The sequence below is a fragment of the Planctomycetaceae bacterium genome (genome assembly GCA_041398785.1).
Classification (GTDB): Bacteria; Planctomycetota; Planctomycetia; order Planctomycetales; family Planctomycetaceae; genus JAWKUA01.
In genome coordinates this window covers 115344-173014 of the sequence record JAWKUA010000013.1, presented here as the reverse complement: position 1 = coordinate 173014, position 57671 = coordinate 115344, and the positions used below count along the sequence as shown (strand labels likewise).

The following is a 57671-nucleotide window of genomic DNA, read 5'->3' as shown; positions in this document are numbered from 1 at the left end:
TCAACGGGCCCGTCATAATCGCCGAGCCCCACAACGATTCGCGGATCGCCGGACGACAGATAACTTCCTCCGGCGACGATTGGCACCAGACGGCGCAAAGACCCGGCCGTGATGGTCACCTGAGCGCCGACCGGATAGACGCGATTCTTCGGCATCAGGTCAATTCCGATGAAATTGCGATGGCCCGCTGTTTCGTTGTGGAGAACAGCCAGCGTTCGATCCAGATGATTGATCGCCAGGTCAACTCGGCCGTCATCATCATAGTCGCCGCTGCCGACTCCGCGGCCGATGCAGAGTTCGTGGAAATAACCGCCGACGCGGTCGGAGATGTCATCGAACCGGCCGTGGCCGTCATTTTGCAGCAGTTGCGGCTTCATTTCATTCGGCTGGTGCAGCGGTCCAAGGACATGCCCGTTGGCGATGAACAGGTCTTCGTCGCCGTCAAGATCCGCGTCGAAGGCCGCCGTACCGAATCCGAGTGAATCGAAACTTGTGGCCGCGATTCGCGACCGGTAGCTGGCATCTTCGAACAGCAGTGATCCCAGGTTGCGATACAGCGTATTCTTGTGATGAAAGTAGTGGGTCAGAAAGATGTCGACCTGTCCGTCGTTGTCGAAATCCGCACAGGCGACGCCCATGCTGGCTTCGTTGCGGCCGTCGCTGCTGACCGCGCACCCGGCGGCATCGGCCACGTTGTGAAAGTTCGGGTCGCCGTCAGCCGCAGGACCGTCCGACGTCAGCAGAAAGTTGGGCATCATGTCGTTGGCGACATAAACCTCCGGACGCCGGTCGGAATTGAAGTCGCAGACGGCAACCGCAAGTCCCTTCGCAAACTTCGAGTCGGGCATTTCGCGACCGGGTGACGGAGTGAACCGACCGTCGCCCTGATTCAAATAGAGTACGTCGGCGACGCCGTCCCATTGTCCCGGTCCGCAGTACCCCGGAATTCCGCCGTACGTACAGACCTGGTGATTCGATGGCGTGAGATTCACGTAGTTGACAACGTACAGGTCCGGCAGGTCGTCGGCGTTGGCATCGAACCAGACGACGCTGGTTGACCAGGCTTCGCAGCCCGTTTCTGACTGCTGCGTGATGTCACGAAATGTGCCGTCACCGTTGTTCGCAAGCAACGTGTTTCGGCCGTAGTTCGCCAGATACAGGTCCGGAAACCCGTCGGCGTTGAAATCGCCAACAGCGCATCCCTGGCCGAAACGATTGTCAGCGGAACCTGATTCGGCGGCGATTTCCGTGAATGAGCCGCTGCCATCGCTGCGGAACATTCGGTTGACGTGGTCCGTCTGCGCGGGAAGAGTCTCCCACAGCGTACATCCGTCTGTCGCATACAGATCCATGTCCAGATCACCGTCAAAGTCGAACCAGGCGACTCCGCCGCCCATGACTTCCGGCAGAAAGTAGCGCTCCGGGATGGTGTCATTGAACCGCTGAAAGCCGATGCCAACTTCTGACGCGGTGTCGCGGAATTCCGGAATCACGGCTGCCTGAACGGAAGGCTCGTCGCGTGGCGTTCCGACTTCCAGCAGATCGCTGAGTTCGTTCGAAGCGCCGCCGGATTCTTCATTCTCCAATTCAGCAACGCCGGCGGCGGGCGAAGGCGAAGATTTCGTTTCACCGTCGGAACAGCCGGCCGAAAGGAACAGGCAGTACCCGGTTGCCGCGATACCGACCATGAAGACGCGAAGGCAGCGCGCACGGAAGGCTGCTCGGTACGACGACCGCGATGACTCCCGAAGGCCTGGTTGTTCGGTGTTTCGAGACGGCATTTGATGCAGCCGGAAAAGCAAGATGGCCACTCGCCGAAACGAGTGGCCATCGAGATCTGGAAACTACTGGTCCATCAGACCTGCCGGCCGGTTTCACCCGTCAGCAGGCTAAACGGCACGGTTGTCCGATGAGGGATTCTTAGAATTCGCCCAGAGTTTCGCTTCCGTTTCGTGTTCCGAGACCCCACCAGACAGTCTGGTCGATGTTCTGGGAGATGAAGCGAGCACTTCCGTCGGCCAGCAGAATCTGAACGCCGCCGGTGTGCATACTGCTGGCGGACATCATGGAGTCTCCACCCCAGTCCGTTCCTCCAAACATCACAGCACAGGACGGTTCGTTGGGCAGCATGGTGTGAGTGTACCCGTTGCCGACGCCGATGAACGACCATGACCATGAGGACCCCTTGACGGACTGACGCCAGGTGTCGTTGTTGTTACCAAGGTCGCCTGCGGCCGCATTTGCCAGGCAGGAATTTCGCAGTTCAATATGCGTCGGGACGTCCGCCGCCCATTGATAGAGCTGGAATTTCTTGATCATCGGATCCGTGGAAGCCCCGGTTCCGGCAGCTCCCGGAGAGTGGACAAATTCCGCGTAGGCAGCCGTGTTCGAAGAACCATCGGGGATCTTTCCGAAGTCGACCGGAGGGTCAGATTCAATCCCGGCACCCGCGTAGAAGCCGATACCGTTGTGATTCCCCTGTCGTCCGCGACCGTTATATCGCATCACGCCCCAGTTGACGGCGTAGGTGAACGCAGTCCGGTTGTGGGCAGGAATCGCGTGTTCCCGCGGAGCCGACGGGCAGTTGAAGATCGGAATCGTGCCGCCGAAAGCTGTCACGTTGTCACTGCCGTGCCAGCCTGAGGGTTCGTAGGGACGCAAAGATTCGTCTCGCAGGTTGAATTCCGGTCCGCGATCCAGATACGGCAGCATCGCCACCTTGTCGGAGAACTGCCCTTTGCGTTCATCGGGCGTGTTGTTCCAGCCAACAGTGATCGGGAACATGTTGTACGTATCATGGTAGTTGTGCTGTGCCAGCCCGATTTGTTTCAGGTTGTTCTTGCACTGAGTGCGGCGAGCCGCCTCACGTGCCTGCTGCACAGCGGGCAGCAGCAATGCGATCAGAATTGCGATGATGGCGATCACCACCAGCAATTCGATCAGGGTGAATCCCAACCGACCCCGTCGCGGAATTTTCATAATGACCGTCCTTTCGATGTTCAAAAAGTAAGACGTACTCAAGGGTGCCCCGGCTAGGCGCAACAGTGAAATGCGAAGAAAAAAGTGCACCGGCCACAGTCGGAGACTCCCCGCACTACGAAATCTAACAATTCGTACAGCCCGCGTGCAATACTCTGAATTCATTCTGTGAAGTTTTGGCAGCAAGTCAGTGTGCCCGCACCAGTCGTACCGACGGGTGCGACTCGACGGAGGGAAACCCGCAGTCGGGTCGCGCGGCGATCGGACACCGATGACGCGTGACAAGCCACGAGCGATTTTTGGAGTGCGATGATTCAGCATCGCTTGGGTTTTCGCAGACATGTCGACTTCCGAGCTGCCAATCGATGCACCGGAAATCGCGGATTCCGTGAAATCCAAAGCGGTGACGGGTCACCGCACTCCAAAGACGTCGCCGGTTCAAGAACCCGGAAACGCCAATCGGGATGGCGTTCTGCGAGTCGCGCGGCGATCGGAAATCGATGGCCGATGCTGTTCGGAAATTCAGTGCACGGTGGCGGCAGGACGTCTCGAAACGCTTTCCCACGGCTGCGCCGCACACCTTCTGCGAAGATGTGCTACCCGGAACGCCCGCGCTGCGATCCGTGCCACTGTCGCTCAGTGGTGTTCACCAATGACGCGTGACAAGCCACAAGCGATTTTTGGAGTGCGATGATTCAGCATCGCTTTGGTTTTCGCTCTCATGTTGACCTTCCGACCTGCCGATCGATGCACCGGAAATCGCGTATTCCTTGAAATCCAAAGCGGTGACGGGTCACCTCACTCCAAAGACGTCGCCGGTTCAAGAACCCGGAAACGCCAATCGGGACGGCGTCGGTCGCGGAAACGGGACGGGGACTTCTCAGACCAGGCAGATCGTCAGTTCTCTTCGTCCGGTGATTCTTCCGATGGCGCAGATTCGGACGGAGCATCTTCAGAGGTGGAGTCGTCCGGTGTGGGTTCCGCTGCGTCGTCGTTTGCTTCCGGCGATGCTTCGTCGGGAGAATCCCCAGCCGGTCGTCGGCCGCCGGGTGGCCGGTTACGTGCCGGCTTCTCCTGGATTTCTCCGTCCGCTTCGATTGTCAATTGGTTCTGAGCGGCGTCGGTTGTGACCTTGACCGTAATCGGGCTTTTGTTGTGGTCATAGAATTCCGCCGGCAGCATCTGCACTGGCGCTTCCAGCGGCCCTGTGGGATGATAGACAAGCAGCACCACCTTGAAATCGCCTGAGGGAGCACCAGTGCCAAGTGTGCCGTTGAAGTCCGTGTACAGCTCAAATGAGCCGTCGGACTTGAGCGGGCCTATGATCCGGTCCGGCTTGACGCTGCCGTCGACGGAGTACAGTTCTATGTGTCCGCCGGTCAGCGGTTCACCGTTGAAGATAACTTTGCCGGTCACCGGATAGAGTTCAACCTTCGGCTCTTCCATAAATGCAAACCGGCGGAACGTCAGGTTTCCATCCGTCATGACCCAGACATAGGCGGCTCGACCGGCAGCGGCGATCGCCACCAGCAGCACCAGCAGCAGGACCAGAATGATGGCCACAAAGGATTTCTTCACGTCGCCGGATTCGTGATCCGGGAAATTCGCGGAATGTGCCTGGTCGCTATTTGTTGAAGTCACGGTTCACCTTTCCGGTGGGCAACGCTGCCGGTGAATGACTGATCGATGCCGGTTCGGTCGTTGAAGGTTCGATAACGGCGTAATTCTGCGATGCCTTCAGTCCAATTACCATGCTTTGAGCCCCGGACGGCCACAGAATCTTCAGGTCCGCGGTCCCGGACGGGTCGACTGGAATGATCAGGCGGGAATCGTGTGCCGACAGATAGCTGCCTCCGTTCTGGATGCATTCCACACGCGGTGTTTCGGCTGATGTGATTTCGATTCGGGTTCCGATGGCGTCCCGGTTGCTTTCGCGACCAATCAGCCGCAGCGTCACGGAATTCCGCGCTGAGCGATCGAATTCCGGCGAATCGTTTCTCAACAGAGCCGGATGCTGGTCCTGCTGCGTGACGACGATGTCCGTGTCGCCGTCGTTGTCCAGGTCGGCGGTAATCAACCCGCGGCCGGGGTGAGATACTCGGAACCACGAACCGGCGGAGTCTGCCAGGCAGCGGAACCTGCCTTCATTGTTCTGCCAGACAAGTGCCGGCTGTTCGTACGGCACGTCGCGTCCCATCTGCGGAAGATTGTTGTCGACGTGGCCATTGGTGACGATCACGTCCTTCCAGCCATCAAGATTGAAGTCGACAAAGGCGGTGCCCCAGCCGACCCAGGGCTTCGAATCCGGCGCGAGCCCCAGCATGTTTGACGCGTCGTAGAATGTGTCGGGCGCCGACTGCAGGTACAGCGTATTCTGTTCGCCTTCGAAGTTGGTGACGAACAGATCCAGGCGTCCGTCGTGATTGATGTCGGCGCTGGCGACTCCCATACCGGCCTGCATCTGGCCGCGGCCGTCGTACGCGGCGCCGGACAATTCCGTCGCGTCGGCGAAGTGTCCGTCGCCGTCGTTCAGAAACAGAAAGTTGGGATGGATATCGTTGCCGATGTACAGGTCGGTATTGCCGTCGGCGTTGACGTCCGTTGCCAGGACTCCCTGAGCTCGGCCGGTGACCTGATCGACACCGGCCGCGGACGTGGCATCCAGAAACGTCCCGTCGCCCAGATTCTGCAGCAACCGGTCCGGCTCCGGTTCCAGTGAGTTCGGGCTGCAGAAAATTCGAACTCCGCGTGACCGATCTCCACAATATTGGTTTTCTTCAAAGGACCAGTGGCCGTAGTTTCCGACATAAAGGTCGACCAGGCCGTCACCGTTGTAGTCGAGCCATGCGGCACTGGTCGAAAAGTTGCCGCCCGGCGAAATCGGTGCGTTTTCGAACGTTCCGTCGCCGAGATTGCGGAACCACTGGTTTTCTCCGAAACAAGTGACGTACAGGTCCGGGAACCCGTCGCTGTCGAAATCCGCGACGGCGACGCCGGCGCTGTATCCGCGAAACGTCAAACCGGCTTCGGCGGTGATCTCCTGAAATTTCCAGTCGCCGAGATTTCGATAACAGCGGTTCGACGGCGACGCTTCCGTCGACGTCAGCGGAAACGGAGCACCCGTGGCGAAGTACAGATCGAACAGGCCGTCCTGATCGACATCGATGGCACCGCCTCCACTGCCGTTGGCGGCCGGGAACGGCTTCTCTTCCGAATCCCCGCTGACATGCAGAAAGTCAACTCCGCTCTCCGCCGGCGGCACTTCGACGAGCCGAATCGTTCCCGCCGCGGACCCGCCCGATGCGGTATGGCCTGCGGGATTCGTGGAGGTCGCAGGCAGCGGACCGTTCGATGACGACGCTGCCGGGATGGTTGCTGATGCATCCGGCGGCAACGTTACCGGCGCTTCCGGTTCGCATCCGGCGATCACACCGGCGACGATCACACCGGCGACGGATGCCCGCACGCTACGGTCCAGCATTCCGCCACGCGATTGCCACCGGCGAAGAAGTGTCCCTGGATGCCACATTCCATCGAATCGCATCACTGGGAACTCGTCGGCTTCGGCGGGGAATCGTGTGGCGGTGAAGTCTGCCCCGGCGCCGAGTCCGGTCGGGTGCTCTGATCGGCCAACTCCGGCAAGTCGCCGCGTTTTCGGACGGCTGCGGCCAGCGCCTGCACGCGAGCGTCCTCCGGATGCTGTATCAGCAGATCCTGAAGAATGCGATCGGCGTCATTCCATTTTTCCTGCTGAGCCAACTGGTAGGCTCGAAGATACGTCGACAGGAACGGATCGCGGGACGTCCGCAGCAGTTCGCTGACTCGGCCCCTCTGCTTTTCCTGTTCCCGCAACTGATCGGTCATTAGCCGCCATCGCTGTGCCTGGTCGGCGTCGTTCAGTTGAGTGAACGCTCTCTGCAGCACGTACGCAGAACTGCTGCTAAGGTCCGATGAATTCATCAGCGGCTTCATCATATCGACGGCTTCCTGAGCGTTCCCGTTCTGCAGCGCGAAGTTGGCAAGTTCTTCGCGAGCCGTGGGATTTGCGGGTTCGTGTCGAATGGATTCCGTCCACGCGCTGACGGCGGCCTGTTGCTGACCGATCTGTGATCGCGCGGAACCGAGCAGCGCGAATGTCCGGCCCGTCGGAAGTCTTGCCGAACTGCGTTCCAGATACTCAACCGCTCTGTCGGGAAATCCGCTGTCGAGCAGTTCTTCACCAACCATCGCAAAGAATTCTTCGGGAGAAATCTGCAGATTCGCGGCGTCGGGGTTTGAAGCCAGCACTGTGTTCCAGGCGTCCAGTGCCGATCGACCGTTACCGCGATCGTGATGAATGGTGCCGATGATGACTGCGGCTTCCTGTTCATGCCCCGGAATTTTCGCCAGCCGCTCCGCACTTTCCAGCGCTGGTTCATACTGAGACAGCCGGATCCGCGCGACCGTCAGGGGGTAAAGCAGCTCGGCGTCATCGGGAAAGGATTCGGTCAGTGTTTCCATGATGGCAATTGCCCGAGTCCACTGTTCCAGATTCAGCAGACTGACCGACCAGGCTCGCAACGCGTCGCTGTCATCGGGAAAGCCGTTGGACTGCCGGGCGATTCGCTGAAACAAATGATCGGCGCTGGCGTGCTGACCGAGTTCGGACAGGCAGCGACCCTTCAGCAACAGTGCCCGGGTGTCATACGGATACCGGGCCAGAAAACTGTCGGCAAGATTTGACGCGACCGTGAAGTCCTGATCGTCGATCGCCGCGCGAATGCTGCGCAGCGGTCGATCCTGCCACCACGACACGCCGCCGATCACCGCAATCGTCCCGGCTCCGACGGTGGCCAGCACAAGCAGCAGCCGCACAGCGTTGCCCGCCGGATTCGACACAGCTCGCCGACCGCGGGCGGCGGATGTTGTGGACGCGTTGGACATGAATCGACCGGGAACTCTTTTCAGGCAGATGGCGGAAACGGGAGTCAGCTCCCGTGGTCCGCCCGACGAATGGCCAGTCTACGTCACACCGTCCGGAATCGCCACGACGCAGTTTCCAGGAAGTCCGGGCAATTCACGCGTTGATCGCGCTGCGATGCAGGAACGCTGGTTGCGCAATCGGCCCTCTCCAGCACATCGCTCCGCTCGTGCGACCTCTCCCTGCCGCTGCGCTGGAAGCGGTGCCCCGCAACTGACGGTGCGAAGCGAGAGCTGGACAACGCGGGACCGCCCAGGTTACGCGTCAGATCGCCGGGCTTTGGCTTCTTCCCACTGGTCGACTGAATACAGCACTTCGCGAGCCTGAGCGCCGTTGTATTCTCCGACGATTCCGTCCTCCGCCATCCAGTCGATCATTCGCGACGCGCGGCCGTAGCCGATTCCCAGGCAGCGCTGCAGCAGCGAACAACTGCCACGTCCTTCGCGAACAACGACGTCGATCGCGTCGTCATACAGGTCGTCATACTGCCGCGGACCGGTTTCACCCGACGAAGCCGCTGTGCCGCTGCCGCTGGCGACGACTTTCTGCAGTTCTTCACTGTATTCCGGTTCCATGTCGGAGAAGAAGTCAATGACAGCATTGGTTTCTTCGTCGCTGACATACGTTCCCTGCGCGCGAGTCAGATTGCTGGTGCCGGGAGCCAGGTACAGCATGTCACCGCAGCCCAGCAGTCGTTCGGCGCCGCCTTCGTCCAGGACAACACGACTGTCCATCTTGCTGGCGACCTGGAACGAAACTCGGGCGGGAAGGTTCGACTTGATCAGGCCGGTAATGACATCGACAGTGGGTTTCTGAGTCGCCAGGACCAGGTGAATTCCGACGGCACGCGACTTCTGTGCCAGACGAATGATGTGAGCTTCGACGTCCTTGCCGGAGGTCATCATCAGATCGGCCATTTCGTCGGCGATGATCACGATGTATGGCATCTTGTCCGGGATGCTTTTCGCTTCTTCGTGAAGCTCGCTGACGCCCAGCCGGCTGAGCACTTCCCGTCGGCCCAGCTTGTTGTAGCTTTCAAGATGACGGACACCCACCTGAGCCAGCAGGTCGTAGCGTTCTTCCATCTTGTCGACAGCCCATGCCAGCACAGCCTCCGCCTTTTTCATGTCGGTAATCACCGGATGCATCAGGTGCGGCAGGTTCTTGTACGGGCTGAGTTCGACCATCTTCGGGTCGATCATCAGCATCTTGACTTCGTCGGGTGTGCGAGTCATCAGCATGGACAGAATCAGCGTGTTCAGGCACACGCTTTTACCGGTTCCCGTTCGTCCGGCGATCAGCAGGTGCGGCATCTTTGCCATGTCGACAATCAGCGAATGTCCGCTGACGTCCTTGCCGAAGAACAGCGGAATTCGCATGTCATCGGCCTGGCTGCCGCAGCTTTGCAGCAATTCCTTCAGACGAACGGTGACCTGCTTTTCGTTGGGAACTTCGACTCCCACGGTGTTCTTGCCGGGGATCGGCGCGACGACGCGCACGGAGGGGACTCGCAGAGCAATCGCCAGGTCGTCTTCCAGCGCCGTGACCTTGTTCAGACGCAGGCCCGGCTCCAGATCCAGCTCGAACTGAGTCACCACCGGCCCGGTATCGACTTCCGAAACTTTGATGTTCAGGCCGAATTGTTCGAACGTCTTTTCCAGCGTGGCGGCTGCCAGGCGAGCCTTCTTTGCCAGAAGTTCGTACGGAAATTCTTCGGGTTCCTCCAGCAGGTCCAGATCCGGAAGCTGATATTCGCGCTGCGAACGGTCGAATTCCCCGTGATCGTCGCCCCGATGAACGGTCAGCGCGACGGGAGGATTGATCTTCAGCGAACTGCCGGAGTCTTCATCCGCATCGTCATTGTCGTCATCAGGGTCGTCGGAATCCTGCGCTGACGATTCGGCTTCGATAAGTGTATTGATGGAGATTGTGTCGGGCACGTCGCCGTCGTCGTTAGTGGCTTCGTCCGGCGACGCAGCCGATCGGGGTTTGCGGATTCGGCCGACAAACGAAAGGGCTTTCGTGGTCGCCGACAGTGGCAGTGAGGCGATTGCCAGGCCTGGCGACGTCAGGTTCCACAGCGGTGACAGCATCCAGCCGGACAGCAGTCCGCAGCACACCAGGATCACCACGCCGACCGGTGAGAACGCTTCCTTCAGGCCGACGCCCGTCCACGCTCCGACAACGCCGCCGCTGCCGTAGGCCGAACCGGACGCCAGACCGGGCATTGCCAGGTGGATCGCCGTGCAGGCCGATACAACCAGCAAACCTGTCCCCGCCAGATGCAGCCAGTGGCCGCGGGATTTTTCACGCGACAGCAGCTGCAGATCCCAGGCTGCGACTGCGGCCATGGCGACCCAAATTCCGAAACCCATGACCTGGCGAGCATAGAACGCCACCGCCGCTCCCGTGCTGCCGCAGATGTTGGTCGGCATGCGGCGAACCGGAAACACCAGATCCGAAGGCGGGTCAGCCGGATCGTAGCTCAGGAAACTCAGACCGACGAAGACGACCAGGGCCAGCAGCCCCAGCGCCAAAACGTCGTTTCTGAATCGTTCGAAGTCGAACATGTCTGAGCGTTCTGTGATCGGTCTTTGGCAGAATTCGCTGTCCGCACCGCGCGCAGAGACAGCGCACCGGCTTCAGGCAGCGGCGATTGAAGAATGACGCGTCGAGGCGTGTTCGACGGTCGCGGCTTTGACGGCCGGAAAACGGCAGCTGGCCGGCAGGGCAGTGTCACGACAAAAATGGTCAGGACGACAACTTCCCGGCTGCGCTGCCTGTGTTCCGGCGAATCAAGGCTACCACTCGAACATGAGTCCGCCGGGTCGATTCGTTGCCCGATGATGCAAAAAAGCAACGCCACGCGCGGATGTGTCAGCCGTTCCAGTGCGCGAAAATGACCGACTGTTCGGCTTCTGCCGGTGGAATCGGGCGACCGGCGGGCGGGCGGAAAACTGTCGTCCGATGGGAAACCAGGACGCAAACGCCACTTGACGATCGATCAGATCTGAGGACGCGTAGCCTGCTTCTTCAGTTGCCGCTGGCGTTCCTGCTGGCGCCGCTGTTCCTCTTCGGGTGCGAACACGGGCTGATTGCTGTTGTCAGCCATGTTGTTTTCCGCGATCTGCATCGTGGCTTCCACCCATTTCCAGCCAAGCGGTTCGCTGAGTTCGACCTGAGCCAGAAAGGCCCACGGCGTACCGGGGTGTTCGTCAATCACGCGGTTCAGATAATCCAGCGCCTTCTTGTGGACTCGGCGAACGGCGGCACCCGCATCAACGTCATCCGAAGGTTCCAGTCTCCACTGATTACTTCCGGCAGTCTGAAACGGCCGCGGGCTGGACTTCATTTCCGCCAGCATGGCGTTGTAGCCATAGGCGCGAACTCGCATCGCCAGCACACGGCCCAGAGCCAGATCGTAGCTGGCTCGCCAGCGATCCGTGTCGAGCTTCTCGCGATGATTTTCGCCGGCTTCCAGCAGGTTCTGTAGTTCCTGAAGGTGATAATCAAATGTCGCCAGCGGTTTCTGTGCTTCCGTGATCTGCTGCCGGAGAACGGTATCGTTGTTGGCCTGAAAACTGCGTCCGGGAACGGGAATGTCGCGTTCGTCGACGACATCGTCACCGTTCAAGTCCAACTCGTCACGTTCGAAGACGGCTGCGGCCTGGACCAGTGCCGCTTTGGCACGGTTGCTTGCAAGTTGTCGCTCGTACTCTCTTTGAGGCCGATAGTCCGGGGAATATCGGCGCATGATACCTTCATCAAACTTGCGGCCGGGAGTGTCATCGGCGATGAAATAGATGCCCCCGGTTTCTGAACACAGCCGCGACAACGCATACGGACCATAACCGGAGGACATTGAAAGCAAGTCTCCGGCTCGCGACGTCCAGAATGGAATCGGCAGACCTTCCGATAAAAGGGTTTCCGGACCCTGATCGGCAGGCAGCAATCCGTCGAATTGTTCACCGTCGTCCGCTGTCCACTTGACGTAGACATTCCCCTTTTTGCGTCCAAACACTGCGGAGTTTCCGATGCAGTACGCCTTCACGCCTTCCCGGCTGCATCGACGAACAACTTCTTCCAGTCCCTGCATATCGTCGCCGCGTTCGTCGGTGACGATGATCAGCATCATGTTGGCCCGCATCTTCTTCTTGTCGGGCAGGAATGTTCGGACAGCCCGGTCGACGGCGTTGAACACCATTTCCCTGCCGGTCACATCGCTCTTGATGCTGCGCACAACGCTGACAAGCTGGTCAACGTCGGCTGTGGGTTCCTTTTGCAGAATGTGAATGTCGGAGCCGTAGCCGATGATGCCGGTTCGCAGTGCTCCGGCCGCGTCAACGTCCAGACTGTTCAACTGGTTGTAGATGCCTTCGAAACGCTGTGTGACGGCATCGCGGCGCTGTTCTAGCGAAATGGATTCGTCGAACAGCCACACCACCAGCGTCTTGCGTTCCCGCAGCGACGCCGCGATTTCCTGAACGATGCGGTCGATGGCGCCCTGAGTTCCGCCGGCGTGTTCGGTGGTGCCGGTCAGGTCGACCGGTTCGACAAGTTCGGCTTCGTTGGGAGTCGCCAGCGTTTCGAACACCTGCAGACGCGGGTTCACGATCTGCTCATCCAGTTGTTCGATCTTTTCGCGGTGGTTGTCGAATCCGGTCTGCTGAGCCGCTGCCATGGACGGCCCGAGAATGTTCAAATCGCTCTTGCTGCCGATTTCTTCCGTGACTTCGGTGGCGATCACAAATTCCTGCTGCTCGATTTCTTCCGGCTCGATGGTTGTCGTCAGGTCCAGCTCCCGTTCGACGACGATGACGATACCGAAGCTCATCATCACGACCAGCAGTGCAACATGCACAACCAGCGAAATCCCCCATGCCGGCATGTCGTACAGCAGATCCCAGGCAGCGTGACCGTAGTCAGCGTCGGACGCCGACGTCGCATGCTGCGTGGAACTGGCCGGAATGGAACTCACAGAACGGACTCCCGCAGGGTCATCAACTGGCCACGATGGCTTTCACCAGACGAACGTACGATAGCGTACCTCACGATCATACGGCCCGCAACGTCCTGAGAAAACCGGGATTCGGCCGGATCACGTTGTTTGAAAAAGACTTGCGCCGATCAGACAGGGATTTCCGGATCTCCACCGGAACAATCATCCGTGATTCTGTCCGGCACTACCCGCGGGCATTGAGCAACGCGATCGGTACAGTTCCCGGTCATGGAAAACTACGCGCCGGTTCCGGCCGACTATTCGCAGGATTCCTTGTCGAAAGCCGACGTTCGCGCCTTTGGATGACGTTGAACGAACAACGCCGGGGTGAGTTGTTCGCGCGGCCCGGTCGCATCCCGGAGCTGTTGCGGCGCGACGCGCCACGCTGGCGGCTGGACGGTGCCCGTTCCTCGGCCCGAAAGCGTAAAGTTGCTTCATCGCTGACTTCACTGGTATCTTCCCCGCATGCTTCCTGACCACGATCAGCTCCGCAGCACGCTTGCCGCGTACATCACGGATTCGGACTCGCGCGAAGCCGCGGCCGCCGCGATCGCCCGAATGTGGCAAACCGCGACCGTCGACGGAGCCGTGCTGGATCTGGGGAGACAGGCGCGTTGCGGGTTCCCGGAAGTCATCTACGGTGAAGGCAAGTCCGCGACGCTGATCATCGAGATCCTGAAACGCCAGGCGGCCGCCGGACAGGCGGGCTTTGTGACTCGCGTGAATCCCGACGTCGCCGCGAAAATCCAGGCCGCGTTCCCGGATTCCCGCTACAACGAAATCGCCCGCACGATCCGGTTGTCCGACTCGGAACAATTCGCGAAGTCTCCCGCCGCCGCGAGTCCCCCGGTCGTCGTGATCACGGCGGGAAGTACTGATTTGCCCGTCGCTGAAGAAGCCGTGGAGACACTGCGCTGGATGAACGTTGCGTGCGAACTGATTCAGGACGTGGGAGTCGCCGGGCCGCAGCGGCTTCTGCAACAGGTGGATCGCCTGAGAGATCTGGCCGCAGTCGTCGTCGTCGCCGGGATGGAAGCCGCCCTGCCGTCCGTGGTCGGCGGGTTTGTGAACTGTCCGGTGATTGGTGTGCCGACATCGGTGGGCTACGGAGCTTCTCTGAACGGAATCACCGCGATGCTGTCCATGCTGACGTGCTGTGCTTCGAATGTCGTGACCGTCAATATCGACGCCGGTTTTCGCGGCGGCTACGTCGCGGGAATGATCGCGAAAGGGCAGTCGACAGCGACCCAGGTGATGGGCAAGGCAAACGGCTTTCCGCGCAGCGCGGCGGCGTCGGATACAAGGTGACCGTGACTTGGCCGACGTGCATTCCCCGCAGCAGCGATCATTCAACATGTCGCGAATTCGCGACCGGGATACTCGGCCGGAAATGATCGTCAGGTCACTCGTCCACCGGATGGGCTATCGATTTCGGCTGCATCGAAAAGACCTGCCCGGCAAACCGGATCTCGTCCTGCCTCGGCACCGCAAAGTGATCTTTGTTCACGGCTGTTTCTGGCACCGCCACCGCTGCCGCTACGGTCGAGTCGCTCCGAAATCCAACGCCGCGTTCTGGCAGGAAAAACGCAACGGCAATGTCCTGCGAGATCGACGGAACATCCGAAGTCTGCGCCGCGACGGCTGGCAGGTGCTGGTGATCTGGGAATGCTGGACCCGACATCCCGAAGATCAGGTAATCCCGCGGCTGACCGAGTTTCTGGCGGACGAATGACGGCCGCGTCGCCGTCTGATGCACGGCCAAAGCCCCGGAGACAAGTCGCGGTGATCGGAAAGGCCGCGTCTATCGGAACGGCTCCTGCCGAGCCGCTGCACCCGCGGTGTTAGGGAGGGCGAGGCTCCCGCCGAGCCGCTGCCGCACGTTGCGGTCGGGCGTCCTCAGATTGCAACCACGCGGCTCGGCGGGAGCCTCGCCCTCCCGGACGTTCGATCGCCGTCTGGGTACCACATCTTCGAAGAAGTTGTGCGCGCAGCCGTCGGAAAGCGTTATGGGACGTCGTGCGGCAATTGCACGTTGCGGTCCGGAAATGGCGTCCGCAGATTTCACAGATTCACACAGATGCAACCATCGGGAGGGCGAGCTCCCGCCGAGCCGCTGCCGCATCGGATCCTTTGGCACGCGCGGCTCGGCAGGAGCCTCGCCCTCCCGGAGCGTTAGGCCGCGCTTTCAAAACCGAGCCTGACGCTGCGACAGGTACTCCATTAGCGCTTTGTCGAACGGCATGCTGGTGTCCAGGGGAACATAGTCCGCTCCGATCGCAAAGCATTCCCGACGGTACGTTTCGCGCAGTTCGTTCAGAGCGTCCAGGTAATCGGAACGGATGCCGGCGGCGTCGACGATCTGCCGGTCGCCGCTTTCCGGTTCGTGCAGGTCGACACTTCCGGAAAACGGAAAACTGACTTCCGCTTCATCCAGCACGTGAAACAGGATGATGTCGTGGCCGGAATACCGCAGCATTCTCAGGCATTCGATGATCTCATCGCTGTCCGCCAGCAGGTCCGTCATCAGCATCAACAGGCCTCGATGCCGGATCATCGACGCGATGCGCCGCAGGTTTTTGGCGATGTTGGTGCCGCCTTCCGGTTTGCTTTGCTGCAGCACGGCCAGAATGTTGCCCAGTTGAGACCGCCGGCTTCGAGCAGGCAGGCTGTGACGCAATTCGTCGTCAAACGTAATCAGCCCGACCGGATCCTGCTGGTGAATCATCAGGTAGGCGATGGCTGCGGCCAGGCAAATGGAATAATCCAGCTTCGTCAGATCCTGGCGATACGTGTAGGCCATGCTGCGTGACAGGTCCATCAGCAGATAGCCGGTGATGTTCGTTTCGGCCTGATACCGCTTGACGTAGAAACGATCCGTGCGGGCGTACACCTGCCAGTCGATGTCCTTGGGATCGTCACCAGGGTTGTAGCGGTGGTGTTCGCTGAATTCGACGCTGAACCCGTGAAAGGGACTGGAGTGCAGACCGGTAAGAAATCCTTCCACGATAAACTTCGCGCGCAGGTCCAGCCGGGCAATGTTCTGGATGACTTCCGGCTTCAGATACTGTTCCGCGGTTGACATTCCGCCCTGCCGCATACGATGAAACGAAACGCGAACAGGGAGTCAGTCTGACAACTGTTCGCGCGAAATCAAACTTCGCAGCGGCCTGACTCAAGTGTCGCAATGTGGTCGCGTCTCGCCGCGACTGAGCGCCCGTCCGGGTGCCACATCTTCGCAGAAGTTGTGCGCGCAGCCGTCGGAAAGCGTTCTGGGACGTGCTGCCGCAATTGAACGTCCTCGGCGCAACCATCGGGAGGGCGAGGCTCCCGCCGAGCCGCTGCCGCATCGGACGTCCTTTGGCCCACGCGGCTCGGCAGGAGCCTCGCCCTCCCGGACCGCGGTATCTGTTGGCGTTCCACCGGCTTGTGCGATTGCGGCCGGGCCGGTATACCGACGCCCGTTCGGATTGGAACGTGCGAAACTCCTGATTCTGATAGCAGCCAGGCAGCGTGATGAACAACCCGGTGTCACCCGAAGTCAAACGATCGGTCGCTCGCGATATTCTCGACAGTATCGAACGGCTGATCGACGAAGCTCAGGCCGCTGTTCGCCCGCTGGAGATCGATCCGTACCGGGCGCGGCTGTTCGAAATGTTCGTCACCGCCGACGGCGCCGAACTGGTGACCAGTGACGAAGACATGGCCGTCGACTGCACGTTCGACTTCGACCTCGAAGAATGCGATTTGTCCGCCGACGGTCTGTGCCGTTCGCTCGCTCGACGGTATGGACTGGACATGGCGGCTCGGGAATCCGCCGCTCAGCAGTCGCGAATGCCGCCCGAACACCTGGAACGCATGAGACTGCTGTGGTCCGTCATGCGAATGTGGATGGAATGGGCCTACGCCTGGCGACGCTGGGAGGAGTTTCATCGACCACCCGAAGCGATTGGCGGGTGAGCGACCGGAATCGCACGATGGGGATCGGGAATTCGTCCACGTCTCGGTGCATCCAGTGAATCGGGTTGTCGTCGTGGCGACAGTGTGTTTCGTGCGTGTGCCTGAGACGACGGATTGCGGGACGACGGAACCTGCTGCGCGGGGCGACCGTTTCGTTCGTTTACGCGGTAGGTGAAGGCAAGGCCGTTCCGGATAGCTCTCCGTCCGGCGTTGGACGCGGCTCAAACGAAACGGCCTTCACACTGGTTCCAGAAATCCGCCAGGGCCGTCGCGGAGTGTTCGGCCGTGAATTCTGACGTCGTGCGTTCGCGTGCCGACGTCGACAGCTGTGAAGCAAGCTGAGGCGACGTGATCATTTTTCGAACGGCGTCGGCGATCGCCGCGGGTTGTGCTGCGGGAACCAGCAGCGCGTCGACGTCGGGTCGCAGAAGTTCCTGAGTCCCGCCGACGTCGGTGGCAACGATCGGAATTCCCGAAGCCGACGCTTCCAGCAGGACTCGCCCGAACGGTTCCTGTCGAGCCGCATGGATCAGCACGTCGGCTGCGTTCATCAGCAGTTCAACATCGGAACGATAGCCCGCCATGATCAGCCGTTCGGACTGACCGGCGGAGTTGAACACGTCACGAATCGCCTGCTCATAGGCCACGCTTTCATCCTTCGCGGAATGACGTTCTCCGGAGATGACCAGAAAGACCGGACGCATTGTGTCATGCGACAGCCGGTTCAGATCGACAACAGCTTTCGCGGCGTCAAGCTGTCCCTTTCGCAGACAGATCTGCCCGACACTGAGTGCCACGATGGAGTGCGGCGGAACCTGCGGCAGCAACTCGGCTCGCAGCGCCGATCGTTCGCGTGGCCGGAACTGATCAGGATCGACTCCGTTGTGGATGACGACGCAGCGGCTGCCGTCGACGTCGAGTCCCTGTCGGCGATGAAAGGAACGCGTCGCCTCAGAGACCGCGATCAGAGCATCGTTGCGGTTCAGATCGCTGATCGCCGCACGGCTCAGCCCGATGATGTCCCGCAGGTGTCCTGTGTGAATGATTGTGCCGGAAGGCTGCTTTCGAGCAAGCTGGCCTGTCAGTCGGCTCATCGACAGGCTGTTGGCGTGTAACCGCCGAATCCCGTGCTGAGCACAAATCGACGCGAGTTCTGCGACCAGTTGATCCGACGGACGGCGGTTTCCGTCGACGTTGCGTACGTTGAATTCCAGAACGGGAATCTGCAGCGTTCGCAGACAATCGGCCAGCGGCCCATCGGCCGGGCAAAGCGCTCGAAACTTCAGATCGCTTCGGCCGGCAAGTCGCGCCAGGACGCTCAGCATCGACTTCTCGCCGCCGTTCAGCGTGGAGAATTCAAACAGCAGGTCGACGGTTTCGCAGGCTATTCCTGCAGCCATTCCATCACGCGCCAGTCCATCCAGCGACGGTCCTGATCGACTCCCCTGCGTCCGATGAATCCCAGGTGTCCGCCGTTGCGCGTGACACACCGAGTGACGTTTCCGGGCAGCGACAGAGCCAGCAGCGGTTCGGCGTCGATCAGCGGATCGTCTTCGGCCGCCAGAATCGTCGTGTGGACACGAATGTTGCTGATGACATCCTTCGACGACGCGGTTCGGTAGTACTCTTCGACCGACCGGAACCCGGACGCCGGCGCTGTGTAGAGGTCGTCGAATTCGTAAAGCCGACGCGGCAGGCGTCTGACTTCGGCCAGCGGCACGTTGTCTCGCCACTGCGGACTGTTGGAAATCTGGCTGACCAGGGTTCTGGAAAAATGCCAGTCATACCTCAACCCGGCGCGCGACGCACCCAGCTTGGTCATGCACTTCATCAGGTCGATGGGAGGACACACGGCGACAGCCCGGTAGATGCACATCGGAGCGTTGCCGCCATGCTGTCCCAGATACTTCAGCAGCAGATTTCCGCTGAGCGAAAAGCCGGCCACTGACACGGGAGATCCCGGACAGATGCGTTCGATCGTTTCCAGCACATTCTGAACGTCTTCCGTGCGCCCGGCGTGATACGGGTTCGCGGCCAGTCGCCGTCCCGCGCCGCAGCCGCGATGATCCATCCGGAAAACTCGCACACCCTGCCGCTTCAGCTTGGCGGCGATTCGCATCATATAGCCGCTTCTGTGGCAGCCGGTCAGTCCGTGCATCAACAGGACCACCAGGTCCCCGCGTCTCCAGTTTGCGGGCTGGTCGTCATGCAGCACGACAAAGTCGCCGTCGGGCAGCCGAATTTTTCGCGGCACGGTATCCGTGATTCCGGGCCGTCCGGAAATGTATGTCGCCAGCAGCGTTTGCCGATGAGCTCCGCTTAATCCGCGAGCGGGGCGAAACTGCGGAACTCCCGGCGGCGGATCGAACGGTGACGGCGGCAGTGGCGACTCCTGTGGAATCGCCAGGGGCGGACATTCCGATGGCTGATCAACAGCCTGCGTAGAGTTTTCGTCGTCGAACATTCCGCGCCACCGGGAGGCAGTTCGTATCACAGTTGCCGGCACAAGCCGATGCCCCGAACCTGGTACACTGACGCCAGCGCCCGTTTACAAAAGTCTCAAAAAGAAGTCCAGTCGAAACACACGCCGAACTGCGCCACAAAAGGATAGCGCCGACGACGGTGCGTACAGCTTCCGAAAACGTCAGCGTCGGTGATTACCTGACATTTTGGAACTTTGGCAATTGAGGATGGATGCGACGTGTTTTCCGACAAGGCGTCATCTCCCGCCCGCGGCGCACGACGACTGCGCCAACGATGCCAGGCCGGCGGCGTTTTCCACAATGGAAGGCGCGGCCACGCCGGAGCGCGACTCAGAATCCCGCGCAGGAACTGTGCCGCTTCGTGGTCGCCGCGACGCGTTGTTTTCCGTACGATGGAGCCATCCCGCGCGGCTCGCTGGATGAACATCGACGCCACGTCGGCAACTCTCGGTCGCCGCACGCTGTGTAGCGGGCTCTTTCAGGAAACACAGCTTCAGTTGAAGTGTAGACAAACGGACGTATGGGGATTTCCGGATCACGAACGGTCTTTATTCCGCTGCTGATTGCCGCCGGAGCGTTGCTGCTTGCGGGAGTCTGGATGGTTGGCCGCCAGCCACCTCGATCGGAAATCGCCGAGACCGTTCCTTCGTCCGCAACCGCTGATGTCCGCATCGTCGGGTCCGAATCGTGCGCCGTCTGCCACGAAACTCAGTTCCACGACTATCAGTCAAGCGGACACTCAAAAACGCTGCGGTCCACTCGCGACTTTCCGTTCCGTGACCGATTTGAACAGTTGCAGTTTTCCGATTCGGATCGCGGCGAAACATACAGCTACGTTCCCAATGAGTCCGGCCTGGATGTCGTCGTTCCGGGTCGGTTTGGCGGGGAGCCGTTTCCGCTGCAATTCGCCTTCGGTTCAGGTCAGCACGCCATCACGTTTGTCTCCTTGACTCCGGACGGATCGGGTGTTCCGGTGGGCATCGAGCATCGCGTTTCGTGGTTCACAGGAATGGACCGGACGGATCTCACGCCGGGGCAGTTGGGTCGGCCGATTCGGCATGACATCGAATGTTTCGGCCGCATCATTCGCGGGGAGGCTCTTGAACGCTGCTTCGGATGCCACACCACGGCCGGCAAAATTGTCGGTGACCAGGTGGTGGGCCTGATACCGAATGTCGGCTGTGAAAACTGTCACATCGGCGGTGCCTCACATGCAGTCGTGATGCAGGAGGATCGTTCAACCGGTGAAGATCTCGGATTTCCAAAGCGGCCGTGGCGCACCGCGGATCAGATCGAAATCTGTGCGGATTGTCATCGCGGTGAAACTGCCGTCGCGGAAAGTGAGATCACTCGGCAGAATCCGAAGATCGCCAGGTTTCAGCCCGTGGGCCTGGTGCAGTCGAAATGCTACGTGAAGTCACAGGGGCGGCTGACATGCACGGCCTGCCATAATCCTCATCAGCACGCGGCTACGCAATCGCCCGAACAGTACGAACAAAAATGTCTCGATTGCCACTCCGGCGACTCGCAGTCCGTAATGTGTCCCGTGTCACCGGATCATGACTGCGTGTCGTGTCATATGCCGCGAGTGGAAGTGCATGAGTCGATTTCATTTCACGATCACTGGATTCGAATCAGAAACGACAACGATCCGCCGGCCGTTCGGGAAGAAACTGATGCACACGTCGAATAATGCAGCCTGCTCCGAAGACGGCATCTTCACGCATCGCGCTGTCGTGGTTCGCGCGGTGGCCATCCCGTTGGTAAAGGTGGCCTGATGGCAAGCGACGAGCAGCGGGACGATTCCGAAACGGTGAAGCCGGACGCCCGAACTTCGGCTCAGCGTCCGGCCCTTCGGCGTTCCGGGCGCCGACGATGGTATTTCCGCATTGCCGCACTGATGTTGCCGATCGCATTGATCGCGGTCACCGAAGTCGTGCTGGTTATGCTTGATGTCGGCGACGACCTGGGTCTCTTTCTGAAAGTGAGGGGAGCTCCTGAGCTGCTGCACTATCAGGTCAATCCAAGGGCGGAAGAAAGCTACTTCGCCGGCCGAAAACTGGCCGGTCCGGAACCAAGGCGATTTGATCTGCCGCGTCCCGACGGTGTGTTTCGAATTGTGGTTGTCGGCGGATCGACGGTGCTGGGGTTTCCGTATCCGCCGGAGCTTTCCTTTCCGCGTCAAATGGAAGTTCTGTTGAATCACCAGAATGACGGGCAACGGTTCGAAGTCATCAATGCGGGCATGGTTGCGGTCAACAGTTTCAGTGTGGCCGATGTCGTCCAACAATGTATCGCCATGCAGCCGGATTTGATTGTCGTGCATACCGGCCATAACGAATTCTATGGGCCGGGCGGTGTCGCATCGACAACGTCCATGCTGCCGATGGCCGTGAAAATTCGCCGGCTGCGGCTGTTCCAGTTGCTGGCTCCCTGGTTTGTCGACGAACAATCGAACCGCGGAGACCTGATGGAAGAACTGCCGGCGAGCGTCACCATATCGCGTGACGATCCGCGATACGCAACGGCGCTGGACTATTACCGAACGAATCTGGAACGCATTGTTTCCACAGCAGTGTCGGCGAATGTTCCCGTCGTATTGACAACCGTCGCGTCGAATCTCAGCAACCACTCGCCGGTCAGCTTCCTGATCCCGGAAACACTCAGCACGGACGAAATGGAACGATGGCGACTTCATTTTGATCAGGGTGAGCAGCTTTCCGCGGCCGGAATATGGCAGGAAGCGATTGAGCAGTTTGAAATCGCCGAAGAAACGTCCACTGATTCGTCACTGCTGCACTATCGCATGGGACAATGCCGCGAAGGTCTGCAGCAATATCCGGAAGCACTGAAAGAATTCGAATTGGCCCGTGATGTTGACGGCTGCCGGTTTCGGGCGCCAACTCCGTTCCGTGACATCGTCCGCGAGGTTGCCTCACAGGCCGCGAATGAGCATGTTCATTTTGTTGATTCCGCAACGCAGCTCGCTGACGAAACGGGGCCGGCAATTCCCGGAGCCAACCTGTTTCTTGAACATGTTCACTACAACCTGGACGGCCATCGAAGACTTGCCGTTATTCTGGGACGCTTTGTTCAGCAGCAGGTTCTGCAGCGGACGTGGGAGACGTCACGCGTTCCGGAAGACTCACGTTTCGACGAACTGCTGGGACTGCTTCCGGAGGACCGGCTGTCGGGCCTGTCCTATGCACTTCGGGTGCTGAGCGTATTTCCAATGACGAAGACATTCGATGTCAACATTCATAAGGAAATGATCGTGTCAGAAATGCGGCAGGAACTCAGCCTGCTGCAGCCAGAGCAACAGGAGGTCTTCGCGGACCTGTCACTGGATGACATGGCAACTCGGCTCGCCGCAGCGCTGGCGGATAGTTACCGCGGCAAACAGCAGTTGTCCCGTGAACTATATTACCGGCGCTGTGATCAGATCCGGCAACCGTGGGACGCTGACGTACTGTTTCGACTGGCTCGCAGTCTGTCAGACACGGATCAGCCGGCGGAGGCGATCGAATACTGCCAGCGAGTCCTGCAGCTCAACCCGCAGCACGCCGATTCAGGAGAACTCCTGCTGAAGCTGCAAGGCACCGTCCCGACGAAATGACCCGTCCCGCGCTTCCGGCCGGCGACTGACATTTTGGAGTGCGATGCTCCAGCATCGCTTTGGTTCTCCGAAAATCATGGCAACGAGAACATTCGTTCGGTTCACGTGGAGCCGCCGTCGGAGGAACATCGAAAGCGGCGACGAGTCGCCGCACTCCAAAGGCGGTGCATGGTCGTTGACCGTGATGGTCCGCCAAAATAGAATCGTGCCTGACCATTGCGCTGACGGCTGCGTCGCGCCGAATTTAGTTTTTCCGCCTCTCCTTTGGAACGTCCGTGCTCATGCAGCGGTCACTTGCCATCCTCACGCTGCTGATTCTGTGCGCCGGTGCGGGTTGGTGGTTCCTGCGTCCGACGTCGGTACCGGACACTTCTGAAGTCACCGATGCGAACGCGCCCGTGGAAACCACGTCGCCGGCATTTGCCGGTTTGGACGAAGTGAAACAGAAGGAAATCTGGGACGCCGAGCATGTGACGTTTGAAATTGAGACTCACGTCGGCCGCAGGCTGGTGACCTCACTGCAGGAACGTTCCGCCGATGCGCTGGCGGAATTTTACGTGGATGGATTCTCGGGCGTCGTCCCGAACAGAACGACTGCGACCATCACCGAAAAGATGCCCCTGACGGAAACGGCCTTTTCCGTCGAAGCACATGGATCGGAGGAACTGGACGCCGATGGATTCTCTCGCTTTCTGATCGACGGTATCAGTGCCGTTCCTCAGGACGCCGGCGGGCGCTTCCGTGTGCTGAAGATTGCCCGCGTCGCGGATGGATCCAATGCCGACACATGGGAGCTGGATGTCCTGCTGACGCTGGGCGGCGCTGACTCCGATGGCCGGTCGGTTGCCTATGTATCGCACGGCAACATGCAATGTCGTTTTTCCGACGACGAGGACATCATCGCCGGCAGGATCATCGAATCGTGGCATGTCGATTCAGAATCGCTCCGGATCAGCGGGCAGGAGCTGATGGAGGAAGTGACATCTGACGCCGGACTCAGCAAACTTCAAATCGTCGACAACTGGGAATGCGGAACCGACAAGGTTCGGCAGTACCGATTTCAGACCGCGGTCGACGACTTCAATGCGGATGGTTTCCCGGACATTGCCGTTGCCACAGCGGACGCTCAGCAATTCGTTCTGCAGTGGAGTCCACAGACTGGCCAATATCAGGACGTTACAAGACTGCTGGGCCTGCCAACCGCGATTCGATCGGAAAACCGAGCGTATCTTGCGTGTTGGATCGACTTCGACGACGACGGATTTGTCGATTTGCTGCTGGGGGAAACTCTGTTCCGCAATGTCGAGGGAAAGTCCTTTGAACCGGTCCGGGATAACGGCGGTCTGAAGCTTGGCTATAACCCGATGGGCAGCGTTGTCGCCGACTATGACGGCGACGGGCGGCTGGACCTGTATGTGCTGTATCAGCGAACCAGGAATGGTGTGCAAAGCGACAAGCCGCCGGCATGGGTGGGAGATGACGACACCGGAGCAGACAACCAGTTGTGGAAGAATCGCGGCGACGGGACATTCATCGAAAAGGCCCGTCTGGCCGGAGCGACCGGCGGCCGGCGACACAGTTTCGCCGCGACCTGGCTGTATGCAAACGAAGATCACTATCCCGATCTGTATGTTGCCAACGACTTTTCGCGGAACTCGCTGCTGATCAACCAGGGAGACGGATCGTTTCGGGATGTCGCGGACGAATCGGGTGTCGGCGACTTCGCAACCAGCATGGGCGTTGCATCCGGGGACATCAACGGGGACGGCACGCCGGAAATCTACGTCGCCAATATGTATTCCAAAATGGGTCGGCGAATTATCGCTCAGGTGTCCGCCGGCGATTATCCCACCGGCGTCTACGAGCAACTGGTCGGGTCATGCGCCGGAAACCGCATGTATTCAACATCGGGCGATGTGAGCCAGTTTCAGGAACTGAGTGAACAACTGGGAGTCAACGCCGTGGGCTGGGCTTACGCTCCTGCGTTCGCGGACTTCGATGGCGACGGTTTGCTGGATCTTTATGCCACGACGGGATTCCTGAGTTTCGACCGTCGAAAGCCCGATGGCTGAACGTGCCTGTGGAGGGCTGTCGTGTCACAGCCGCTGGATCGCACGTGTAAGATCGAACCGCTTGGGAAAATCGACGAAGCCGCCGGTGAATTCTGGACGCATCCGTTCGCCATGCCGCAACAGGGAGACAACCTGAGTGCCTATGAGACGAATTCTCTGTTTCTGAATGTTGATGGTTCACGTTTCCTGGATGCGTCGTTTGCATCAAAGGCGAACATCGATTCAGACTCGCGGTCCGTGATGGTTGCCGACTTCAATGCCGACCGCGCTCCCGATTTGCTGGTCGGATCCGTCGGTGGCGGACCGCTGCGACTGTTCCTGAACCGGTTTCCCGCCGCAAACCACCGCGTCGAATTCCGGCTTCGGGGCGTTAAGAGCAACCACAGAGGGATCGGTTCCAGGGCAATTGTGGAAGCCGGTGGACGAACGATCGTCCGGGATCTGTTTTCGCCCAACGGATTCATGGGACAAAGCCCCGCTTCGCTGAACGTCGGCGTCGGAACGGCAGAACGGATCGACACGCTGACAATTCGCTGGCCGACTGGTGAGAAGCAGGTGTTCCGGGATCTGCCCGTCGACTGCACGATTGAAATCGTCGAAGAATCGGACGAGTTCCGTGTCGTGGCCCGCGACGATTCGCAGTCGCTGCAGTGATAAGGCGATCGGCAGATAAGAGTTTCCAGTGCAGAGCGGCAACTGCTTTACCCTCCCGTTTGAACGGGAGGGTCGCCGATCGAATGCCGTTCAGGCGTTCGATCGCGGGGAGGGCTGGGCACAGGGCACTCCCGTTGCGCGGCCGACCCTCCCCTCGTTTGATCGGCTAAACGCCGATCATCCTCGACCCTCCCGCTGTGCGGGAGGGTATATTCTCATCTGCCGCAGGCCTAAGTGCGGATCGTCCGTCAGTCAGCGGCCTCAGCACCAGCGGTTGGAACGGGATTCACCTGGTCTGACAATTCGTCGATCAGGTTCACAACCTCCTGCTGGTAGCGACGTGCTTCGTCTCGGCGCCCGGACATTGCGGCCGCTCGCGAAAGATTGCTCAGGTAGTCTCGCCGTCCGGAACACGCCGAATACAGCGGAACCAATACCTGGTATGCATCCTCCGCCTGTCGCTGAAACAGCAACAGATCGGCTTCCAGCATACGGCAGTCAGCATCCTCCGGAGCTTCCGCTGTGGCGAGCCGGATCTGCTGCATCGCGTCATCCAGATCACCGAGATCGCGACGAATCATGGCCAGCCAGCGACGTACTCGAACGTCCGTCGGCTGCCGGTCCAGACACCAGCGAGCCTCCGCTTCCGCTTCCTGCAATTGTCCGGCAGCTTGCAGCGCGTAGGCCAGGTTCGCATGCGCGGCGTAAAGATCCGGTGCCAGTTCCACAGCCTTCTTTAACGGTGGCAGCATTTCGCCGGTTCGCTTGAGTCGGTCCAGAACTTCCGCCAAAAGCAGCCAGGTCCCGGCTCGGTCAGGCTGCAGTGACGACGCCTGTTCCACCCAGGGCAACGCATCGGAAAACCGTTCCGTGCGAAAGTACAGTTCCGCGAGATTCAGCGCGACGGCGGCGTCATTCGGACGTGCCTTGTCCAGTTTCAGCAGCGATTCTTCGGCCAGCTCATCCTGCCCGCTGACGACAGCGATATGCGCAATGTGCCAGATCGCCGCGGGATATTCGGGAGCCGCCTGGGGAATCTTTTGAAGATGCCGCAGTGCGAGTCCGGCGTCGACGGGTTTCAGAAATTCGGCCAGTTCCAGACGCACGGCATGGTCGTCGGGAGACTCATGAAGGTGCCTGGCGTAGTGCCTTAACGCGCTTTGCTTTTCATCTCGCTGAACAGCCTGCCTGGCCTGTTCAAGCTGGCTGGCGTTGCCGGAAAAGTACCAGACACACGCCGCGCCGACTGCAATCAGCACGGCCAAAACGCTGCGCAAACCAAACCGGTGGCTACTATCGTGAGTCATCACGAACCGCCGTATCCAGAACCACGGGACTTTGCCGGTTCTCCACCAGCACATATTTCTTTCCGGCCGCCAGTTGATTCCAGGTCTGAATCCTTCCCGACGGCCATTTCACTTGCAGGGTGTCGATTCGCGTCTGTGAGCCAAGTCCAATTTTGACGTCGCCTTCATTGGCCGCAAAATAACCGCCGTCCGTTCCGTTGCGAAAGTGCATGACCTGCGTGCCCACCGTCGCGGAAATGCAAAGTCCCTGAACATCGCGGGCAGATTCGGTACCGATCAGCCGAACACAGATTCGGTTTCCGGCAGGCGTGCTGTTCGCAAGCAGTGCGACAGGGCTCTTCAGAAAACTGACGACCAGATCAGCCGCCAGATCGCGATTCCAGTCGATGATGGCAGCGCTTCGCCCGAACCGCGGCGTCTGAAAAAAGGCACCCGCGCGATTGGAAATCTCTGTGAAGCGTCCGCCGTGGTTCAGGAACAACTGAGAACGCATCGGCGGTTCATACAGGTGACCGTTGGCGACGAACAGGTCCAGATCGCGATCAGCGTCAAGGTCGACAAACTGAGCCCCCCAGCCCAGCATCGGTCGACTGGCTTCCGCCATCCCCAGATGAACCGTCTGATCGACCATCCCCATATTCCCCAGGTTGGAATAGAACGTATTCGTCTCCAGTTCGTAGTTCGAAATGAAAAGGTCAAGCAGCCCGTCGTCGTTGAGATCTTCACACGCAATTCCCATACAGGCTTCAGATTTGCCGTCGCGATTGAAGGCCACTCCGGCCAGGACGCCCATTTCCTCAAACCCCGGCCAGGTGCTTCCGTCGACGCCATCGCTGCCCGTGTTCGCGTCGCCTCCCCGATTTCTGAAGAGAAAGTTTGCGGTTGTGTCGTTACCCACGAACAGGTCGATCCATCCGTCGTTGTCGAAGTCGGCGGAGACGATCCCCAGCCCCTTGCCGATTGCTGCCGACGCTCCCGACGATTCTGTGCAGTCCTGAAAGCTGCCGTCACCGCTGTTTCGCCAGACAATGTCCGGCTCGGCGTCAAAGTCCATCACGCGGCACGGACCGACGTAGTTGCCGGTTCGGCACGACTTCATATCGTGTTCCGGAATTCGGACGTAGTTGACGCTGTAAAGGTCCGGGTCTCCGTCGCCGTCGAAGTCTGCGAAGGACGCACTTGTGCTCCACTGTTGACCCTGGATTCCGGCTTCTCGCGTGACGTCACGAAATGTTCCGTCGCCGTTGTTGCGGTACAGAATGTTCTCGCCGTGATTGCACACAAACAGGTCCGGAAACCCGTCGCTGTCCATGTCGGCGACTGCGCAGCCCTGCCCGTAGCCACCGTGAATCAGCCCGGCAGCCGCGGTGACATCCATTGCTGAAGCCGCTCCGATATTGCGGAACAGACGGTTGGAATACTGTTCATCCAAAACGTCCGACACGGTCACCGGCAAAGACGTTCCCTGCGTCAGGAAGATGTCGGGCCAGCAGTCCAGGTCGAAGTCGATGACACCGATGCCGCCGCCGAGCGTTTCCGGAAGAAAGTCGACTCCGGAATCCCCGCGAAAGAATGTGAAGTTCAGGCCCACATCCGCAGCAATATCCGACAATTCAACGCTGGCCTGCGACGATTCGTCTTCCCGCGTTGTCGCGGTAACGTCGGATGACGCGGAGTCGCTGTGCGTGCCTGCCAAAGAAACGCTGCGGTCAAGATCATTCAGCCCCGCGACGGACAGGTAACGCTGTTGACCGGAGCCCTGCCGCGTGACTTCCGACAGCCGCCTGGCCTCACTGCCAAACTCCGGATGTTCGCGCAGCGATTCGAAGCAGATCTGTGCTTCTCGGTTCCGATTCAGATCCTTCAGCAACCGTCCCATGTCCATCACGGTATTTGCGGACGGTCCCTGCGGCGCGAGCGGTTTCGCATGGCTCAGAATCTGCCACAACTGGCTGTTCAGCTTCGCGCGGTGAGCCCAGTGTGACGCTTCTTTGTGTTCCTTCCGACGGGCCAGCAGTCGCGACAATTCCGAGACAGGTTCCGGATCGAAGGGAGCGATCCGCGACGCGTTGTTGAAGGCGACGATCGCCGCGTTCGAGTCACCCTGTTCCGAGAACACGCGCGCACTGGCCAGCCACACTCGCAGGCTGGAGTCCGCTTCCGGCGGCAGACGACTGAGCTCCTCGCGCGCGTTGCTGAATTCGCCCTGAGAAATGTGATTCTCGGCGACCCCCAGCGGAACCCGCCAGCCTTCAAACGAGTCAGGGGCCGCGTTCAGATCCCGCAGCCGCGACATGGAATCTTCACGCCGGCTTCGTGAAGCGTAGTAGTACGCCAGCGCCGTTCGAGCCAGGCAGTCATCGGGCGACTGATCGACACAGGCTTCCAGCCATTCGAGATGCGAGTCATCTTCCCAGTAGTAATTGCGACCGACGCACAGCAGCGCGACATCCGCCGGCCCGGTCTGCCCGCGGCGGTCAAGTTCGACAATCTGAGCAGCCAGTGCCTCCCACCGAGTCAAAATCAGCTCCAGATGCATCAACAGCCGTCGCGCGGCGGCGTTGTCCGGATCGAGTTGCAGACAGCGATCCAGGCACAGGCGAGCACTCGCGGCGCGATGTGACTGCATGGACAACTGAGCCCCGCGAAACGCCGCCGCGACCGCTCGTTCCGACACCGAATCGGGCACCTTCTGCAGCCATTCGATGGCCGCCGGCTCGTCACCCGCGTTCAGGCACGTTTCGACCAGCAGATCAACCACGTCAGCGTTGGCGGGATCGTATTCGTGCAGTTCTTCCAGAGTCCGGCGGGCCTCGTCGAAGTCTCCGGCCCGCACAGCATCGTACGCCCTGGCGACCAGAGCATCCGTGTCCAGCGGACGCATGCGGAACCAGACCGCCGCGATGATCGACAGCGCAATGACCGCAACAACTCCGAATCGTCGACGGGAGTCTGCCTGAAGTGAAGAACGTTTCGCTGGCATCTTCGGGCGGTTACTTGGTTCAGCGCCGACAGAACTCCGTCGCCGGTCTGCCTGGCGGGGCACTTCGATAGGCGATCTGAAAACGGGGTCTGAGCCTTTGGAGGGCAGCAAGAAGGAGTGTGAAAACGGCTGCCCGGGGAAAGTCAGGTCTCTTTTTTCAGATCTAACGTGGCGATACCGACACCGGCGCCGCCCCGCGGCCTTCAATCAGAACATGTCGCTGCCCGATTTGCAAAGAACGAAAGGTTTCCCGTTTCCCGTCCGGCCACCGCACAGTGACGTCCGCCGGATGCGCGGTGGTTCCCAGGCCGATCGTCAGCAGGCCGTCATCGCATGACAAATACCCTGACGAACCAACGCGAAACCTTGTCAGCAGATTTTCGCCGGCCTGGATTTCCAGAACCGCGCCAATGGCATCACGGTTCGAATTCACGCCGACCAGCTGAACCTGCAGGCTTGCCGAATTCGCGCTGCGGGCTTCGTTGTGCAGCAGCACCAGCGGCGAATTCAGATGCCCGACTGCCAGATCCTGCCAGCCGTCACGATCATAGTCCGCCGCGGCACTGCTTCGTCCGACAAGAAGTCGCTGAAAATAGGGACCGGCCGAATCCGAGACTTCGGCGAATCGCCGGCCGGCCAAATTCTGAAACAACTGCGGACGCTGCTGGAACGGGACATTCGGACCGAGCACCTCCGGTCGATCGTGAACATGTCCGTTCGCCACAAACAGATCCAGCCAGCCGTCGTTGTTAAAGTCGCACAGCGAAGTTCCAAAGCCAAGTCGCAGCCGACTCGAATTGCCCAGCCCGAATTCGTCGGTCACGTCCAGAAACAAACCCGCGCCTTCATTGCGATACAGCGTATTCGTTTCGCCGTAGTAGTTGGTCACAAACAGATCCGGGCGTCCGTCGCCGTCGACGTCTCCCGCGACGACACCCATGCCGGCTTCGCGCTGTCCGGATCGATTGAAGGCTGTGCCGGAAATGACTGCTTCGTTGATTAACCGGCCACCGCCGTCATTGATCCACAGGTCGTTCGCGACCGAATCGTTTGCCACGTACACGTCGGTATCGCCGTCAGCGTCAAGGTCGGCGGCCACAACACCAAGTCCCTGTGCCGGCGGACTGTCCGTCATTCCGGACTTCTGAGTATCGTCGGAAAAGTGGCCGTCTCCCAGGCTGCGAAACAAAACATCGCGCGTCGGCGGAACCGTGCGAGGATGACAGGTGATGCCGTAGTCGGTGTCTTCATGCCGGACTTTGCAGAGTTGGTAGTTCTCCGGATCAAGATCCAGGTAGTTCGCGACAAACAGGTCCAGACTTCCGTCGCTGTCCAGGTCAAGCCACGTACACGACGCCCCAAAACCCGCGTCATCAACTCCCGATGCCGCAGCAGCTTCGAGAAATGTTCCGTCGCCGCAGTTGCGAAGCAGCCGATTGCGGCCGAAGTTGCTGACATAGACGTCGGGAAAGCCGTCGTTGTCGAAGTCGCCGACCGCGACTCCCATCGAATAGTCACTGTCGGCCAGTCCGCACATCTGGCTGGCATCGTCGAAATGACTTCCCGATCGATTGCGATACAGCCCGTCGGAAGCGAACTCACCATTCGACGAACCGGCCGCAGTGAATGGTGCTCCCTGAGCCGCGAACAGGTCCGGCCAGCCGTCGTGATCGAAATCCAGCCAGGCGACTCCGGAACCGAACGCCAGATGCGTGTGCCGCTCCGGAGTCAACGGCGACTGATGCACGAACCGAATTCCGACGCGGTCCGTGACTTCCTCGAATCCGACTGCGTCGGCACGAAACGCAATTGCACCTGATGCCGGAGTCGTCGTGTGTGAGCCCGCCCATACGTCGGCGGTCACGACGACCGTCAGGCAGGTCAAACGCAATCGTCGCAGCCAGTCGCGTGTCGACCCAGGCGGTATTGGGAAATCTGCTGCCATTGCGAACGCACACCGAACGAATGTTCTCGTTGCCATGATTCCCGGACAACCAAAGCGATGCTGGATCATCGCACTCCAAAGCTGCGCTCGGAGTTCGACAACACCATTCTCGCCATGGCAGTAAGGCAAGGCATCTACGCCGCAGACTCCGTTGGAAAACTGACTCATCCGGCAACGAGCACACACACTCACGTGATCTACACGGATCCGAAAACGGGAATCCGTGTCACCGGGCACGTCGAACAGATTGGTCTTGCCAAAGGCGCCGTGTTGAAGATCCCTGCCCGCGACAATCGCAGCGATAACGACAAGCCGGAATAGGCTGCCCGGGCCGTGTGACGCAACGCATCCCGCTGATCGCGCGGGATGTCACCGTGCCGGCGGCACCTGTCACGGCGGCGGCCACGTCTTCCCGGCACAGGAACATCGCATCCCGAACGGCGTCATTCCACGGTCCGAACGGCTCGGTGAGCGAACTCGGCGCGGGCGTCTTGAAACAGCGATTCCACCTGCTGCCGGTCTTCCGCTGAGGCGTATCGATTTCGCGCGGCGACGACTCGCAGCAGTTGATCGATCCATTCCACAAAGTACTCCGCGTCGTCCGGATTACGGATCGGCAGGTCGTCCTTCAGAACATACACCGGGCTGGTATGAGCCCACACGGGTCCGTCAAAGACATCGGCATGATCGCCGCCGCGAACTCGCAGAGCGATCCAGCTGCTGTGGTTCAGCGGAACATCCGCTTCGAACTGATACCGCTGAACCGTTGCATGCTCAGACGCTGCAGCGACGCTGTTGTCGACAGCGACCGTGCCGTTGACGATGATTTCCACATGGTCAAACGGCACATGGCTTTCGACGACGGCTTTCACACGGACGCTGTCTGATTCCGCGGACAGCCGATCACCGGGTTCCGCACCGTTGACGGACAACTGCAGGATCGGACCGGCATGTTGTCAGCCACGTCGTCAGCCCACGACACCTGGTCAGCACAAACGCCGGCACCCGTCAGACAGCCCTGGTCATTGGCAGGACCTTCCTGAGGAGCCACCTGGCCCCTTGTTGTTGCCCTTGTTCGGGTTTGCAGCGTTCGGCGGATTGAATGTGTCCGCGTGGCGAAGCCCGTCGTTGCCGCCCACCACTTGCAGCACGACCGGTAATGTTGTCGGGACCGCCGCTGTAACGGTTAAACAGCACGCTTCGCGATGAACTTCACCAACCATGGCCGTGTTACGCTGGTGCCGTCCACGACGTCTCGCATCGACGTTCCGGAGGAAGGTTCATCATCCCGGACGGCACGGATATCGGCGAAGTGGCTGTGGCTGTTCTTGTCGTTGCCGCCGATACCCGCATAGTTGGTCGGCTTTTCCGATCCGACAAACAGCGTGTTGTCGCTGGGGCAAAGGTAGCCAGGGATTGTCGTCCGCAACAGGACCAGCCGTCGCGTGGCCTGGAGCAAACGGTCCGTAGATCGACGTCACTACCCGTGGCATTCTGCGTGTACAGCGGTCCCTGTTCCATCATCGGAAGAATCATGACACGCCCAGCTAAAGCCCGAACATGACCCACGGACAGCCGTCGTAGGCCATCTGGCCGCCGATCTTTCCGGGAGAAGACCGAATGCGTATCGTGGTAGTTGTGCAGCAGAGTCAATCTGTTTCAGGTTGTTCTTACATTGCGTCCGGCGGCCTCGCGCTGCTGGACCGCCGGTAGCGCGCTTAGCGTCAAGATGGCGATGATCGCTATCACCACCAGCAATTCGATGAGCGTAAATGCCCTTCGAAAACGAGTGAAGCACTTCATGCACAGTTCCTTTCGTCAAGAAAAACACCAGAAGACATGTAGGGTGAATCCACGCACGACACCTCTCGCGTTATCAATCATGAAATCCTGAAGGGACGCAAGGATTGTGAAAATGTTTTCTGAAATCTTCTTGTTCATCCACGGAAGTCCGCGTGGCGCTTCGATTCCGGCAGCCGGAACACTGAGACGCCCGGTTCCTTGTCCCGGATGAATTCACACGACGCACGCCACTGGCTCCAAGGTTCAGGTCACCGTTGGTGTCTGTCCGCAACCTTCGACTCGGTGACTGCCTCCGCGTCGGCTGCGATTCTCGATCAAAACAATTCGCCGCAGTGCTCCAGGCGGCCCCCGCTAAGCCGAGAGTGACCAGGCCGAAGCGACTCAGGCCGAAGCGACTCAACAAGGAGACAACGATGGAACTGCACGTCGTTCGACAGTTGCTGGTGGTTTGCGCCGCGGTCGTCATCACGGTTTACGGAACCGCATTTGACCGCCGATGACGAGCACCACATCAACTCAGAACCGGCAGCGTCTCGTCCAATAACACCGCACCGGGGAACTCACGCCGGGACTCGGAACGCGAACCCGCCGAGGAAGAACACGTTCCGCCGCAAGGTCGAGCTGATCGACGGTGTGGAACGTCGCCGGCAAACGCACTGAAACTCTATGCACAGGCGGCGGCCGCCGGCAGTCATGAAGGCCACACTGCTGATGTTCGACCCCGGCGTCCGGTCGCTGTTCAGAACGGAAATGATCGTCGAACGCACGCTGTTCGAATCAACGATTTCGGAATACGCAACATTCGGCAGACGGATTTCGAACTCGGGACGCTGCAACTTTACGCGCAACGACCTGGTGCGTCCTCGTTCCGCGAAGATTCTGGAAACACGCCGGATCGACGACGACCGGACCGTGATGACCGTCCTGACGACCGAAAAGAGCTGTGATGACGAAGATATTAGGGTGATCCGCCAATACGTCGCTGTCCGAATGAACGACCGCTGGTATCTCTTCCGGCCGCTCGGATCACTCATCCAGCTCATGCCTTTGAAGCCCCGACACGAGCATCCTGCGAATCTTGAGTTGCATGCGGACGAACCGCTTCGTGAATCCGCTGTTTCGAAAACGCTAACAAGTCCCCATCGAAACCGATCCACGAAGAAGTCGTCAAGCTGGCAAAAGACGAACAGGTTGCCGCGATGGAAGCAAAAGCCATCACCGCATAGCCCGGCGATTCGATTCCGCGATCACGCCTCCATCCGGGGCGACATCACTTCCCGCAGGGACTTCAAAAAGTCCGTCGATTCGAAACCCTGGGCCTCGACTCGGTCGTCGAACAACAGTTGAACCTGCTGAAAGCCCTGGTCACAAACCTCCAGAACCTCCTGCCGCCTCAGCAGACGCCCGGGCCGCAATAATCGCCCCGCCCCGAAACCTTCCGGTTCGAAAAGATAAAAATAGCGGTGGAGGACTCAGACCCCCCGACACGCGGATTATGATTCCGCTGCTCCCATCAACTGAGCTACACCGCACCTGGACCACGCTGATGAGTTTAGCAGATCTCTGCGGCCACTCAACTGCCGCTGTTGCGTTTCTCAGGCGTTGAGATTCGGTGGCGACGTCCTTATGCGCGCCGGACACGTCGAATCGTCTGACATCGCGGATGTCGCCGCGGACGTTTGGGAATCGCCCTCTGGCGGCCACGCGCTGGCTGAGATTTTCAGCGGGCTGGCGAGACCGGGAACTTGAAGCTTTTTTGAAGTTTTCTTCAGGACGACGCGGTGCCAACCCGTCGCTTGCGGCCGGAATCCTCAGGAAACGGCGGGAATTACGTGCCTGCAAATACGTATTGACGCGTTTTGCCGGTTGTCGTAGTTTTCGACCAATCGATGAACGTTCACCCGGCATCGATTTCCTGTCTGTCTCTCCTCACGAATGTTGTTGGTTTCTCCTCCCGCACTGTCGCCCGCTGTGGTCTGTTGCGAACGTCGTGTTTGTCGCAGCCACCATTCCGGCCAGTCCACCTGGTCGGTCGGCATAGGTTCGGAACCAACTCATTCAAATCTCACTTCTGCCCGCCTGCCTGGTTCCACAGGAACATTCCCACGGCAGCAAATTGGAGGCTCTCTGATGAACCGTTTCGCGATGTTTTGTTCCGGGCTGCTGTTGATCTGTTCGATGTCCGGCTGCTGTTTGCTGCACGGTGGCGGCTGCGGCGGCGGCTATGGTGGCGGATATCCTTACGGAGCCGGATATCCCTATGGCGGCGGATGTCCTTCCGGCGCCTGCGGAGCGGCGGCTCCTGGCTATCCTTCGGCGTATGCTCCGGGCGGAGCCACCGCGTTTGCTCCGATGGGAACGACAACCGCGTTTGCTCCTGGATTTCCGCAGACGGCCTTCGCTCCCATTGAGACGCTGCCGACCTATTGATACGGACCGGCCATGAGTTTTCCAATATCAGCCGCCACCGCACTGGCGGCCCGGGAGCAAATTGAAACTGAATACCGCGGCGGGCACCGTGAATCCGTTACTGCATGCTGACGACTCGTGTCGTCGCTCCATAGCGAACAAAGTTTGACAGCTTTGTCTCCTCCTTCCGAACCACCGAACGATCCATTCCGCATGATGGGTCGCTCGGTGTTTTTTTGCGCGACCGGTCAGCCGCCGCGGGATCCCGGGCGGCAGTGACGAGACGCTCCGTCGCTCGCGGCCGAACTCACACGCGGTGGCGCCGCGACGGCTCATTCCGCAGAAAATCACGGACGAAGCATTCGGGGTCGTTGAGCGAGGCGGCAATAGTCGAGTCGAATCTCGCCGTGCCGCACTCCGTCCCAACCGACGCCGCTCTGATATCGCGGAGTTCAATCGCGGAGTTCGCACCGCCTGCGAAAAAGTTCGCGGATGCTTCTTCAGGCCATCAGGAAACGCGGCCAGCGCGGTCTGGTACGCGATCAGGAATCGATGCGGCGCGACTTGCGGCTGTCCCGCAGATCCTGTTCAGGGGCTTTGATCTTTCACCTGTCCGAAAAACTCTGATGTTCGTGAAAGTTGGGAAAAGAAGGCCGTCCGGCCGATTGCAGTTCTGGTTTGCCCCCATCAAGATGCTTGCCAGACTGCCACCTTTGATACGCCGATCAGGTTTGCATCAATGTCACAAATTGCGATGCGTCATTTCCGCCTGACATGGCAACTGAGCTGTCCAAGGTGCGGCGCACAGTCCCGACTGATGGAAACCCGGTCGGCGTGGCGACGCATCTGCCACACTCTGCTGCTGATGCGATGCCTTCGGTGTCGGCGTTGTCTATGTCGGTTTCGTGTTCCTCTTTGGCATCCGGGTGACTCGGGGCGAAGACTGCTCGGCCTTTCCAGCGAGTCACATTCCGCCCAAGAGAAAACCTGATGTCGACTTGAATTTGCTGTTTACCGCGCGCAGGATTGTGACCGTTTTCGGGTCGGGCGGATCCGCAGACAATCCTGGGCAGCCATGATTTCAGTCGCCTCACGACTAGGGATCGTGCTTTTGGCTGACGTTCCGTGGTGCTGCAGCGATATCCCCCCGTCGCCCTTTGACTGAAACAAGATGCCAACTGCTGTCTCATCGAAAGCCCGCAACCGTCATGCTGGTTCGTCGTGCCCGAAGTGCGGCGAGAGTATGGATTTCGCGGAAACTCGTTCAAAATGGCGCCGTTTCTGGCACGCCCTGATTCTGATGCGGTGCGTTCGGTGTCGAAACTGCCAGCGACGATTCCGGATCGCTCTCTGGCGACCCCTCGTGGAAGACCTTTGAAGTTGTGATGCGAAGCCGGCCGAGTCGTTTGGGGTTCCGGGTGACGTGTGTGCTCGGCGGGTATCCGAAAGGCAGCCTGCGGACCCAGTTCCAGGTCGAGTCTCCGGCAAAATGGCAAGTCACGCTCCAATGGCGAACCTTCTCGCGTGGCCGGGTCTTCCCGGTGCGATTCGACTCTTTCCGCTGTGAATTGTGTCTGCCGGGGAGATTCAGTAGAAATCCCCGCTGGAATTCCGGCAGCCGCGCCACCGCCAGTCGAGCACCACGGCCGCCATCCTGTGAACCGCGATACTCCCGAAGATTTGTCTGTGGCGCTTCGTCGCAGCGGCAGACGTGTTTGTAACCAGTGGAAGGAACGGAAAGAAGTGAGCGTTGCACAAATGGTGAACGTGAAGGAACTGCTGCAGTCCACCGCGGCATTGACGCCGGATCAGGTCAGGGAACTGCGGACTGCCGTGTCGGGGACTCAGGCCAGCGAAGTGCGTCAAACGCTGCGAGAAACCATGCGCCAGGCGGAATCGGGTTCGCCGTCCGAATCCGTCCTGACTCGGCTGGGAGTCTGCTGCTACCTGATGTCAATGCACAACGACGCTGATCGACTGCTGAGCCAGGTGAAGAACGAAGGCCTGGGAATCTACTATCACGCTCTGGTACTGACATCGCTGGAACGGCAGGCCAACGCCGCCGATCGGTTTGAACAGGCCGGTAAGAAGGGCTACGACCCCATTGACGCCACACTGCGTCAGGCGGGAACCTTCCGTTCGCTCGGCCGAATCGACGACGCAGAAAAAATGCTTCGCAGTGTGGCCGCGTCCGCCGCCAGCCGGGCGGAATATTCGTTTCAGATGGGTTGCATCTGGGCGGACCGGGGCGACGCCCTGACCGCCGTGGAATATTTCGAGCGAGCGGTCGACATGGACCCCCACCATTCCCGCGCTCTGTTCTGGCTGGCCGCCGAAAACGCGCTTCGCGGCAATGACGAAGAAGCCATCAAACTGTACGAACGCAGCCTGTCGCGGCCACCGTTCTTTGTCGGTTCGCTGCTGAACCTGGGACTGCTGTACGAGGACCGCGAAAGCTACCAGGCCGCCGCTTTTTGTTTCAAACGGATCCTCGAATTCGATCCCAATCACGCTCAGGCATTGCTTTACCTGAAGGACATCGAAGCCACTCAGGACATGTACTATGACGAAGACCAGGCTCGCCAGGAAGCACGTCTAAAGCAGCTCCTCAGCCGCCCGGTGACCGATTTTGAACTTTCCGTTCGCAGCCGCAACTGCCTGACGGCGATGAATATCCAGTCGCTCGGGGACCTGACGGAAATCAGCGAACAGGAACTCCTGGCAGGGAAAAACTTCGGCGAAACGTCATTGCTGGAAATCCGGGAACTGTTGGCTGCCCACGGCCTTCGCATCGGGCAGAATCTCCACAAGGTTCACGCTCGCGAGACTTTTGTCGATCAGAATCTGTCGCCCGAGGAACAGGCCACCATGAACCGGCCGATCTCGGACCTGAATCTGTCCGTCCGGTCCCGAAAGTGCATGACGCGACTGAATATCCAGACCGTCGGCCAGATCGTGCAGCGAACACCCGACGAATTGTTGTCCAGCCGCAACTTCGGAGTCACGTCGCTGAACGAAATTCGTCAGCGTTTGGCAGAATTGGGGCTGAAACTGCGAAACGACTAATCGTCCGCCGTGTCTGGCCAGAGAGTGCTGAAGATCAACGACGCCGGAATGGGCATCCATCGACCTTCAGCCCCGCTGGCAGCAACGTCGCAATGCGGAAACTCCAACCCGGTGGTGTAATTGGTAGCACAACAGATTTTGGTTCTGTTAGTTCAGGTTCAAGTCCTGGCCGGGTTATTGGAAACGCCGCTTTTTTTTTGAGAGTAGTGCTCATTCTTGCGTGAGTGTAAACGGCGAGGGCCGCATTGCGTGCGTGTACGCGGCGGAGGCCGTGTGATTGCGGCTGGATTCCGCCGGTGTGGTGTCGGCCTGCGGCGCGTGAATCGCATTTGGGCGCACGCGTCCATTTCCCGGATTAGCAAAAACTACGCGTGGGCTCGCGAGCCGCGGTACCGGTTGTGGCTGGCAGGTCAGGTCTTGGGCGCCAGGAAATCCGGCGGCGCGGAAAACCCTTGCTGTTCCCGTTTCAATCCGTACCGTTCCGGTACCTATCGCCTATCTGCGTTGGACCGAGATGGCGCTCACAGCGATCCCGTTTCGGTCGCTTGAACCGGGACAACACATGGATTCGCAGTGTGTTCCGGACGGACAAACGGCGGCAGGGCGATTTGCGGAACTACACCGCCTTCATGGCTGATGGGATCCACCAGGAACTGCATGGAGTGCGTATCGGGGCGCAATTAGTACCGGTAATGTTCGGGCTTGTACGGCCCCTTCACAGGAACGCCGATATAGTCGGCCTGATCCTGATTCAGGACTTCCAGCTTCGCGCCGAGTTTGCCAAGGTGCAGCCGAGCCACTTCTTCGTCGAGTTCCTTCGGCAGCATATGAACGCCGATGTCGAACTTGTCCGGTTCCGTCCACAGAGCGATCTGCGCCATCACCTGATTCGTGAAGCTGTTGCTCATCACGAACGACGGATGACCGGTGGCACAGCCGAGATTCACCAGGCGTCCTTCCGCCAGCACGATGATGGCTTTTCCGTCGGGATAGACGTACTTGTCGACCGGACCGCCTTCGTCGGAAGACTTCTTGATGGTGACACGTTCGATATCGGATCGCTTCTTCAGATAGGCGACCTGGATTTCGGAATCGAAGTGTCCGATGTTGCAGACGATCGCCTGGTGTTTCATGCGATCCATGTGCTCACCGCGGATCACGTCCTTGTTGCCGGTGGCGGTGACGAAGATGTCGCCGATTTTCGCGGCTTCTTCCATCGTGGTTACCTGGTAGCCTTCCATGCAGGCCTGCAGTGCACAGATCGGATCAATCTCGGTCACGATAACGCGTGCTCCCAGACCGTCCATTGCATCGGCACAGCCCTTGCCGACATCGCCATAGCCGCAGATCACAACGACCTTGCCGGCGACCATTACGTCGGTGGCTCGCTTGATTCCGTCGGCCAGAGATTCGCGGCAGCCGTAAAGGTTGTCGAACTTGCTCTTGGTCACGGAATCGTTGACGTTGATTGCCGGAACGGCCAGCTTGCCGGCGGCATGCATCTGGTGCAGGCGATGGACTCCCGTGGTGGTTTCTTCCGACAGTCCGCGGATGCCTTTGAGCAGTTCGGGGAACTTGTCATGGACCATCAGTGTCAGGTCACCGCCGTCGTCCAGAATCATGTTCAGCGGCTGACCGTCGGGAAACGTCAGAGTCTGTTCGATGCACCAGTCAAATTCTTCTTCGGACATCCCTTTCCAGGCATAGACGGGAACTCCTGCGGCCGCGATGGCGGCGGCGGCATGGTCCTGTGTCGAGAAGATATTGCAGCTTGACCAGGTCACTTCGGCTCCCAGAGCCTGCAGTGTTTCGATCAGCACGGCGGTCTGAATGGTCATGTGCAGGCAGCCGGCAATCCGGGCTCCCTTCAGCGGCTGCGATTTTCCGTATTTTTCGCGCAGAGCCATCAGGCCCGGCATTTCGATTTCGGCGATTTCAATTTCTTTGCGGCCGAGTTCCGCCAGAGCGATGTTCGCGACTTTGTGAGGAAGGACTGAAACAGTACTCATCAGATTCTTTCGATTCGAAGACTGGAAACCTGGACAGCGGCCCGAACGTGCATTGATCCGAACCGCGGCAGTTGTTGCTCATTAACCGGCGAACTGTCAGAGTTGCGGTTCATCCCGCGAATTGCGGCTCGAATTGGGGCAAAGCGTAGGCAAAGGAGTACGCTGCCGCAACGATTTGTTCTTCGGGTTTGCGGACTTCTGACGCATCCGCTCGCCGGTCCGCCAAACTTCGGAGCGGCGCGCGAGCGAATCGTGTCAGAATCGCCGGAACTTGCGCAGCGGATCGTTCTGATCGGTGACGGCGGCGCGCAGGCTTTCGCGGCGACAGCGAACGATCAGCTTTGGCAGCCACTGATTTCCGGGGTCGCGGTCGTGACACCATTCGAATTCCGCCCGGGCTTCGTCGAACCGCGACTCTTGCAGCAGGACCAGGCCAAGATAGTGCCGCGGCTTGTAAGCGATAGGGAATTCTTCGATGAGCGCTCGCAGGTGTGATTCGGCGAACGCGAAATCTACCAGCCGGACGGCCGCTGCGTAGGCGACCAGCTGCAACTGCAGACGTTCTTCGTCGTCTTCGATTTCGCGAGCTTCCGCGGGAATCACTTCCGTTAGTCGGCGCAGGACGGCGGCGGATTCCTCGGGGCGCTCCAGAGCGTCGTAGACGGCGAGCATGTCCTGCAGTTCTTCCGCGTTGGGATCGAACAGGTTGATGAAGAATGCTGCGGGAGCCTGCGGAGCCATCAGGCTCAGAATTCCGCGCCGATGATGCGGGCTGGCATGAAACACGACCTGCCAGTGATCAATCGCGGCACCGACATTCTGTTCGACGATGGCTTCGCGGCCGGCGACATATCGAGCCGCCGGGTCATACTGCCGCAGCGCCAGCAGTTCGTCCACAAGGACCTGATGATTGGAATTGTCCGTGTCGCGCAGAAAATCGGTTTCAATCAGAGTCAGCCAGGCGTCGCGCACCAGCGGGCATTGTTGAAGCGACTGCCGCGCCAACTGATCAGCGACCTCCGCCAGCGCGATGTTCTTTCCGAATGATCGCCTCAGCCATTCGTGTAGTTCCGACTGCGTTTCAAACTGCGACGCGACTGCCGCGTCACGAATCTGGTTCAGGGCAAACGGATTTTCGCTTCTCGACTGCAGAATCTGGAACAGTTCCAGCAGGCGATTCGCCAGAGCAATCCGAGCATGCACGTGAGTCGGCCGGGCTGCCAGGACCGCTTTCAGAAGCACGATTTTTTCCTGGACGGATCGCATGCGATCATCGGGCGTCACCGGCAGGTCTTCGGCCGGTTCCTCGTCTTCAGGCAACAGTGTCTGGTAGCCGACGGGCTGAATTTCCGACTTCGGCGTGTCGTCGTCCGTTGCGGGTTCAAGAATATCGGCGAACAGATTCTCGCGACGCGTGCGGTTTGTTTCTTCATACGCGAATTCCTTCGCGGCCGCCAGAGCCTGTTCGTCGTAGACTTTGGTCAGATAGCTGTACCAGTGTTTTTCTGCTTCGACTCGCGCGGCCAGATTCGGCTGCACGCGAACCATGGCCAGCAGACAGGCAATCGTCATGCCCAGCCACGCGATTCCCGGCGCTGGCAGACCGCCAGGTTCTTCACACTTCCGGCAGGCTCGCAGACCCGCACAAGCCAGCACGATACTCGTCACGACGATGGCTGGAACGTACCAGATAAAGTCCGCAACGGCGTGCAGGATGCCGGCCGTAGCACTGGCTGCGACCGCGGCGATGCACGTTCGTTGAGCGGCCGATTCCCGTCGAAGGAAGCCGAACAGCAGCCTGCTCAGGAACAGCAATAGTCCCAGCGCCAGCAATGAGATTCCGGCGAGACCGGTTTCCATCAACAGGTTGATGTACGAACTTTCCGCGTGGCTGAACTGAGTGTTTGCGAATTCCGGCAGATCGGTCATGTAGGTCGGGTAGACTTCGGCATGACTTCCGACTCCCGTGCCGAAAATCGGGAACGCATTGAAGGCCGCCAGGTCGGCCGCCCAAATGGCACGCCGGGCGTTTCCCGGATCGACCGTGTCCGCGTCGCCGGACATGATCTGATCAACGCGAGCCTGGAAGTTGTCCTGGCCTACAACGGCCAGCAGCCCCAGCACCGCGATGGCTCCGCCGATTAGTGCCACGGACACGCCGGTTCGGATCTTCAGACTTCGCCACAAGCCCGCCATCGCGATCAGAAAGGCGGCGGTCGCAGCCACCATTCCGCCGCGTGACAGTGACAGCATCACGCACAACACTGTTACGCACAGAGCCGCCAGCAACAAAGTCACCGGAACCGTCAGAACTCCGCCGGATTCGACAAACGACCGGTTTCGCGCTGCCGCCGGTCTTCGTTTTCGAGATCGAATCTTTGCCGGAGCCGCGGGCTTTTGGGGATTTCGCAATCCTTTGGTCAGCCACCACAGCAGCGGACCGATCGATAGCGCCAGAAACTGAGCGAAGTGATTGCGGTTGGTGAACGCGCCTTTCAGCAGTTCGGACGTGCCGGTGTACGGATTTCGGTAGAACCAGAAATACCGGCCGTTTGACAGCGAATACTGAATGATGGCGAACACGGTCATCGCGACGCCTCCGATGCAGACGCATTTCAACATGCGTTCGCAGTCGTCGATCGTTCGCAGCCGCTGCATCGTGACCATTGCGATGATCAGGTACGAAAGTAGCACCCACCACGCGTGACGCGTCTCTTCGGGCAGGAAGCTCAGAGTGTTCCAGGCTGCCGGCTGTTTGTTCGATTGCTGCTCCTGTGCGACGGCAGCGTGTTCGGACGCGTCCGACGATGCATTGTGGATCTGAGTCAGCGACCAGGCGGGCAGCAGACGTTCGTATTCCGGAGAAAACCGGTTCATCTCGTCTGGTGTCTGAGGCTGCACCTGAAACCACACAACCGCAAGTCCGGCAACAAACAGCAGCTCGAACCCGGACAACACCAGCCTTCGTCGGGCGACGGTTGCGTACAGTCCCCAGCATGCGGCCAGTGCCAGTGAACCGGTGATCAGAAAACGATGACCCCACGCTTCGCGCCCGCCCATGATGAACGGCAGCACGATCACCAGCAGTGCCAGCAGCACGTCAACGGCCTGCAGCAGCCGATGGAGAACACGACTCGACGCTTCCGGCGAAGCAGAATCATCCCGCCGGGTGCTTCGCAGAAGTGTCGGCCCGCCGGTGGTGGAATTCGAAGTTGATGAGAGTAAGGACATCGTGGTTGACCGTACTTTCCGGCACAACTATGCCGCCTTCCGGATGCTGCCGGCACCGGACGTTTGTCCCGCGGCGATCATCGACAGACCGTTGGCGACATCTTCTTCCGTTGCTTCGTGATATGCGTATCCGTGTCCGTAGCCATAGCCGTAACCGTCGGCCTCCGTGTGAGACAGCGCATTGACGACGATTCCCAGCAGATTGCAGCCGTGCGTTCTGACGGATTCGGCCGCCCGGATGACTCCGCGCCGGCGGTCCTTGTCCGGTCGGACGACCATCACGACGGCGTCGACCAGCCGTCCGACGATCAGCGGATCACTCACGGCAAGTACGGGCGGTGCGTCGACGATGATCTGTTCGTACCGAGTCTCCGCCCAGGCCAGCAGGTTGGAAAATCGATCGCTGGCCAGCAGTTCCGCCGGATTGACGGGGCGTGGTCCGCAGGAAATCACGTCCAGACCGCTGACCTTCGTCGAACGCACATTCGCGCGGGCCGCTTCGTCCAGATCGTCGGTGCCGCGCAGAATTTGTGACAGCCCCAAATCGTCCCGCAGTCCCAGCAGAGTCGACAGACCCGGTCGCCGCATGTCGGCATCGATAACGAGCGTTTTCTTTCCCGACTGAGCGAACGCGGTGGCCATGTTCGATGAAATGGTGGTCTTGCCGTCGCCGGGTTCGGTGCTGGTGCAGACGATGCGGCCGGTTTCGCTGGAGGAAAATTCGATGCTGGTCCGCAGTGCCCGGAACGATTCGGCCTCGGTGCTGTGCGGCCGGGCGTGAGTCAGAACGGCGTCGAAGCCTTCGCCTTCCAGATCGTCAAGGCAGGGCACCATCGCCAGCACGTGAGTATCAAGCTGTATCTTCAGTTCTTCCGGAGTGCGGAACCGGTCGTCCATGATGTCCAGCACCCAGATGATCGAAACACCGCTGAGCGTTCCCAGGAACAGCGACAGAAACGCGGTGACCACCAGCCGCGGCGAAACCGCCACGTTGGAAACGCGCGGTCTTGTCGACACTTCGGTTCGAATGGCAGTGTCCTTGTTCAGATCGATGTCGAACACTTTCATCATCAGTTCGTCCATCAGCAGCATTCGGCGCTCAATTTCGCGATCGATTTCCTTGATCAATCCCAGCGTTCCGGTCAACTGCTGTGCTCGTTCCTGCACGGAAGCGATCTGTTGCCACAAGTCGCGCTGAGCCTGTTCCGCCGTCTGAAGTCTCTGGATCGCCATCTGCAGCAGCCGCGGCGCCAGATGTTCGCGCGACATCTGCTGAAACATCTGCCGGCGTCGTTCCGGAAGCGTTCGCAGGTGTTCCTGATTAATCAGAATCTGTGCTCTCAGCCGCATCACGATGTCGTGGTTCTCTCCGTACTTGGAAAGAGCATCCTGAAGTTCACCCTGCAATCGCAGCACGTCTTTCGCCAGACGTTCCTGTTCAATGGCATCAGTGCCGCCCAGCCCGACGGACTGTTCGATCAGGCCCTGGCCGATGCTGTCAACGGAATTCAGCGCGAACTGCAGCACGTCTTCGCCGTTGTGAATCGCGTACTGAATGGAATGCACCATGCTTCGGGCGTTGTAGGTTTCCTGCTGAGCCTTCACGTATTCGTCGCCCAGCAGACGGATGTTTTCGCTGACTGTATTCAGCGTCTCATCGGCCTTGCCGGTGTCGATCAGTTCCGGCGCGGATGCTCGCAATTGCGCCTGGTGTTCCTTCAACTGCCGCAGTTCGTCGGCAACCTGCGCCTGCTTGGCGTTCAGTGTTTCCAGGTTATCTTCGGACGAACCCTGGTGCGTCTGATTGATGAAGCTGCCGTACGCGGCCAGCAGAGCGTGCAGCACGGCCGCGGCGGTGCGGGGGTCTTCGGACCGGTACGACAGGTCCAGCACATTGGTGTTGAACGCGGATGACACGGACAACCGTTTTCGAATTGCTTCGATCCAGCGTTCCTTGGGGACTCCCACCAGATCGGTTCGAAACTGTTCGGGCAGCCGCTGAATGGCTGAGTGGATGACTTCCTCTTCCGACATCAGCTTCTTGAAAGTCGGCATGTCACGAGTCAGGTTGCCGGCTGCCTGACCACCGTCGTCGTCAATGCCCTTGCCCAGCCGCGAGATGTACAGCGACGCATTTGACTGATAGATCCGCGGAGCTGTGACGTAGTACAGCGTTCCAAGAATACAGGCGACCAAAATGCTGGTCAGCAGCACGCCGCTGCGCAGCCGCACTGTTCGAAGGAACCGCACCAGAGCGTGCAGTGACGACGCCAGAGCATCCTGTTCGACGCCGCCGGCCTGTCCGGGATTTGTGGTCATTGAAGACATGAATTCGGCTTCCCTGCCGTCGGTATCTTGCAGCATCGGACCAGAAGCGACGCCGTCGCATCCGGCCGTCGATTACGCATGTTCGTTAAAACAGCGGAGCACTCCCGGAAACGCCCAGTCGAATGATCTGCATCGCGTCCAGCAGAACGGTCGCGGGAGTCTGTTCCACCGACACCACGTCGCCCGGCCCCAGCCGGATGTTGGAAGCGCCGCTGCGTTTCGCCTGACGCAGACTGATTTCGATGACCGCCGGATTCGAACTGTTGGCCAGCGGCCGAACGACGAAGACTTTGTTCGCCAGTTGATTGGAAATTCCCGCTTCGCCGATGGCGTCCAACAACCGAAAATCCTTGCCGACAGGGAATTCGATCGGACCCGACTTCTTGACCAGTCCCATCACCGTCACGGGAGCCGGATCACGTTTTTCCACCATGACCATGCCACCGTCGCGAAGCAGATAGCTGGAAGCTCCGTCCGCCGACGTGGCGGCTTTGGTCAGACTGACTGTGTACGTGTTGTCTTCGGCGGAGCTGCCGCGATTCTGTGACACACTCGCTGTGGAATAGGGCGTTGTCGGATTAGTGGGATCAGAGGCATACGCGGGACGGCTGGCGGATCGGGGATTGCTGATTCTGACGTTTTCGCCCGCGTTTTCCGCCAGGCCGCCGGCCGCCGCAATTGCGGATGCGATGTCGCTGCTGTTGGGCGGCAGTTCGACAACCTGCGGTTCCTTCACCGCGCCGAACACCTTGATCTTGTTCATGCGTTTGTGAGTAAACACGACGGTGACGTGAGGGTTGCGATAGAGACCTCGCTTCATTGCTTCGGCGCGAATCAGCGATTCCGCGGCCGGAGGTTCCACGCCGCCAAGCTGAATGATGCCGATCTGTGGCAGCATCGCCGTTCCGTCATCGGCCACGCGAGTCGGCACGCGCATCTGGTCTTCGGGACTCAGGCTTGCGGAAAGCGTCACTTCCAGCACGTCGCCGGGGCCAATCGTTTCACTTCCTCCCGTGGCTGCCGCCAGCCGCGTCAGGTCGGCTTCCTGAGGATTCGACTGGGCCATCAGCCGCAGACTGTGGGGCATCGATTCCGCTTTGAAGTGATTCGGCGCGCTGCATCCGGAAAGGACCGTGATGCACACGATGGCACTCATCACAGCAAGGCGGTGCGTTTTGGAATGACGGCCGTTCATCCGCAACTCTTGCCCATTTGAAGACGGGAAGCGAATCTAAGAAACGCCGGGGAGACGTTTCCGCGTTTCAGCCCGCCACATCGAGACGCAGCAGCTTTGGAATGCCAAAACAACTGCCGATGCGACGGCAACTTTACGCTGCGAGATTCGAGAGGAGAGGTATTGTGAGAAAGGAGAGAATTTCGACGAACCAGCCCGGATCGACGCAGAACCGCTGAGAAATCGGTACTGCCTGAGACACGATCGAACCGGCCACCGCAATCCGCGGACTGCGGCGGTTCTTGAGGCTTTTACGGCAATTCCGACGAAGCGGTCAAGACGGAAGCCTCCGGCGGCGGCAGTGAAATCGCGAAAGCCGTCGATTGGACGCCGCGATCGGCAGATTCCGCCACATTGCGAAAAAACGCTCGCGGCAGCCGACCAGGCGCAGCACCGGTGAATTCAACGCCAGTGCCTGCGACGGAAGAACTCGCCTGCTGCGCGGCCGGCCCTCACCCCGATTTTTCTGCTGGACGCAGAAAAATCTCCCTCTCCCGCTGCGCGGGCGAGGGGGCAATGCGCGGAAGTCGCGGAGGAAATGAACGCCATTGTGACTCACGCGGTAATCACCGCAGCGGCGTTATTTCGCTGCCCTGCGCCGGGGCCTCCGGGCGGGAGCGGGCTTTTTCGGCGGGCGTTCCCGCTGTTGCTGTTGTTCGTGCTTAACGGCTCGAATCAGTCCCAGAATGCTGCCCGGAAGGTCTCCGGATGCTTCCTGTGAATCTGGATTCGAACCGGCCTGAATCAACTCCAGCACGGCCTGAGCCACCGGCGGAGGATCCGGCGACTCACCCGGCGCCGTCATCCGCTTAGAAATCTGGTCCAGCAGCGTGCCGTCCGCTGGCGGAACCAGCCGCGGCTCCGAAACGGTTCCGACCACCTGCAATTCCAGCGGAGCAGCCAGCATTCCGGCCAGTGCCTGCAGCAGCGGGCTGTTGCCGACCGGAAGTCCGGGCATCAACACCGCCAGCGTCAAATCCAGCTTCTCATCAAATCCGACAACTCCGGACGAATTGACCTGCAGACGTTCGGCGACATCCGGCAGCAGAATCGCCAGCCCGTCGTGGTGAATTCCGTGCTCTGTAAACTGAAAGCGAACTGCGGAGTCGCGGACAATTTCCAGTCGATCGGGAATTCGACTTCCGTTCGGTCGCCGGAAGAGCTGGCTGATTTGCGTTGCCCACGCCTGCTTCAGGCGAGCTTCAACGTGATAGAATTCGGCGTGGCCGCTGAGCGGGATCACGGTCAGGTCGGTATCGCCGCCGATCGGCATTTCCACTCCGTCCAGCCAGACGGAAGCCTCACCCGTCACGCGCGTTGTCTGTGAAAGAACGGGAGCAATCAGAGCCAGGTTTTGTTCGGTGTGAGCCTCCGCCAGGGGTTCATGGTCGAACACCTGAACCGGATCAAGTCGCAGCCAGCGTTCGCCTTCGCGCTGTTCGATTGCTCCGCTGAGCCCCAGTTCGCTGATATCCACGATCGGCAACCGTCGCCAGGGTACGCTTAATCGCAGGCTTCCGTTTTCGATGCGAAATGCCACGGTGTGCCCCGACGGCAGCGCGTCCGGTCTTGCCAGCGGCAGGCGGCCTTCGTCATCCAGCGCGATTTCGACGACGGGATTGACCAGCGTGACTTCGCCCAGATCTTCCGCCGACGAAAACAGCCCCAGCAGCGATTTCGTGGTGCGAACTTCGTCAATCGTGACTTTGACACGGCCATCGGCGTCGGAAATCTCGATCTTCTGCAGCCCCACCGGAACGATCCAGCCGCCCGAAGCCGACGCCGATGAACCGGTCAGCCCGTATTTCGAAAACGCTTCGTTCAGCACGCGATTGCGGTAGTTGGTCTGGTGAAGAACCGTCGGCAACATGACAATGCCGCCGACCACCAGCGAACACACCACGGAACTTGCCGCGATCGCTCGCCGCCAGCGTCGAGATCCGCGCTGTCCATGTTCCAGTGCTGACATTCTTCGAACATCCACGTTCAGAGTTCTCGGTGATCAGTTTCCGCAGGCCATCGCAGCGGTTCTCACCGGCCACGGTTCGCCTGGCCCGCCGAATTCTTTGACGCATCTCGTGAAAAGAAAACTCACGCCACCGCCGACGATGCCTGCGACGAAGGCCGCACGTGGCGCATCGAAGTCCGCGTTTCGGGGAAGTCCGATACTTCGCGTTTCCCGTCCGAAAATTCTATGTCGGCCGGTGGAAATATCACCAGTCGAGTTTTTCCCGCGGCCTTCCGGAGTTCCTGCCGTTGCAGCGTCGTGCCGCGCTGCCGGGCTCGTGGAACGATGGCTCGAACTGTTGTAGCATGACAGCACCCGTGAGCGGCAGCGAGTCACGCCGGGCTGCGCAGGATGCGCGAAGCGAGTCCGCGGAACAACGGCTGCATCGCGGTATCTCGTGCCGGTCGGGTCGGATTCTGTCGTTTCCCGGCCTGCGGTTCCGGTTCTCACCACGTTTTCAGGAAGCCAGAATTCATGAAGACTTTCGCACTGCTGTTTTGTGCCACACTGGCGGGGCTTGCGTTCCCGCACCACGCGACGGCTGAGGACTCCGGAGCCCGAGTCAGCTTTCTTGAAAAGGACGACGCCACGATCGAAATTCGCATCGGTGACGACGTTCTGGGAATCTTTAACCACGGGCCCACGTGGAAGAAGCCGTTCCTGTACCCGCTGAATGCCGCTAACGGAACGAATGTTCTGCGAGGCATCATTCCCACAAAGGACCAGGAAGGATCGTCGAAGGCCGGTTCGGACCACTTCCATCACAAGGGCGTGTGGGCGTCCGTCGATTCCGTCAACGACGAAAAGCTGAATTTCTGGAGCGAAGGTGAGCGAATTCGCAACGACAGCGTCGAAACCACCACGGCCGCCAACGGAAGCGGAATCCTGGTATCGCACAACACCTGGCTGCAGGGCGAAACGCCGCTGCTGAAGGAAACGACAACCATCACGTTCTACCCGTCGCGGCTGATCACCTACCGGATTGAACTGTCGGCGATCGATCGCGACGTGACCGTTTTTGACACCAAGGAAGGCTTCTTCGCCGTCCGGCTGGCTCACACGATGCGGGAAACCGAAGGCGGCCACATCATCAACGCCGACGGAGCCACCGGCGAAAAAGATGCCTGGGGCCGGCAGTCACCATGGGTCGACTACTACGGCGACGTCGGCGGGGCGACACTGGGAGTCACGCTGATGGATCATCCCGGCAACTTTCGGAAATCGCGCTACCACGTGCGATCGTACGGACTGTTTGCCATCAGTCCCTTCGGGCCGGAAACCTACAGCCGGGGCGAAGAAGCCGCGTCACCTGTCACGATCAAACCTGACGGAGCACCGCTGAAACTGACCTACGGCCTGTATGTTCACGCCGGCGACACTCAGGCCGGCAACGTGAAGGAAGCCTACGAAAAGTTCCTGCAGGTAACCGAATAGCGCTGCCGCCTTCGGAATAATCGCGGAGCCCGCCGCACTCCTCCCGGTCGAAGGCGAGGGTGGAGGTGTCGAACGATCGAAGCACGTCCAGGGAACGACGACCGCGCGTTGGTCGCGCTCCATGTCAGAAAAAATGCTGACTGCGCGGTCAGCACGCTTATCGCTTTGCTCGTGCGACTTCTCCCTGACGCTGCGCTGGAAGAGGTGGGTGCGCGGCGCTGCATTGGGCGCCGTGGACGTGTTACGAATGCGGCAAAGGTCGCCCCTTCAGGAATCGCTCTGCTCCCGCTTTCACGATTTGACTGTTTCTCCCGAGTTGATGATGAACCCGTCGGCGGCGGCGTCGATGCGGACAGTGTCGCCGGGTGAGAAGCGGTCGGACAGAATCTCGTTCGCAATCGAATTCTGCAGCCGCTGCTGGATGACTCGCTTCAGCGGGCGAGCACCGTAGGCCGGGTCGTATCCTTCGCTGGCCAGCAGTTGCTTCGCGTCATCAGACACTTCCAGGCCGTAGCCGTTGCGGACCAGTTGTTCGCGAAGCCGGTCGATCTGCAGATCAACGATTTCGCGGATTTCACCGCGGCCCAGCGGGTGAAAGACAATCACTTCGTCCACGCGATTCAGGAATTCCGGCAGGAAGTGAGCCTGCAGAGCATCCATCGCGCGATTGTGGATTTCGCGGTCGTCGGAGGTTCCGGAAAGCTGCATGATGGCCTGGCTGCCGATGTTGGACGTCATCACCACGATTGTGTTGGTGAAGTCGACGGTGCGGCCCTGGCTATCGGTCAGCCGGCCGTCGTCCAGCAGTTGCAGCAGAATGTTGAACACATCGCGGTGCGCCTTTTCGACTTCGTCCAGCAGGATCACGCAATAGGGATTCCGGCGTACGGCTTCGGTCAGCCGGCCGCCTTCTTCGTACCCGACGTAGCCGGGAGGAGCACCGATCAGCCGCGCGACGGAATGGCGTTCCATGAATTCGCTCATGTCGATGCGAACCATGTTGCGTTCGTCGTCGAACAGGAACTCCGCCAGAGCCTTGCAGAGTTCCGTCTTTCCGACGCCGGTGGGACCCAGAAAGATGAATGACCCGATCGGGCGGTTCTGGTCCTGCATGCCGGAACGAGCTCGCCGGACGGCGTTGGACACGGCGGTGACCGCTTCGTGCTGGTTAATCATCCGCGTGTGTATCGCGTCTTCCATGCGCAGCAGCTTCTCGCGCTCGCCCTGCATCATGCGGGACACGGGAACTCCCGTCCACAGGCTGACGACGCGGGCGACGTCTTCTTCCGTGACTTCTTCACGCAGCAGGCGATTTTCCGGATCGTGGTTGAGTTCCGCGGACTTGCTTTCGAGTTCCACCAGGCGGCGTTCGGCGACTTTCAGTTTCTGATCGGACTCATACGCTTCCTGGTAGTCTTCGTTGCGGTTCGTCTGCTGAGCTCGCGAAAACGCCTGAGTGTACGCCGTGCGCAGCTTTTCAATTTCCTCCTTCAGCGGCTTCAGTCCGGACAGCGCCGACTTTTCGGATTCCCAGCGAGCCTTGAGCTGGTTCGTTTCCTCTTCGCGTTCCGCAATCAGCCGGCGCAGGTCATGCAGACGGTCGCGGCTTTCGTCGCTGGTTTCCTTTTCCAGCGCCGCGGCTTCGATCTGCATGCGAGTCAGTTGGCGCGTGGCTTCGTCGATTTCCGCGGGCATGGAATCGATTTCCATTCGCAGCCGGCTGCCCGCTTCGTCGATCAGGTCGATGGCTTTGTCGGGCAGAAACCGGTCGCTGATGTATCGATCCGACAGCGTGGCGGCGGCGATGATGGCATCGTCGGTGATGCGAATCCCGTGATGACTTTCATAGCGATCCTTCAGTCCACGAAGGATGGAAATCGTGTCTTCGACATTCGGTTCCTGCACCATGACCGGCTGAAAACGGCGTTCCAGAGCGGGATCCTTTTCGATGTGTTTGCGGTATTCATCCAGTGTTGTAGCTCCGACACAATGCAGCTCACCGCGAGCCAGTGCGGGCTTCAGCAGGTTGGACGCGTCCATCGCTCCTTCACTGGCTCCGGCACCGACGACCGTATGCAATTCGTCGATGAACATGATGATCTGCCCGCTGGAGGCCTGCACTTCCTTCAGGACGGCCTTCAGGCGATCTTCAAACTCCCCGCGATATTTCGCTCCGGCCACCAGCGCTCCCATGTCCAGCGCGAAGACTTTTTTGTCCTTCAGATTCTGAGGAACGTCGCCGAGCACGATTCGGTGAGCCAGCCCTTCGACGATTGCCGTCTTGCCGACGCCCGGTTCGCCGATCAGCACCGGATTGTTCTTGCGGCGACGCGACAGCACCTGGACGACACGCCGGATTTCCGTGTCCCGGCCGATCACCGGGTCGATCTTCCCCTGGCGAGCCAGTTCGACGAGGTCGTGACCATACTTTTCCAGGGCCTGGTATTTGTCTTCGGGGTTCTGGTCCGTCACGGTCTGTCCTCCTCGAATTTGTTTCAGTGATTCCCGGATATCGTCTTCACGAACAGCATTCAGTTCCAGCAGCCGCTTCGCCTGATCTTCCACCTGAGTCAGCGCGATCAGCAGATGTTCGGTCGACGTGTATTCGTCGCCCATGCTGTCGGCATGCTTCTGCGCCGCGTTGAGCACCTTGACGGCTTCCGGGCCGGCTCCGACTGGTTCTCCCGACATCGACGACTGCGGCAGGCGGTTCAGTTCACCCTCGACCATCGAATTCAACTGAGCAACATTGGCGCCGATCTTTTCCAGCAGCGGCTTCATGATTCCGTCGGGCTCATCCAGCAGCGCTTTCAGAATGTGCAGCGGCCGCAGAAATCGGTGACTGCTGTTTTCGGCAAGCTCCTGTGCGTCGCGCAGTGCCTGGCCGGCCCTGACCGTCAGTTTTTCGGGGTTGAATGCCATGCCGTTGTTCCTTAATCAGGTCCGCATCACTTTGTTGTCTTCAGCGCGCATCGCCGGCGCAGAGTGTGACAATGATGACCACAGCGGTCGCGTTTCAGCGATCGAAACCGACGCGGCGGTCGTCGTCATGACGAGCCAGCGATATGCTCGATGACGGAAAAGTCGGCAACCTGCCGATCGTCAGGTTGCAGGGGCGACAGACATCGGACTTACCTCTTTCCATCGCTGAAATCGACCTGAGCGTACACGTCTGCCATTGCCAGCCGGCAGTCGACGGACTCCAGAACGATTTCACCCTGCGGGTCCGCATGGATTTTTTGCAGCCAGTTGCCGTCGTCCTGCCGGACGAAACGTTCAATGCGAGGCCGGTCCTGAGAGACCAGCAGATATTCCTGAAAACTGTCGATGGAACGATAACGTTCAAACTTGTCGCCACGATCATGAGCCTCCGTAGTGGGCGACAGAACTTCAACGATGACCAGTGGATTCACCAGCGAATCCTTCGGCGCGACGAACTGCGGCGCGCCGTCGGAAATGACAATGTCGGCGTAGGTATATCCACGGGCTTCGGGCAGGCTGATTCGCAGATCGCTGCCGTGAACCTGACATCCACGTCGCGACACCTGCCGATGAAGTGCCACCAGCAGGTTTGTCGAAATCAGTGAATGCGGACCACTGCCTCCAACCATTTCACGGACCTCACCGTCCAGGTATTCATGCCGTTCGCCGGTCGTATGTTCGAGTTCGATGTATTCATCGATGGTGAGCGATTGGGCGGCGATGGACATGAAGAGTTCTCCCTGTGAACGCGGGGACCGGGCCGATCCGCCGGAGACCGCGGATCGGACACACAGTCACATCCTATCATTCCTTCTTTTCAAATTCCGCATCGATTACGTCGTCGTCACCACCTGCGGAAGCGGCTGCTCCGGCGTGTTCGGCGCCTTCCTGTGCTTCGTCGCCCTGATCCTTGTACATGTGCTGGGCCAGAGCGTGCGATGCCTGGATCAGTTCTTCCACAGCACTATTGATGGCGTCGGCGTCTTCTGTCTCCGCCGCCTTTCGGGCCTTTTCGATGGACGTATTGATCGCGGTCTTTGATGCTTCGTCGACCTTGTCACCGAATTCCTTCAGCGTCTTTTCGACCTGATGAATTGTGGACGAAGCGTGGTTGCGAGCCTTCGCAAGCCCTTCCTTCTTCTTGTCCTCATCGGCATGAGCTTCCGCGTCCTTTCTCATGCGTTCAATTTCATCGTCCGACAGGCCGCTGGACTGCTTGATCTGAACGCTGTGCTCCTTGCCGGTCGCTTTGTCCTTCGCCGAAACGCTCAGGATGCCGTTTACATCGATATCGAACTTGACTTCGATCTGCGGCACTCCGCGCGGAGCGGGCGGAATGTCCTTCAGGTCAAACTGATCCAGCAGACGATTGTCGCCGGCCATCCTGCGTTCGCCCTGGAAGACTCGAACGGTCACCGCAGGCTGATTGTCGGCGGCCGTCGAAAACGTTTCCGATTTGGTCGTGGGAATCGTGGTGTTGCGTTCCACCAGGACGGTCATGATGCCGCCTTCGGTTTCGATACCCAGCGACAACGGAGTGACGTCCAGCAGTACGACATCCTTCACATCGCCGACGATGATTCCGCCCTGGATTGCGGCTCCCAGCGACACGACTTCGTCCGGATTCACGCCCTGGTGCGGCTCCTTCTTGAACATTTCCCGGACGAACGCCTGCACCTTGGGGACTCGCGTGGAACCGCCAACCAGAACCACTTCGGCGATGTCGCCGGGTTTCAGCTTCGCGTCCTTCAGAGCGCTCTGGACCGGACCGCGGCAGCGTTCGACCAGCGGGTCGATCAGCTTTTCGAATTCCGACCGGGAGATGCTCATCTGCAGGTGCTTGGCTCCGCTGGCATCGGCCGTGATAAACGGCAGGTTGATGTCGGTCGTCTGTTGTGTGGACAGCTCCTTCTTGGCCTTTTCCGCTGCTTCGCGAAGCCGCTGCAGAGCCATTGCGTCCTTGCGCAGGTCGATGCCTTCGTTGTTCTTAAACTGTGCGGCGATGTGATTGATCAGCACTTCGTCGAAGTCGTCACCGCCCAGGTGAGTGTCCCCGTTTGTGCTCAGCACCTCGACCAGCTCATCGCCGACTTCCAGAATCGATACGTCGAACGTACCGCCGCCCAGGTCGAACACGACGATCTTTTCTTCGCTCTTCTTTTCCAGCCCATAGGCCAGTGCCGCGGCCGTCGGTTCGTTGATGATGCGGGACACTTCCAGCCCGGCAATCTGTCCGGCGTCCTTGGTGGCCTGCCGCTGAGCGTCGTTGAAGTATGCAGGAACCGTGATCACCGCCTTGTTGACCTTGTGACCCAGGTAGGCTTCGGCCGCTTCCTTCAGCTTGCGAAGCACCAGCGCGGAGATTTCCGGCGGCGTGTATTCCTTCCCGCTGACGTTCACTCGCACATAGTCACTGGCACCGCCAATCACCTTGTACGGAACGATCTTTTCTTCAGATTCCACTTCGCTGTGGCGGCGTCCCATGAACCGCTTGATGCTGTAAATCGTGTTGGTGGGATTGGTCACGGCCTGCCGCTTCGCCGGTTCGCCCACCAGAGTCTCACCCTTGTCCGTAAACGCGATCACGCTGGGAGTCGTTCGACTTCCCTCCTGATTGGCGATCACCTTCGGTTCGCCGCCTTCCATGACAGACACGACTGAGTTTGTGGTCCCCAGGTCGATTCCGATGATCTTTTCACCTTTAACAGCCATTGAATTCTCCTGTCGTTCTGCTTCACGACGTGAGTTGTTGAGGTTTCAGGACTCGGATGCTGCATCCAGCGCCGTCTGCGACACATCCGCATCACGAGCCACATGTTGGTCAAATTGCATCCTGGACACCGTCGCTCCATCTAGCATCAGGTGTGCCAATTCGCCTCATGTTTTGTAAGTCTAAGACTGAAAATACTTTACTGGCATGACACCGGACACTTCCGACACGAATGTTGCCAATCTGGCATCCGGTGGGGTGAACTCAATCCAAGTCGACAGTGCCATTGTGGCATTTTTTGATCAATGACTGGTGGTGCCAGATTGGCATGTTCGTGGTGAAGGGACGACGGGCGCGGGGGATCTGCCGGGGGAATTCTCGGCGGACGGTTGGTTCGCGGAGTCGGAAGAGGCCCGCAGCTTGACACTGTGATTGGTCGTCTGTACAAGCTCGACGCATATTCCGCACCAATTCACGTCCGCAATCCCGCCACAGTCCCGCC

Annotated in this window: 36 protein-coding genes and 2 tRNA genes (1 of these 38 only partly in view); 13 read left to right on the top strand and 25 right to left on the bottom strand. The window is 59.6% G+C overall.

The window, feature by feature from the left end; translation table 11 throughout:
* The 7 genes from R3C19_16280 to R3C19_16250 form a co-directional block, all read right to left on the bottom strand.
* A protein-coding gene (locus R3C19_16280) for a CRTAC1 family protein (protein ID MEZ6061903.1) crosses the window boundary here: on the bottom strand, nucleotides 1–1586 show its 5' portion. 133 nt of this gene lie to the left of the window's left edge; only the first 1586 of its 1719 coding nucleotides appear in the window; its start codon is at nucleotides 1584–1586; its stop codon lies beyond the left edge, outside the window.
* Nucleotides 1587–1920: 334 nt separating this feature from the next.
* Complete coding sequence (locus tag R3C19_16275; GenBank protein MEZ6061902.1) at nucleotides 1921–2979, bottom strand: DUF1559 domain-containing protein; 1059 nt, start codon at nucleotides 2977–2979, stop codon at nucleotides 1921–1923.
* Nucleotides 2980–3876: 897 nt separating this feature from the next.
* The gene (locus R3C19_16270) at nucleotides 3877–4620 is read right to left on the bottom strand and encodes a hypothetical protein (protein MEZ6061901.1); all 744 of its coding nucleotides are present in this window, start codon (nucleotides 4618–4620) and stop codon (nucleotides 3877–3879) included.
* Complete coding sequence (locus R3C19_16265) at nucleotides 4604–6460, bottom strand: CRTAC1 family protein (protein MEZ6061900.1); 1857 nt, start codon at nucleotides 6458–6460, stop codon at nucleotides 4604–4606. The genes R3C19_16270 and R3C19_16265 overlap by 17 nt, the downstream gene beginning before the upstream one ends.
* 62 nt (nucleotides 6461–6522) lie before the next feature.
* On the bottom strand, nucleotides 6523–7902 hold the full coding sequence (locus R3C19_16260) for a tetratricopeptide repeat protein (protein MEZ6061899.1): 1380 nt from the start codon (nucleotides 7900–7902) through the stop codon (nucleotides 6523–6525).
* 294 nt (nucleotides 7903–8196) lie between these two features.
* Nucleotides 8197–10509 carry a DNA translocase FtsK 4TM domain-containing protein gene (locus tag R3C19_16255; GenBank protein MEZ6061898.1) on the bottom strand — a complete coding sequence of 771 codons (2313 nt, stop codon included), beginning with the start codon at nucleotides 10507–10509 and terminating at the stop codon, nucleotides 8197–8199.
* A gap of 434 nt (nucleotides 10510–10943) precedes the next feature.
* Nucleotides 10944–12917, bottom strand: a complete 1974-nt coding sequence (locus R3C19_16250) for a VWA domain-containing protein (protein MEZ6061897.1) — start codon at nucleotides 12915–12917, stop codon at nucleotides 10944–10946.
* A 486-nt stretch (nucleotides 12918–13403) separates the two neighbouring features.
* Here R3C19_16250 and larB point away from each other — a divergent pair, with 486 nt between their 5' ends.
* Complete coding sequence (larB, locus tag R3C19_16245) at nucleotides 13404–14246, top strand: nickel pincer cofactor biosynthesis protein LarB (protein ID MEZ6061896.1); 843 nt, start codon at nucleotides 13404–13406, stop codon at nucleotides 14244–14246.
* Between the two features lie 16 nt (nucleotides 14247–14262).
* Nucleotides 14263–14670: a very short patch repair endonuclease gene (locus R3C19_16240; GenBank protein ID MEZ6061895.1), complete on the top strand. Its 408-nt coding sequence runs from the start codon at nucleotides 14263–14265 to the stop codon at nucleotides 14668–14670.
* A gap of 453 nt (nucleotides 14671–15123) precedes the next feature.
* Here R3C19_16240 and R3C19_16235 read toward each other — a convergent pair whose 3' ends face one another.
* Nucleotides 15124–16020, bottom strand: coding sequence for a DUF58 domain-containing protein (locus R3C19_16235; GenBank protein ID MEZ6061894.1), 897 nt, complete (start codon nucleotides 16018–16020; stop codon nucleotides 15124–15126).
* 431 nt (nucleotides 16021–16451) lie between these two features.
* Here R3C19_16235 and R3C19_16230 point away from each other — a divergent pair, with 431 nt between their 5' ends.
* Nucleotides 16452–16895, top strand: coding sequence for a hypothetical protein (locus tag R3C19_16230; protein MEZ6061893.1), 444 nt, complete (start codon nucleotides 16452–16454; stop codon nucleotides 16893–16895).
* 221 nt (nucleotides 16896–17116) lie between these two features.
* On the opposite strand, the gene R3C19_16225 is transcribed toward R3C19_16230, so the two are convergent.
* Nucleotides 17117–18295, bottom strand: a complete 1179-nt coding sequence (locus R3C19_16225; protein ID MEZ6061892.1) for a glycosyltransferase family 4 protein — start codon at nucleotides 18293–18295, stop codon at nucleotides 17117–17119.
* Nucleotides 18280–19359, bottom strand: coding sequence for an alpha/beta fold hydrolase (locus R3C19_16220; GenBank protein ID MEZ6061891.1), 1080 nt, complete (start codon nucleotides 19357–19359; stop codon nucleotides 18280–18282). Before R3C19_16220 ends, R3C19_16225 begins: the two co-directional genes overlap by 16 nt.
* Nucleotides 19360–19898: 539 nt before the next feature.
* Between R3C19_16220 and R3C19_16215 the strand changes: the two genes are divergently transcribed.
* The 4 genes from R3C19_16215 (at nucleotide 19899) to R3C19_16200 (ending at nucleotide 25720) form a co-directional block, all read left to right on the top strand.
* The gene (locus R3C19_16215; GenBank protein MEZ6061890.1) at nucleotides 19899–21071 is read left to right on the top strand and encodes a multiheme c-type cytochrome; all 1173 of its coding nucleotides are present in this window, start codon (nucleotides 19899–19901) and stop codon (nucleotides 21069–21071) included.
* A gap of 84 nt (nucleotides 21072–21155) precedes the next feature.
* On the top strand, nucleotides 21156–22994 hold the full coding sequence (locus R3C19_16210) for a tetratricopeptide repeat protein (protein MEZ6061889.1): 1839 nt from the start codon (nucleotides 21156–21158) through the stop codon (nucleotides 22992–22994).
* Between the two features lie 281 nt (nucleotides 22995–23275).
* Nucleotides 23276–25066: a VCBS repeat-containing protein gene (locus R3C19_16205; GenBank protein ID MEZ6061888.1), complete on the top strand. Its 1791-nt coding sequence runs from the start codon at nucleotides 23276–23278 to the stop codon at nucleotides 25064–25066.
* Nucleotides 25067–25087: 21 nt separating this feature from the next.
* A complete protein-coding gene (locus tag R3C19_16200; protein MEZ6061887.1) occupies nucleotides 25088–25720 on the top strand; it encodes an ASPIC/UnbV domain-containing protein in 633 nt (210 codons plus the stop codon).
* A gap of 248 nt (nucleotides 25721–25968) precedes the next feature.
* Here R3C19_16200 and R3C19_16195 read toward each other — a convergent pair whose 3' ends face one another.
* From R3C19_16195 to R3C19_16185, 3 genes are all read right to left on the bottom strand, one after another.
* Nucleotides 25969–27027 carry a tetratricopeptide repeat protein gene (locus R3C19_16195; GenBank protein MEZ6061886.1) on the bottom strand — a complete coding sequence of 353 codons (1059 nt, stop codon included), beginning with the start codon at nucleotides 27025–27027 and terminating at the stop codon, nucleotides 25969–25971.
* Complete coding sequence (locus R3C19_16190) at nucleotides 27014–30010, bottom strand: FG-GAP-like repeat-containing protein (protein ID MEZ6061885.1); 2997 nt, start codon at nucleotides 30008–30010, stop codon at nucleotides 27014–27016. Before R3C19_16190 ends, R3C19_16195 begins: the two co-directional genes overlap by 14 nt.
* Nucleotides 30011–30173: 163 nt before the next feature.
* Nucleotides 30174–31874 carry a CRTAC1 family protein gene (locus tag R3C19_16185; GenBank protein ID MEZ6061884.1) on the bottom strand — a complete coding sequence of 567 codons (1701 nt, stop codon included), beginning with the start codon at nucleotides 31872–31874 and terminating at the stop codon, nucleotides 30174–30176.
* Nucleotides 31875–32012: 138 nt separating this feature from the next.
* Between R3C19_16185 and R3C19_16180 the strand changes: the two genes are divergently transcribed.
* Nucleotides 32013–32276, top strand: a complete 264-nt coding sequence (locus R3C19_16180) for a hypothetical protein (GenBank protein ID MEZ6061883.1) — start codon at nucleotides 32013–32015, stop codon at nucleotides 32274–32276.
* Between the two features lie 122 nt (nucleotides 32277–32398).
* On the opposite strand, the gene R3C19_16175 is transcribed toward R3C19_16180, so the two are convergent.
* From R3C19_16175 to R3C19_16165, 3 genes are all read right to left on the bottom strand, one after another.
* A complete protein-coding gene (locus tag R3C19_16175; protein ID MEZ6061882.1) occupies nucleotides 32399–32887 on the bottom strand; it encodes a hypothetical protein in 489 nt (162 codons plus the stop codon).
* Nucleotides 32888–33141: 254 nt separating this feature from the next.
* Nucleotides 33142–33384: a hypothetical protein gene (locus R3C19_16170; protein ID MEZ6061881.1), complete on the bottom strand. Its 243-nt coding sequence runs from the start codon at nucleotides 33382–33384 to the stop codon at nucleotides 33142–33144.
* Nucleotides 33385–33614: 230 nt separating this feature from the next.
* A complete protein-coding gene (locus R3C19_16165; protein ID MEZ6061880.1) occupies nucleotides 33615–33758 on the bottom strand; it encodes a prepilin-type N-terminal cleavage/methylation domain-containing protein in 144 nt (47 codons plus the stop codon).
* 693 nt (nucleotides 33759–34451) lie between these two features.
* Between R3C19_16165 and R3C19_16160 the strand changes: the two genes are divergently transcribed.
* Nucleotides 34452–35105, top strand: coding sequence for a hypothetical protein (locus tag R3C19_16160; protein ID MEZ6061879.1), 654 nt, complete (start codon nucleotides 34452–34454; stop codon nucleotides 35103–35105).
* Between the two features lie 111 nt (nucleotides 35106–35216).
* Here the strand turns inward: R3C19_16160 and R3C19_16155 are convergent.
* Nucleotides 35217–35289 (bottom strand) — tRNA-Ile (locus R3C19_16155).
* Nucleotides 35290–35888: 599 nt separating this feature from the next.
* Here R3C19_16155 and R3C19_16150 point away from each other — a divergent pair.
* From R3C19_16150 to R3C19_16140, 3 genes are all read left to right on the top strand, one after another.
* Entirely contained in the window at nucleotides 35889–36188 is a 300-nt protein-coding gene (locus R3C19_16150; GenBank protein MEZ6061878.1) for a hypothetical protein, read from the top strand.
* A 1722-nt stretch (nucleotides 36189–37910) separates the two neighbouring features.
* Nucleotides 37911–39233, top strand: a complete 1323-nt coding sequence (locus R3C19_16145) for a DNA-directed RNA polymerase subunit alpha C-terminal domain-containing protein (GenBank protein ID MEZ6061877.1) — start codon at nucleotides 37911–37913, stop codon at nucleotides 39231–39233.
* A gap of 105 nt (nucleotides 39234–39338) precedes the next feature.
* Nucleotides 39339–39410: transfer RNA gene (locus R3C19_16140), tRNA-Gln, on the top strand.
* Nucleotides 39411–39913: 503 nt separating this feature from the next.
* Here the strand turns inward: R3C19_16140 and ahcY are convergent.
* The 5 genes from ahcY to R3C19_16115 all read right to left on the bottom strand — a co-directional run bounded on the left by ahcY (nucleotide 39914) and on the right by R3C19_16115 (nucleotide 50004).
* Entirely contained in the window at nucleotides 39914–41242 is a 1329-nt protein-coding gene (gene ahcY / locus R3C19_16135) for an adenosylhomocysteinase (GenBank protein ID MEZ6061876.1), read from the bottom strand.
* Nucleotides 41243–41497: 255 nt separating this feature from the next.
* A complete protein-coding gene (locus tag R3C19_16130; protein MEZ6061875.1) occupies nucleotides 41498–44473 on the bottom strand; it encodes an O-antigen ligase family protein in 2976 nt (991 codons plus the stop codon).
* A 27-nt stretch (nucleotides 44474–44500) separates the two neighbouring features.
* Entirely contained in the window at nucleotides 44501–46801 is a 2301-nt protein-coding gene (locus R3C19_16125) for a polysaccharide biosynthesis tyrosine autokinase (protein MEZ6061874.1), read from the bottom strand.
* A gap of 85 nt (nucleotides 46802–46886) precedes the next feature.
* On the bottom strand, nucleotides 46887–47888 hold the full coding sequence (locus R3C19_16120) for a polysaccharide biosynthesis/export family protein (protein ID MEZ6061873.1): 1002 nt from the start codon (nucleotides 47886–47888) through the stop codon (nucleotides 46887–46889).
* A gap of 727 nt (nucleotides 47889–48615) precedes the next feature.
* Nucleotides 48616–50004: a DUF4179 domain-containing protein gene (locus R3C19_16115; protein ID MEZ6061872.1), complete on the bottom strand. Its 1389-nt coding sequence runs from the start codon at nucleotides 50002–50004 to the stop codon at nucleotides 48616–48618.
* A gap of 513 nt (nucleotides 50005–50517) precedes the next feature.
* Here R3C19_16115 and R3C19_16110 point away from each other — a divergent pair.
* On the top strand, nucleotides 50518–51477 hold the full coding sequence (locus tag R3C19_16110) for a PmoA family protein (protein ID MEZ6061871.1): 960 nt from the start codon (nucleotides 50518–50520) through the stop codon (nucleotides 51475–51477).
* A gap of 291 nt (nucleotides 51478–51768) precedes the next feature.
* Here R3C19_16110 and clpB read toward each other — a convergent pair whose 3' ends face one another.
* The 3 genes from clpB to dnaK all read right to left on the bottom strand — a co-directional run bounded on the left by clpB (nucleotide 51769) and on the right by dnaK (nucleotide 57171).
* The gene (gene clpB, locus R3C19_16105) at nucleotides 51769–54399 is read right to left on the bottom strand and encodes an ATP-dependent chaperone ClpB (protein ID MEZ6061870.1); all 2631 of its coding nucleotides are present in this window, start codon (nucleotides 54397–54399) and stop codon (nucleotides 51769–51771) included.
* Nucleotides 54400–54608: 209 nt separating this feature from the next.
* Complete coding sequence (locus R3C19_16100) at nucleotides 54609–55187, bottom strand: Uma2 family endonuclease (GenBank protein ID MEZ6061869.1); 579 nt, start codon at nucleotides 55185–55187, stop codon at nucleotides 54609–54611.
* Nucleotides 55188–55263: 76 nt separating this feature from the next.
* Nucleotides 55264–57171, bottom strand: a complete 1908-nt coding sequence (gene dnaK / locus R3C19_16095; protein ID MEZ6061868.1) for a molecular chaperone DnaK — start codon at nucleotides 57169–57171, stop codon at nucleotides 55264–55266.
* Between the last annotated feature and the right edge of the window lie 500 nt (nucleotides 57172–57671).

Excerpts from the sequence above, each read along its gene's own strand:
- R3C19_16275 (MEZ6061902.1), bottom strand. The coding sequence starts at position 2,979 with ATGAAAATTCCGCGACGGGGTCGGTTGGGATTCACCCTGATCGAATTG.
- R3C19_16265 (MEZ6061900.1), bottom strand. The coding sequence starts at position 6,460 with ATGCTGGACCGTAGCGTGCGGGCATCCGTCGCCGGTGTGATCGTCGCC.
- R3C19_16260 (MEZ6061899.1), bottom strand. The coding sequence starts at position 7,902 with ATGTCCAACGCGTCCACAACATCCGCCGCCCGCGGTCGGCGAGCTGTG.
- R3C19_16255 (MEZ6061898.1), bottom strand. The coding sequence starts at position 10,509 with ATGTTCGACTTCGAACGATTCAGAAACGACGTTTTGGCGCTGGGGCTG.
- larB (MEZ6061896.1), top strand. The coding sequence starts at position 13,404 with ATGCTTCCTGACCACGATCAGCTCCGCAGCACGCTTGCCGCGTACATC.
- R3C19_16235 (MEZ6061894.1), bottom strand. The coding sequence starts at position 16,020 with ATGTCAACCGCGGAACAGTATCTGAAGCCGGAAGTCATCCAGAACATT.
- R3C19_16230 (MEZ6061893.1), top strand. The coding sequence starts at position 16,452 with ATGAACAACCCGGTGTCACCCGAAGTCAAACGATCGGTCGCTCGCGAT.
- R3C19_16225 (MEZ6061892.1), bottom strand. The coding sequence starts at position 18,295 with ATGGCTGCAGGAATAGCCTGCGAAACCGTCGACCTGCTGTTTGAATTC.
- R3C19_16220 (MEZ6061891.1), bottom strand. The coding sequence starts at position 19,359 with ATGTTCGACGACGAAAACTCTACGCAGGCTGTTGATCAGCCATCGGAA.
- R3C19_16215 (MEZ6061890.1), top strand. The coding sequence starts at position 19,899 with ATGGGGATTTCCGGATCACGAACGGTCTTTATTCCGCTGCTGATTGCC.
- R3C19_16210 (MEZ6061889.1), top strand. The coding sequence starts at position 21,156 with ATGGCAAGCGACGAGCAGCGGGACGATTCCGAAACGGTGAAGCCGGAC.
- R3C19_16205 (MEZ6061888.1), top strand. The coding sequence starts at position 23,276 with ATGCAGCGGTCACTTGCCATCCTCACGCTGCTGATTCTGTGCGCCGGT.
- R3C19_16195 (MEZ6061886.1), bottom strand. The coding sequence starts at position 27,027 with ATGACTCACGATAGTAGCCACCGGTTTGGTTTGCGCAGCGTTTTGGCC.
- R3C19_16190 (MEZ6061885.1), bottom strand. The coding sequence starts at position 30,010 with ATGCCAGCGAAACGTTCTTCACTTCAGGCAGACTCCCGTCGACGATTC.
- R3C19_16180 (MEZ6061883.1), top strand. The coding sequence starts at position 32,013 with ATGCTGGATCATCGCACTCCAAAGCTGCGCTCGGAGTTCGACAACACC.
- R3C19_16165 (MEZ6061880.1), bottom strand. The coding sequence starts at position 33,758 with ATGAAGTGCTTCACTCGTTTTCGAAGGGCATTTACGCTCATCGAATTG.
- R3C19_16160 (MEZ6061879.1), top strand. The coding sequence starts at position 34,452 with ATGAAGGCCACACTGCTGATGTTCGACCCCGGCGTCCGGTCGCTGTTC.
- R3C19_16150 (MEZ6061878.1), top strand. The coding sequence starts at position 35,889 with ATGAACCGTTTCGCGATGTTTTGTTCCGGGCTGCTGTTGATCTGTTCG.
- ahcY (MEZ6061876.1), bottom strand. The coding sequence starts at position 41,242 with ATGAGTACTGTTTCAGTCCTTCCTCACAAAGTCGCGAACATCGCTCTG.
- R3C19_16130 (MEZ6061875.1), bottom strand. The coding sequence starts at position 44,473 with ATGTCCTTACTCTCATCAACTTCGAATTCCACCACCGGCGGGCCGACA.
- R3C19_16125 (MEZ6061874.1), bottom strand. The coding sequence starts at position 46,801 with ATGTCTTCAATGACCACAAATCCCGGACAGGCCGGCGGCGTCGAACAG.
- R3C19_16120 (MEZ6061873.1), bottom strand. The coding sequence starts at position 47,888 with ATGCCCCACAGTCTGCGGCTGATGGCCCAGTCGAATCCTCAGGAAGCC.
- R3C19_16115 (MEZ6061872.1), bottom strand. The coding sequence starts at position 50,004 with ATGTCAGCACTGGAACATGGACAGCGCGGATCTCGACGCTGGCGGCGA.
- R3C19_16110 (MEZ6061871.1), top strand. The coding sequence starts at position 50,518 with ATGAAGACTTTCGCACTGCTGTTTTGTGCCACACTGGCGGGGCTTGCG.
- clpB (MEZ6061870.1), bottom strand. The coding sequence starts at position 54,399 with ATGGCATTCAACCCCGAAAAACTGACGGTCAGGGCCGGCCAGGCACTG.
- R3C19_16100 (MEZ6061869.1), bottom strand. The coding sequence starts at position 55,187 with ATGTCCATCGCCGCCCAATCGCTCACCATCGATGAATACATCGAACTC.
- dnaK (MEZ6061868.1), bottom strand. The coding sequence starts at position 57,171 with ATGGCTGTTAAAGGTGAAAAGATCATCGGAATCGACCTGGGGACCACA.